The organism is Sphingomonas sp. M6A6_1c (genome assembly GCF_053345135.1).
Genome location: NZ_JBKEZO010000003.1, coordinates 166,791 through 223,170 on the forward strand (window position 1 = coordinate 166,791; position 56,380 = coordinate 223,170).

The window sequence follows — 56,380 nt, forward strand, 5'->3', positions numbered from 1 at the left end:
ACAGCATGCGCAGCGATTCGCGCACGACGCTGCGCGAGACGCCGCGCTGGCTGGCGATGTCGATCTCGCCGGGGATGACGCTGCCGGGCGGGTGCTGGCCGGTGACGATGGCGATGCCGAGATCGCGTGCGATTACCGTATGTGCGGGCTCGCGCCGTTCACCCTTGGCCATCCGCTCTCCCCTTGTTGTCAGACAAGCGTAGGCGGCGTGCCTGCCCTTGGGAAGCCTTGGCGCGTCGCGGCATCCGGGCTAGCGGGGCGGCATGGCCGTTACCGACATCGCGACGCGCACCTGGGATCACAATTGGCGGCTCGACCCGATCGTGCGCAGCCTGCTCGATACCGATTTCTACAAATTGCTGATGTTGCAGATGATCCGCCATTTGCACGGCGACGTCGACGCCACCTTTCGCCTGATCAACCGGACCGCGTCGGTGCGACTCGCCGACGTGATCGACGAGGGGGAGTTGCGTGCGCAGCTCGATCACGCGCGCAGCGTGCGCTTCGCCAAGAAGGAGCTGATCTGGCTGGCGGGCAACAGCTTCTACGGCAAGCAGCGGATGTTCGCGCCCGACTTCATCCAGTGGCTGAGCGAATTCCAGTTGCCGCCCTACGAACTGCACCGCGTGGACGGCCAGTTCGAGCTGACGTTCGACGGGCCGTGGACGCATACGACGATGTGGGAGATTCCGGCGCTGGCGATCGTCAACGAGCTGCGCGCGCGCGCGGCGTTGCGCGACAAGGGGCGGTTCGCGCTCGACGTGCTCTATGCGCGGGCGAAGGCGAAATTGTGGGACAAGGTGGAGCGGCTGCGCGCGCTGCCCGATCTGGTGATCTCCGATTTCGGGACGCGGCGGCGGCATGGCTTCCTGTGGCAGCGCTGGTGCGTCGAGGCGCTGAAGGAGGGGCTTGGCAGCCGCTTCATCGGCTCGTCCAACGTGCTGCTGGCGATGGACAACGATCTGGAGGCGATCGGCACCAATGCGCACGAGCTGCCGATGGTGCTCGCCGCGCTTGCCGACGACGATGCCGGGGTGGCGAGCGCGCCGTATCGCGTGCTGGAGGAATGGCAGGCGCATTACGACGGCAACCTGCGCGTCGTGCTGCCCGATGCGTTCGGGACGGCGGCGTTCCTGCGCGATGCGCCCGATTGGGTGGCGGGCTGGACAGGCTTTCGCCCGGACAGCGCGCCGCCGGTCGAGGCGGGCGAGCAGATCATCGCCTGGTGGCAGGCGCACGGCCAGGACCCTGCCGAGAAACTGCTGATCTTCTCCGACGGGATGGACGTCGATTCGATCGAGCGGGTGTACCGGCATTTCCATGGCCGGGTGCGGATGAGCTTCGGCTGGGGGACGAACCTGACCAACGACTTCCGCGGCTGCGACCCCGATGGCGCGGCGGGGCTGGAACCGATCTCGCTGGTGGCGAAGGTGACGCGCGCGAACGGGCGGCCGGCGGTGAAGCTGTCCGACAATCCCGCCAAGGCGACCGGCGAGCCGGTGGAGATCGCGCGCTATCTGCGGATTTTCGGGACGGACGGGCGGCGGGAGAGCGTGGTCAGCGTGTGAGGGGGGCTTCCCGTTCGTCATCCCGGCGGACGCCGGGATGACGAACGGAGGGGACGGATCGACGGCGGATGCGTTGAGCCTCCCATGATCGACATCCTCGCGCTTTCGCCGTTGCCCGATACGCTGGCCCCCTCGCTGGCCGGGCGGTTCACCGTTCATGTCGGGCTCGACGCCGCGCCGCTCGACCGCATACGCGCATTGGTCGGCGGTGGGGCGATGCGGCTCGATGCCGCTATGCTCGCGCGACTGCCGAAGCTCGAAATCGTTGCGGTGCATGGCGTCGGGCATGACGGGATCGACAAGGATGCGCTCGACGCACGCGGTATTGCACTCGCGATCACCGCGGGGACGCTGACCGAGGATGTCGCCGATCTCGCGATCGGGCTGTGGCTGGCGGTCGAGCGGCGGATCGCGGGTAACGATGCCGCGGTGCGCGGCGGCGGCTGGGACGTGCCGCTCGCGCGGCGCGCATCGGGGCGGCGGATCGGGGTGTTCGGGCTGGGCGCGATCGGGCGGGCGATCGCGGCGCGGGCGGCGCCGTTCGCATCCGAGCTGCTGTATACCGCACGTAGCGAGAAGGACGTGGCGTGGCGGTTCGTGCCCGACCTGCGCGCGCTGGCGGCGGCGAGCGACGTGCTGTTCCTCGCCGCCGCCGCCGGGCCGGAGACCGACGGTGCGGTCGACGCCGGGGTGCTGGCGGCGCTGGGGCCGCAGGGCGTGCTGGTCAATGTCGCGCGCGGATCGCTGGTGGAAGAGGCGCCGTTGATCGCGGCGCTCGACGCGGGCGGGATCGCCGGGGCGGGGCTCGACGTGTTCGCCGACGAACCCACGGTACCCGCCGCGCTGATCCGCGACGCGGTCGTGCTCTCGCCGCACCAGGGATCGGCGACGGTGGAGGCGCGCGCGGCGATGGCAGCGATGGTCGTCGCCAATCTCGACGCGCATTTCGCCGGGCGGGAACCGCCGGGGCTAGTGCGCTGATTTGGCGCGCGATGCGGGCCGCGCTACAGGCTCGCCGATGCAAGCTGTAATCCTCAGCGCGGGCATTGGCTCGCGGTTGCTGCCGCTGACGCGCGAAATCCCCAAATGCCTCGTCGAGGTCGGGGGGCGCAGCATCCTCGACCATCAGCTGGCGGCGCTGCACGCGGCGGGGGTCGCGCAGGCGGTGATCGTCGGCGGCTATCGCTATCGCCAGATCGGCGCGCATCTGTCGCGGGCCGCGCCGCCGCTGCCGGTGCGGCTGCTGTTCAACCCCTTCTGGTCGGTGGCGAGCAGTATCGGCAGCGTGTGGATGGCGCGCGACCTGCTCGGCGACCCGTTCGTGCTGATGAACGGCGACACGGTGTTCGCGGCCGAGCTGGTCGCCGCGGCGATCGATGCGCCGGGCGACGGCGTCGGCCTGCTGGTCGAGCCGCTGCGCGCGGCGGTGACCGACGACATGCTCGTCACCGTCGCCAACCGGCAGGTCTGCGCGGTCGCCAAGGATCTGCCGCTCGACGTCGCGACTCATCGCTCGCTCGGCGTGATCGTGTCGCAGGGCGGCAACTCCTATGCGGAGGCGCTGGAGCGGGTGATCGCGCGCCCCGAAGGGCTCCACGCCTTCCATCATGCGGTGATCGCCGAATTGGCAGGCTATGCGCCGGTGCGCGCGATCGTCGCGGGCGAGGGGGCGTGGCAGGAGATCGACCAGCCCGAGGATATCGCCGCCTGGACCGGCCGGCACGGATGAGGACCGACGTCGCCTTCCTGTTCCTCGGCGAGACGTTGCTGATCCCGCATCTGTACCCGGTGCTGGAGGCGCTGGTGGAGCAGGCGCCCGGACGGCGCGTCGACATATGGGTGGCGACCTCGATGCACGAGGGGTTGGTGCACAGCTGGCTGGGCGCGCGGCCGGGGGTGCGGGTGCGGCGGGCGCCGGGCTATCGCGATCTCGGCGCGTGGGCGGCGGGGCGCAATCCGCCGCTGCCTGCCAAGCTGCCGCTGCTTGCGCGGCTCGCGCCGTTGCTGTGGGGGACGCGGGTGGTGGTGTCCGCCGAGCAGACCAGCCTGTGGATTCCCGCATTGCTGCCGACGCGCAGCCGCTACGTGAACATCCTGCACGGCGCGGGGTCGATGATGAATCGCGACGACCGGCGCCGGAAGGCGGCGACGCTGACGATCGTCGCGGCGGACCGCGAGCGGGCGGCGCTGGCGGCGCATGGGGTCGATCCCGCCGCGGTCGCGGTGACGGGGTATATCAAGGCGGGGTTCCGGCAGCGCAGCCGGGCCGCGCTACAATTCGCGGAGCCGCGGCCGGTGCTGTTGTATGCGCCGCACTGGCAGCGGCATCGCTCGTCGTGGTGGGACTGGGGCGAGGCGGCGGTGCGGCGGATCGTCGCGTCGGGGCGCTACAATCTGATCTTCGCGCCGCATCAGCGGCTGACCGAGAAGGCGCCCGGGCTGCGCGGATTCGCGGCCGGGCTGGCGGGGCGGGGGGACGTGCACGTCGATCTCGACAGTTTCGCGATGGTCGACGGCAGCTATACCGCGGCGGCGGACGTCTATCTGGGCGACACCTCCAGCCAGGTGGTCGAATTCCTGATGCGGCCGCGGCCGTGCGTGTTCCTCGATCCGCGCGGCGTCGATTGGGCGGGGGATGCGAGCTACGATATGTGGCGGGCGGGGGAGGTGGTGACCGACCTCGACGTGCTGCTGCCGGCGCTGGAGCGGGCCGTCGCGATCCATCCGCGGTTCGTCGACGAGCAGCGGTGGTTCGCGGCGGAGTCGCTGGGGGATGTCAGCGGGGTCGCGCCTGCGCGCGCGGCGGCGGCGGTGCTGGCGGTGTTGCAGGGGTAGTTCGCGCGAAGCCGCGAAGGCGCGAAGAGAAAGAAGGTTTGTTCGCGCGGAGGCGCGGAGGCGCGGAGGTGTTGCGTTCGGGGGGCGTCCTGCTCTTCCTTATATTCGTGATACTTGCGATGTCGCCTCCAAATGGCTCGTAGCCCCGGACTGGTTCGATGCCTCTGCTAGGTTCACCAGTGCTCCTGCGTGCGCAGGAGCACTGGGCGGTTGCGGCTTCGCGCGAACCGAAACGCCACACCGGCAGCCCCCACATGCGGCTGCGACCACCAACGGCTATCCGGATCGTGCGGGTGGCGCTATCCGGCGGGGATGGTTGCCAATCCTTCGACCCTGCCGACCGTCGTCCCGGTCGGCGACAATCCCACGCCGATCTGGGGCATGACCAACGCCGAGCGGCTGCGGCGGATGGCCGTCGCGCGCAAGCTGCGCTTCGGCGAGGCGGTCGGCGACGACGTGCTGCTCGCCAATCTCGCCTTTGCGTTCGATCCGTCGTGGCTGCCGCATCTGCTGGGCCGGCCGGGGACGGTGCTGACCCGCGCGGGCGTGCCGGTGCTGGCGCATGTCGCCGCCGGGGACGCCGAGCGGGTGAAGGCCGCGATGCTGGCCGACCGGCCGGTGGCGCTCGACGGGCTCGCGGTGATCGAGGCGGAGGATGAGAACGGCATCTTCAACGAGGCGCTGCGCAAGCGCGAGCGGCCGTTCGCCGATCGGCTGACCCCGGCGAGCGTCCCCGCGATCGAGCGGGCGAGCTATACCGGCGCGTACAAGGGCGTCACCGATCTCCTCACCAAATATCTGTGGCCCGAATGGGCGCTGTGGCTGACGCGGCTGTGCGCGCGGGCGGGGATCTCGCCCAATCAGGTGACCGCGATCGGATCGGTGCTGTGCATCGTCGCGACGATCGCCTTCTGGTACGGCTGGTTCTGGAGCGGGCTGGCGATCGGATTGGTCTTCATGGTGCTCGACACCGTCGACGGGAAGCTGGCGCGGTGTACGATCACGTCGTCGGCCCTGGGCAATGCCTGGGATCATGGCGTCGACCTCGTCCATCCGCCGTTCTGGTGGTGGGCGTGGGCGACGGGGTGCGCGGCCTATGGCCGGCCGCTCGACCATGACACGTTCGTCGCGGTGATCGCGGCGATGCTGTTCGGCTATGTCGCGCAGCGGCTGATCGAGGGCGCGTTCATCGCCAGGTTCGGGATGCACATCCACGTCTGGGAGCGGTTCGACAGCCGCTTCCGGCTCGTCACCGCGCGGCGCAACCCGAATATGGTGATCCTGTTCGCCGGGCTGCTGGTCGGGCGGCCCGACTGGGGAATCGTCGCGGTGGCGGTGTGGACGATGCTGTCGCTGGTCGTCCACCTCGTCCGGCTGGGGCAGGCGATGGCGGCGAAGGCGCGCGGGCGGAGGATCGTCAGCTGGCTGGCGTGACCCCGGAATTGCCCGACGCCGGCGTCGAGGCGGGGATCGAGGCGGGGATGTTCCCCGGCGGGCCGATGCGCGCGATCGCGCGCAATCTCGGCTGGATGCTGGCGAGCCGCGGCGTGCTGGCGGTGCTCAGCCTCGTCTATCTGGCGATCGTCACGCGCACGCTCGGCGTATCGGGATTCGGCCGGTTCGCGCTGATCACCGGCGCAAGCCAGGCGCTCGCCACCGTTGTCGGCTTCCAGACGTGGCAGATCATCGTCCGCTACGGCACCGAACATCTCGCTCCCGGCGGCGAGACGCGGCTGGCGCGCCTGTTCAAGGCGTGCGGGCTGCTCGACATGGCGAGCGCGGTGATCGGGGTGATTCTCGCCGCGATCATCATCCGCACCTGGGGCGAGCCGCTCGGCGTGCGGCCGGTGCATATGCGCGCGACGATGCTGTTCACGATCGCGCAATTGCTGTCGATCCGCTCGACTCCGCTCGGCATCCTGCGGCTGCGCGACAGGTTCTCGTTCGCTGCGGCGGCGGACAGCGTGACGCCGGTGATGCGGCTGCTCGGCGCGGTCGTCGCGGCGGTGTTCGTGCCGAGCGTCAGCGGCTTCCTCGTCGCCTGGGGGCTGGCCGAGGTGTTGACCGCGGCGGCCTATTGGGCGGCGCTGGCGCGGACCGGCGACCTCAAACTGCTGTTCGCGCGCGGCATCGGCGTGCGCGACGTGGTGGTCGATCATCCGGGGATCATCCGCTTCTCGCTCGCCACCAACGCCAGTTCGTCGCTCGGCCTGTCGAGCAAGCAGATCCCGCTGCTGCTGGTCGGCGGCACCGTCGGCACCGCCTCGGCCGGCGCGTTCCGGCTGGCGCTGCAACTGGCGCAGGCGCTGACCAAGGTGTCGCAATTGCTCGCCCGCGCCGCTTTCCCCGAGATCGTGCGCGCGGTCGCCGCGGGGGGACTCGCGCGGGTGCGGCGGATGATCCTGCGCTCGTTCCTGATGGCGACCATCGTCGGCGCGGTCGCGTTCCTGCTCGTCGTGCTGCTCGGCCATCCGGTGCTGACGCTGATGGGCGGCAAGGCGTTCGGCCGCGCCTATCCGATCCTGCTGTGGCTCGCCGCCGCGGGATGTATCGACCTCGTCACCGTCGGGTTCGAACCGTTGCTGCTCGCCGCCAACCGGATCGGCGCGACGTTCATCGCGCGCGCCGTCGGCATCGTCACGCTGTTCGGCGTCAGCTTCTGGTTGAGCCCGTCGCTGGAGGTGATCGGCGTGTCGATCGCGGTGCTGGTCAACGCCTTCGTCGTCGCGATCCTGCTCGGCCTGGCGACGCAATCGCTGCTGCGGGTGAAACCAAGCGACCCGGCGCGAGTTTGACCGCGACAGGCTGAACGAGCGAAATTGCGAAAATATCGGCGCAAATTCTTGTTGGGGCCGTAATCCTGCCCATTTCCTCTGTGACAGTTTGATGAAGAACTCGTGACGGAAGGGCGCAGGTTGGCGACTCGGATTGATGGACGATTGCCGGCCGGGCAGACAATGGCGGAACGCGTTGGCGACGCGCTGTGCCGCCGCAACGCGCTGCCGGACGCACCGCGCACCGGCCGCCTGCCGGTGCCGCGCGTGCCGGCGCCGGCGCCCGCCGTACTGCGCGTCGGGGTGATCGCCAACGGGCGCAGCCATCGCAACCTCAAGCAGGGCATGCGGCTCGACCACTGGCCCGACGTCTCCTATGCCGCGCCCGATACGTTCGAGGCACTGGAAGAGACGCTGCGCGATTATGCGGCGCGCGACATCGGGCTGCTGGTGGTCAATGGCGGCGACGGCACGCTGCGCGACGTGATGACCGCGGCGGCGCGCGTGTTCGACACGCTGCCGGCGATGGCGATCATCCCGTCGGGCAAGACCAATGCGCTGGCGCTCGACCTTGGCATTCCCGACGATTGGACGGTGCGCGACGCGATCGCGGCGGCGCGCGCCGGCCGATTCGTCCAGCGGGCGCCGGTCGAGATCCTGCGCGGCGACGACCGGCGGCCGGCGGCGCGCGGCTTTCTGCTCGGCATGGGCGGCTTCGTCCGCGCCACCGAACTGGCGCAGAGCACGCATCGCGTCGGCGCGTTCAACGGCGTCGCGGTGGCGTTGTCGCTCGGCTGGAGCATGGCGCAGACGCTGTTCGGCGGCGCCGACAACGAATGGCGCCGCGGCACGACGATCCGCGTCGGCGAGGACGGCCGCACGCCGGTGACGCGGCAGCTGTATCTGTTGCTCGCCTCGACGCTGGAGCGGATGCCGGTCGGGCTGAAGCCGTTCGGGCGGCCGCGGCCGGGGCTCAAGCTGCTGACGGTCGATGCGCCGCCGCGCCACCTGTTCCGGATGCTGTCGCCGATCCTGACCGGCACCGCGGGCAGCCCGGCGGTGGCCAAGGGCTTCGCGCGCACCGATCCGCACCAGCTCCGCGTCACCGCGGACGAGGGCTTCATCCTCGACGGCGAATTGTTCGCCGGCGGCGACCTGACCATCCGGGCGGGAGCGCCGATCCGGTTCGCCGCCCCGTGACGCAGACGTTGCTGTCGTTCGTCGCCGACGAATTGGAGGCGGAGGTGAGCGCGCCGATCGCCGCGGCGGCACGCGAGGTGACGCGGCGGCTGGGCGGCGTCGCGGTGCTGTTCTACGGATCGGTGCTGCGTACCGGCGACCTGGACGGCGTGCTCGACTTCTACGTCCTGACCCAGCCGGCGCGCGGCTGGGGATTGCGCGCCTGGGCGACGCGGACGCTGTGGCCGGACGTCAGCTTCCACGAGATCACGCTCGGCGCGCGGGTGATCCGCGCCAAGGTGGCGGCGATGCCGCTCGACACCTTCTGCCGCGCGGTCGAGGGGCGGACGATCGACACGACGATCTGGACGCGCTTCGCGCAGCCCGCCGCGCTGGTCTGGGCGGCCGATCCGCTGGTGCAGGCGCGGGTGGTGCGCGCGGTGGCCTATGCCGCGGCGACGGCGGCGCGGTTCGCCGCGGTGCTCGGGCCGCAACATGGCCGGCCGGCGGATTTCTGGCTGGCGCTGTTCCGGCAGACCTATTCGGCCGAATTGCGCGTCGAGGCGCCGGGGCGCGAACGGCAGATCCTCGCCTTCGTCCCCGACCGGTTCGACGCGCTGCTGCCGCTGGCGTGGCAGGGGGCGGGGATCGGTCACGAGCGGCGGGGCGGCGATTATGCGCCCGTCGTCGCCGAGCGCGACGTACGCGCGACGCTCGCCGCCTGGTGGCTGCGCCAGCGGCTCGGCAAATGGCTCAACGCGGCGCGGCTGATGAAGGCCGCCTTCACCTTCGAGGGGGCGGGCCGCTACGGCTTGTGGAAGCTGCAACGCCATACCGGCGTCGACCTGCCGCTGACGCGCTGGCGGGAGCGGCATCCGATCCTCGCCGCGCCGGGGGTGATGTGGCGGGTGTGGCAGACGCGCGCGTCATGAGCGTCAACGCGCTGGTGCTGGCGGGATCGCGCGGTGGCGTCGATCCGCTGGCGGACTATGCCGGGGTCGCGGACAAGGCGCTGATCCGGATCGATGGCGCGACGATGCTGGAACGGGTGGTCGTGGCGCTGCGCGCGGCGGGGGCGGCACGGATCGCGGTGTCGGCCAATGCCCCGGCGGTGCGTGCCGAGGCGCTGCGGCTGGGCGCCGAGCCGGTCGATGCGGCGGCGGGGCCGAGCCTCAGCACGTTGCAGGGATTGCGCGCGCTGGGCGCGCCGTTGCTCGTCACCACCGCCGATCATGCGCTGCTGCGGCCCGAATGGATCGCCGACTTCCTTGCCGATGCGCCGACGGAGGCGGATGTCGCGGCGCTGCTGGCGCGGCGCGACCTGGTCGAGCGCGACGCGCCGCCGACGCGCCGTACCTATCTGCGCTTCGCCGATGGCGGCTGGTCGGGGTGCAATCTGTTCCTGCTGCGCACGCCCGCGGCGGAGGCGGCGATCGGGCTGTGGATGTCGGTCGAGCGGGACCGCAAACGGCCATGGCGGATCGTCCGGCGGCTGGGGCCGGGGACGCTGCTGCGTTATGCCACCGGGCGGCTGACGCTGGATAGCGCGCTGGCGCGGCTGGGTGCGCTGGTCGGGGTGCGGGCGGCGGCGGTGGCGGCGCGGCACGGACTGGCGGCGGTCGACGTCGACAAGCCCGCCGATCTCGATCTGGTGCGCGGGCTGATCGAGCGGGGCTGACGCTCAGTCGTTCCAGTCGACGATCCGCCAGCCGCGCTGCCCGGCGACGCGGCGCAGCGCCGTGTGCGGATTGACCGCGATCGCCTCGTCCGCCCAGTCGAAACTCGGCACGTCGGAGACATGGTCCGAGTAGACGCGGACGTACGCGGCGGCGCGGTCGATGCCCTCGTCCGCGAGCCATGCGGCGATCATCGCGCGCTTTCCGGGACCGTAGCAATTGCCGCCCGCGATCCGCGGCAGCAGGTGGCCGCGCGCGTCGATCGCGGTGGCGGTGGCGATCAGTGCGTCGGCGGCAACGTCGCGTGCGATCGCCTCGGCATAGAAGCGATAGGCGGCGGTAGCGACGACGATGCGATAGCCGGCGGCGCGGTCGGCGGCGATCTGCGCGCGCGCCTTGCGGCGGATCTGCGCCGGACCGAAGCGGACGAGCCAGTCCGCCGCGAGCCGCTCCGCCCGCTCCGGCGACAGCGTGCCGAGCGCCGCGCGGTGCATCACCTGCTTCAGCCGGTCGCGGTGGATCAGCCCTGCGCCCTTGAGCGCCGCCGCGCCGAGCACGACCGGCAACAGCGCCAGCCGCCACGGCGCGTGCCGCAGCACCGCGTGAAGCAGGAACGGCGTCCAGGTCGGCGCGCGGGTGATCGTCCGGTCGAGGTCGTAGATCGCGATTCGCCGAAGCGTTTCAGGCGGGTAGGCTGTCGGCTGCATGACGTCGCGATGACAAGCGAAGGTGGCATTGGCATGGCGGCGCGCAAGTGGTTGCGGCGCGCCGATCCGCGCGCTACGCGCAGCGTCCCATGCGGTCCTATCAGCCTTCGTCGGACCGTCGCCGGGCAATCTCCCTCGCCCTGACGATCGCCGCGCATCTGCTGATCGCGTTCCTGCTGTGGCAGCTCGCGCCGGTGTTCGACCAGACCAAGGAGCCGGGACGGTCGCTGACCGTCAACATGCTGCCGGTCGGCGACAATGAATCGACCGCGACCAAGTCGACCAAGGCGCCCGCGCGCGCCGCCGCCAAGGCGAGCCGCCGCACCGCGCCCGAGCCGCCCGCCGCACCCAAGACGCCGGCGCCCGACACCTCCGTGCCGCCGCCGGTCGATACGCCGTTCCCCGGCTATCTGGTGCTCAACAAGAACGATTTCGCCGCCTCCGACGTCGGCAAGATGCCGTCGCGCAAATCGGGGGGCAGCGCGGGCAAGCAGCTCGCCGCGGCGGATGGCGCGGGCGACGGCGATGCGGGCGATTCGAGCGCGGCGGCGGGCATCGGGCCGGGCGGGCAGCGATTGTACAACGCCGAATGGTATGTCGAGCCGGCGCAGTCGCAGCTGTCGCCCTATCTGCCGCCCAACGTCCCCAAGGGCGCCTGGGCGGAGATCGCGTGCCGCACCGCCGCCCGATATACGGTCGAGGATTGCGTCCAGCTCGGCGATTCGCAGCCGGGATCGGGGCTCGCGCGCAGCATCCGCGAGGCGGCGTGGCAGTTCAAGGTCCGCCCGCCGCGGATCAACGGCAAACCGCAGATCGGCGCCTGGGTGCGCATCCGGATCAGCTTTACCAAGTAATTCCTCCCTCCCGCAGCGGTGGAGGGGGCGTTGCCGCAAACGCCGAGCTGACCGTATTTTCCCCCTCCGTCAGTGCTTCGCACTGCCACCTCCACCCCGGCGGGGGAGGAATTGGGTTACCCCCGTTCCCGTGCCCGCCGGTACGTGCCGAGCAGCCGCAGCCATTTGGAGTGGAAGCCGAGTTCCTCCAGCGCGTGGTCGACCGCGGGGTCGCCGGGCCGGCCCTCGATATCCGCGTAGAATTCGGTCGCGGCGAACGTGCCCGAGCGCTGGTAGCTTTCCAGCTTGGTCATGTTGACGCCGTTGGTCGCGAAGCCGCCCATCGCCTTGTAGAGCGCGGCGGGGACGTTCTTCACCTCGAAGATCAGCGTCGTCATCCACGGGCCGTCGCCGACCGGCGGCTTGCCGCCACGCGCGAGCACGACGAAGCGCGTCGTATTGTGGTCCGCGTCGGCGATGTCGACACCGAGCAGGTTGAGCCCGTACAGCGCCGCCGCGCCCGGCGGTGCGAGCGCGGCGATCCGCGGGTCGCCGCGTTCGGCGACATAGGCGGCGGCGCCGGCGGTGTCGGGATAGGAGACCTGGTGGATGCCGTGCGCCTTCAGCCAGTGGCGGCACTGGCCGAGCGCCTGCGGGTGGCTCATCGCTTCGCGCACCTCGTCGCGGCTGCCGGTGGCCATCAGCGCGTGGCGGATCGGCAGGAAGTGTTCGCCGGTGATCACCAAGCCCGACTCCGGCAGCAGGAAATGGATGTCGGCGACGCGGCCGTGCAGCGAATTCTCGATCGGGATCATCGCGCAATCGGCGCGGCCGTCGCGCACCGCGTCGATCGCATCCTCGAAGGTGAAGCAGGGCAACGGCAGGCCGTCGGGAAAGGCTTCGGATACCGCGACATGGCTGTTGGCGCCGGGCGCGCCCTGAAAGGCGACCGCGCGATCCGGGCTGGCGGCGGCGGCGGCGGTCATCGCGGCGACGAGCGGGCGGGCGGGGGCGGCATAGGTCTCCATCGCGCCGAGGCGGTAGAGCGCCTGCCGCCGGCCAGCAAGCGCATGCTTGCGGAGCCAGACGCCGTTTCCTATGGGTTCACGGCGCAAAGCAAAAAATAGGGGCAGCGTTAGGCAGATGGATAACCGCACCAACACGATCGCCGGGTGGACGCTGGCAGCCTGCGGGATTGCGCTCGGTCTGTCGATCGTCGGCGGCATGGCCTTCCATAGCGAGCGCCCCGAGAAGCTCGGCTATGCCATCGAAGGCGTCGAGGCCGAAGGTGCCGCCGGCGGCGCCGCCGCCGAAGTGCCGATCGCCACCCTGCTGCCCACCGCCGACGTCGCCAAGGGCGCGGAAGTGTTCAAGAAGTGCGCTGCCTGCCACACCGTGACGCAGGGTGGCCCGAACGGCATCGGCCCGAACCTGTACGGCACGCTGGGCGAGGGCATCGGCCAGGGCAAGGGCGGCTTCGCCTTCTCCGACGCGTTGAAGGGCGTCGGCGGCAATTGGGACTTCGACAAGATGAACGCGTGGCTGACCAGCCCGCGCAAGTTCGCGCCGGGCACCAAGATGACCTTCGCCGGGCTCGGCAATCCGCAGGATCGCGCGAACGTGATCGCCTATCTCAATTCGCAGGGGTCGAACCTGCCGCTGCCCGCGGCGCCGGCGGCGGGCGCAGCACCGGCCAAGCCCGATGCCAAGGCGCCGGCGGGCAAGGATTCGGTGACCAACACCGATGCGGTCAACAACCTCGGCAACACCGGCACGCCCGCCTCGGGCGCGCCGTCGGTCGATCCGAACGCCGCGATCGAAGGCGCCAAGGCGGGGAAGTAAGCGGGTCTGCCGCTGATTAGCTGGCGTTCCGATCCATCCTCACCCCGCGCCGGCGTCGCCGTCTTGCCCCCTCTCCCTCGATGGGAGAGGGGAGGCGAAGCGGTGAGGGTAAGGGAGTATCCCCAACCCGATCGTCATCCCCGCCTCCGCGAGACGTCTGCAAACGTCGGGGCGGCACGCATCAAGGCCGTACCCCGCATCAAGGCCGTACCCCGGCGAAGGCCGGGGCCCAGTTGGGTGAAGGTTTGTAATAGCTTACGACGGCCTTCCCAACTGGGCCCCGGCCTTCGCCGGGGTGCATCGGGAGCTTTGCGAAGGTTTCCCCTTCGCGGGGATGACACTTATGGGTGGGGGGTGGGCAGGCGCCTTACCCCTCCTTCTTCGCCTGTTCCTCGTAGAATTCGCGCACGACGTCCCACGCCTCTTCTGCGGTCTCGACATAGGTGAAGATGCCGAGGTCGCGCTGGCTGACCACGCCTTCGTCGACCAGCGCCTGGAAGTTGATGACCTTCTCCCAGAATTCGCGGCCGAACAGCAACACGGGAATCGGCTTGATCTTGCCGGTCTGGATCAGCGTCAGCAGCTCGAACAATTCGTCGAACGTGCCGAAGCCCCCGGGGAACGCCGCCAGTGCGCGGGCGCGCAGCAGGAAGTGCATCTTGCGCAGCGCGAAATAGTGGAACTGGAAGCTCAGCGACGGCGTGACATAGGGGTTGGGCGCCTGTTCGTGCGGCAGGACGATGTTGAGCCCGATCGATTCGGCGCCGACATCCGCCGCGCCGCGGTTGGCCGCCTCCATGATCGACGGGCCGCCGCCCGAGCAGACGACGAACTGGCGCATGCCGCGCTGATCGCGCGGTACCCGGCTGGCGATCTGCGCCAGCTCGCGGGCGACGTCGTAATAGCGGCTCTTAGCGACGAGTCGCTCGGCGATCGCGCGGCTGGCGTCGTCGCTCGCCATCTCCAGCATCGCATGCGCCTTGGCCGGCTCCGGAATGCGTGCCGAGCCGTACATCACGAAGGTCGAGGCGATCTGCGCCTCCTCGAGCAGCAATTCGGGCTTCAGCAGCTCGAGCTGGAAGCGGACGGGGCGCAAATCCTCGCGCAGCAGGAAGTCCATGTCCTGGAAGGCGAGCTTATAGGCGGGATGCTCGGTCTGCGGCGTCGAGATCGCCTGCTGCGCGCTCGCGGCGTCCTGGCTGGCGCGGGGGAAGACCCGTTCGGGAAGGCGTGTATCGGTCATCCGCGGGCGTTAGAGCAAAGCCCGAAAGGGCTCAACGCCCGATCTGCCTGGCGCAGTGTCGCCGCCCTCGGCACCCCGGCCTTGCGCCGTGGTCGCGCTCGGTTCTGCTCGCCGCCAGCGAGATGCCGGATCCGCTCGCGATCGTCACCGGCACAGGCCGGCGCGATCGTCTTCGAGGTGCAGATGGTTGCGATGCGCGGCGTTATAGGCCGGCGACAGCACCGTGCCGAAGCGCTTGCAGGCCGAGGCATGGATCGTCGAGAGGAAGCGCTGGACCTGCGGATCGGGCGAGGTCCAGTCGCCCAGGATCGTCACCCGCCGCCCGTCCTTGAGCGTCACGCCGCCGACGTCGATCGCATTGGCGATCGCATGGCCCGAACGGCGGTCGCCGCCGCGGCGCGTGCCGACGACGTTGCGGCAGGCATAGCTGCCCATGCTCTGCACGCTGGCGAGTTCGCTGCCGAGGATCTGGTACGCCGCCGGTGCCAGCGCATTACGCACCCAGCCCGAGAAGGCGCGCGCCTCGCCGCAGCGGATCGCGGTGATGCCGGTGACGGGCACGCCGATGTCGGTGAGCTGCACCGCGCCGGAAAGACCGCAACCGTTGCCGAAATCCTTGTCGGGCAGCACGCGGTAGCTGACGTCCATCTGGCGCAGGTCGGCAAGGCATTGCGCGGTCTGGCGGGCGGAGACGTTGACGATCGAATCACGCGGGACGGGCGCGGGCCGTTCGCGACGGCCGCAGGCGGCGAGCAGGGTCAGCATCATGACGATGCCGAGGATACGCGGATACTGGAACACGACCGCGATCATGCGCCAGACGGCCCGCCACAAACAAGTCCGGCCCGGCACGATCCCGGCTTGCGCGATGCACCGACCGTCTCTAGGGCGGTCGACGGGCCACGCCGCCCCAACGCGGCGCGTGCTCTCTGTGAGGAGAGATACATTGACGGATACCGCTACCGCACCCGCGTTGGGTGCGACCAAGCCTGCCACGAAGCCGGCTCGCCCCTTTTTCAGCTCCGGTCCCTGCGCCAAGCCTCCGGGCTGGGATGCGTCGCAGCTCGCCACCGAATCGCTCGGCCGCTCGCATCGTTCGAAGATCGGCAAGCAGCGGCTGCAATATGCGATTCAACTGATGCGCGAGACGCTCGGTCTGCCCGACACGCACCGTATCGGCATCGTCCCCGGCTCCGACACCGGCGCGTTCGAGATGGCGATGTGGACGATGCTCGGGCAACGGCCGGTCACGACGCTCGCCTGGGAGAGCTTCGGCGAGGGCTGGGTGACCGACGCGGTCAAGCAGCTCAAGATCGATCCCACCGTCGTCCGCGCCGATTACGGTCAGCTTCCCGACCTCGACGCGGTCGACTGGTCGAACGACGTGCTGTTCACCTGGAACGGCACCACCAGCGGCGTGCGCGTACCCAATGCCGACTGGATCCCGGCGGATCGCGAGGGCCTGAGCTTCGCCGACGCGACCTCGGGCGTGTTCGCCTATGACATCGACTGGGCGAAGATCGACGTCGCGACGTTCAGCTGGCAGAAGGTGCTGGGCGGCGAGGGCGGCCATGGCGTGCTGATCCTCGGGCCGCGCGCGGTCGAGCGGCTGGAAAGCTATACGCCGGCCTGGCCGCTGCCGAAGGTGTTCCGCCTCGTCTCCAAGGGCAAGCTGACCGAAGGTATCTTCAAGGGCGAGACGATCAACACGCCGTCGATGCTCGCGGTCGAGGACGTCATCGTCAGCCTCGAATGGGCGAAGTCGCTCGGCGAGCGGGGCCTGATCGGGCGGTCGGACGCCAATGCCGCCGCGCTGGACACAATCGTGGCGGAGCGCGATTGGCTCGGCCATCTCGCCGCCGATCCGGCGACGCGATCGAAGACCAGCGTCTGCCTCACCGTGGAGGGTGCCGACGAGGCGCTGATCAAGGCGATGGCGTCGCTGCTCGAGAAGGAAGGCGCGGCGTTCGACGTCGCCGGCTATCGCGACGCGCCGCCGGGGCTGCGCATCTGGTGTGGCGCGACCGTCGACACCGCCGATATCACGGCACTCGGACCGTGGCTCGACTGGGCCTACGCCACCGCCAAGACGGCGGCCTGACTTCAAACCGTCATCCCCGCGCAGGCGGGGATCCATACACGCAGGTCGTCGAAGGAGCCGCAACGTCAGCGGCTATGGATCCCCGCCTACGCGGGGATGACGATCGTTGTTCGAAGGAATTACCCATGCCCAAAGTCCTCATCAGCGACAAAATGGACCCCAAGGCCGCGCAGATCTTCCGCGAGCGCGGCGTCGAGGTCGACGAGATCACCGGCAAGACCCCGGAGGAACTGATCGCGATCATCGGCCAGTATGACGGCCTCGCGATCCGCAGCTCGACCAAGGTGACCAAGGCGATCCTCGAACATGCGACCAATCTGAAGGTCGTCGGTCGCGCCGGCATCGGCGTCGACAATGTCGATATCCCCGCGGCATCCGCCAAGGGCGTGGTGGTGATGAACACGCCGTTCGGCAATTCGATCACCACCGCCGAACATGCCATCGCGCTGATGTTCGCGCTCGCCCGCCAGCTCCCCGAGGCGGATGCCTCGACCCAGGCGGGCAAGTGGGAGAAGAACCGCTTCATGGGCGTCGAGCTGACCGCCAAGACGCTCGGCCTGATCGGCGCGGGCAATATCGGCTCGATCGTCGCCGACCGCGCGCGCGGGCTCAAGATGAAGGTGGTGGCGTTCGATCCGTTCCTCACCCCCGAGCGCGCGGTGGAGATGGGCGTCGAGAAGGTGACGCTCGACGAACTGCTGGCGCGCGCCGACTTCATCACGCTGCACACGCCGCTGACCGACCAGACGCGCAACATCCTCTCCGCCGAGGCGCTGGCCAAGACCAAGAAGGGCGTGCGGATCATCAATTGCGCGCGCGGCGGCCTGATCGACGAGGCGGCGCTGAAGGCAGGGCTCGACAGCGGCCATATCGGCGGCGCCGCGCTCGACGTGTTCGTCGAGGAACCGGCCAAGGCCTCGCCGCTGTTCGGCACGCCCAATTTCGTCAGCACGCCGCATCTCGGCGCGTCCACGACCGAGGCGCAGGTCAACGTCGCAATCCAGGTCGCCGAGCAGATGGCCGACTTCCTCGTCTCGGGCGGCGTCACCAACGCGCTCAACATGCCGAGCCTGTCGGCGGAGGAAGCACCCAAGCTCAAGCCCTATATGGCGCTCGCCGAAAAGCTCGGCAGCCTCGTCGGCCAGCTCACCACCGGCGCGATCACGCGCATCTCGGTCCATACCGAGGGCGCGGCGGCGGAACTGAACGCCAAGCCGATCACCAGCGCGGTGCTGGCGGGCTTCCTGCGCAACCAGACCGACACGGTCAACATGGTCAACGCGCCGCTGCTGGCGCGCGACCGCGGTGTCGAGGTGCGCGAGGTGCGTACCGAGCGCGAGGGCGATTACCACACGCTGCTGCGCGTCTCGGTGAAGACCGCCGACGGCGAGCGCTCGGTCGCCGGCACCTTGTTCGGCGATCAGGCGCCGCGCCTCGTCGAGCTGTTCGGCATCAAGGTCGAGGCCGATCTGGTCGGGCCGATGCTGTATGTCGTCAACGAGGACGCGCCGGGCTTCATCGGCCGGCTCGGCACCGCGCTGGGCGAGGCGGGGGTCAACATCGGCACCTTCCACCTCGGCCGCCGCTCGGCGGGTGGCGAGGCGGTGCTGCTGCTCTCGGTCGACGAGCCGGTCGACGGGGAACTCCTTGCCAAGGTCAAGGCGCTGCCCGGCGTCAAGACCGCGATGGGCCTGACGTTCTGATCGCGCCATGCTGATGGGGCAGGGGCAATGCCGTCGCGATACGGCGTTGCCCCCGTTCCCGCCCATGGATAGGGGAAGCGCACGATGACACCCCTGCTTCCCGAAGGCTTTCGCGACCGATTGCCGCCGCACGCCGATGCCGCCGCCGCCGTCGAGACGCGCGTGATCGAGGCGGCGCGCCTCTACGGCTATGAGCGCGCCGATCCGCCGTTGGTCGAATATGCCGATGCGCTGGGCTCGCGGCTCAAGGACGGCGCGCTGACCGATGCGGTGCGCTACGTCGATCCGGTGTCGCAGCGGACGCTGGCGATCCGTCCCGACGTCACCGCGCAGATCGCGCGGATCGCGGCGACGCGCATGGGGCATCACCCGCGCCCGTTGCGATTGTCCTACGCTGGGCCGGTGCTCAAGCTGCGCAGCCCCGAACTCGCCCCGGCGCGCGAATGGCGGCAGATCGGCTGCGAGCTGATCGGGCTCGATTCGATCCCCGCCGCGCAGGAGGTGGTCGCGGTCGCGGTGTCGGCGCTGACGGCGGCGGGGGCGACCGGCCTGTCGATCGATTTCACCTTGCCCGATTTGGTCGATACGCTGGCGGCGGGGCCGCTGCCGGTCGCCGCCGATCGGATCGCATTGCTGCAGGACCGGCTCGACGCCAAGGATGCCGGCGCCGTCGCGGCGATCGCCCCCGGCTATCTGCCGCTGATCGAGGCGGCGGGGCCGTTCGACAGCGCGATCGCGCGGTTGCGCGCCTTCGATACCGGGCAGGTGCTCGCCAGCCGGCTCGACGGGCTTGCCGCGATCGCGGCGGGGCTGGGGGAGGGCGTCGCGCTGACGCTCGATCCGACCGAGCGGCACGGTTTCGAATATCAGTCGTGGCTCGGCTTCTCGCTGTTCATCGCCGGTGCGGCGCGCGAGGTCGGCCGCGGCGGCACCTATGCGGTGATGCACGAGGATGGCGCCGAAGAGGCAGCGACCGGCTTCTCGCTCTATGCCGATGCGATCCTCGCCACCGCCGGCACGGTCGATCGCCGCCGGCTGTTCCTGCCCTTCGGCACGCCGGCCGAGGCGGGCACCACGATGCGCGCCGCCGGCTGGGTAGCGGTCGCGGCACTGACGCCCGGCGACACGCCCGAAGCGCAATTGTGCACGCACGTCTACGCAGAAGGTGAGGCGCGGGCGCTCTGATCGTTGCGCAGCCGTAAAGACCGATGACAAAGTCGCAGGCCGACGATTAGGCTGTCCGCGGCGGCGATCCTGCCGTCGATCCGATGGAGAGCATCATGTCGTTTGGCGACTTGTGCCTTTTCCTGGCGGCGTTGTTCGGCTTCGGCACCCTTCTGTTGAAGGTTGTCGAGGTGGCGCGTCACAGGTAGGCCACGGGCGGGGGGCGTGCGGCAACGCGTCCCCCAAACGAAAGAACCCCCGTCACGGCAATGACGGGGGTTCATCCAATGGCAAAGCCATGTCGTTTGGCACCTCCCTTATAGCGAATCCGCGCGGCGATGACAATCGCCCGCCCAACGGTTGACCCCGCGGGCGCACCCCGGTAGGCGCGCCTTCGCATCTCAGGACCGTTCGTGTGCCGAGTCCTGTCGAAGGGCGCACGGATCAACGCCGGCAGGCGGAGACCTGTATCCATGGCCAATGTAGCAGTCATCGGCGCGCAATGGGGCGACGAAGGCAAGGGCAAGATCGTCGATTGGCTCGCCGAGCGCGCCGACATGGTGGTCCGCTTTCAGGGCGGCCATAACGCCGGCCACACGCTCGTCGTCGGCGACAACGTGTATAAATTGTCGCTGCTGCCCTCGGGCATCGTCCGCGGCACGCCGAGCGTGATCGGCAACGGCGTCGTGCTCGATCCCTGGGCGCTCAAGGCCGAGATCGAGCGGCTGGCGGCGCAGGGCGTCTCGGCGACGCCGGAGACGTTGCGCATCGCCGACAATTGCGCGCTGATCCTGCCGCTCCACCGCGACCTCGACGGGCTGCGTGAGGATGCGTCCGGTGCGGGCAAGATCGGCACCACGCGTCGCGGCATCGGCCCGGCCTATGAGGACAAGGTCGGCCGTCGCGCGATCCGCGTCTGCGACCTCGCGCATCTCGATGATCTCGGGCCGCAGCTCGACCGGTTGCTCGCGCATCACGATGCGTTGCGCGCCGGCTTCGGCTCGCCGGCGATCGACCGCGACGGCCTGATCGCCGAGCTGCGCGACATCGCCGGTTTCGTACTGCCCTTCGCCAAGCCGGTGTGGCGCGACCTCAACGCGGCACGCGCGGCGGGCAAGCGCATCCTTTTCGAGGGCGCGCAGGGCGTGCTGCTCGACGTCGATCACGGCACCTATCCGTTCGTCACCTCGTCCAACACGATCGCCGGCACCGCGGCGGGCGGGTCGGGGCTCGGGCCGGCAGCGGTGGGCTTCGTGCTCGGCATCGCCAAGGCCTATACCACCCGCGTCGGCTCGGGGCCGTTCCCGACCGAGCTGGAAGACGAGACCGGCGAGCGGCTCGGCGTGCGCGGGCATGAATTCGGCACGGTGACCGGGCGCAAGCGGCGCTGCGGCTGGATCGATACAGTCCTGCTGCGCCAGTCGGCGGCGGTCGGCGGGATCACCGGGATCGCGCTGACCAAGATCGACGTGCTCGACGGCTTCGAGCAGGTGAAGATCTGCACCGGCTATCGCCTGCGCGGACAGGAGCTCGACTATTTCCCGGCGCATGCCGCGGACCAGGCGGCGGTCGAGCCGATCTACGAAGTCATGGAAGGCTGGCAGGAATCGACCGCGGGCGCGCGGAGCTGGGCCGATCTTCCGGCGCAGGCGATCAAGTACATCCGCCGCGTCGAGGAACTGATCCGCTGCCCTGTGGCGCTGGTCTCGACCAGCCCGGAGCGGGAGGACACGATCCTCGTCCGCGATCCCTTCGCCGACTGACGACGGACACGAAACAGCCGGGCGGTGTGACCCGCCCGGCTTTTGCTTCATCGGTTAGGATGCTTATTGCGGCGTCGGGGTACCGCCGGTGGTCGACCCGGTCGTGCCGCCCATCGTGCCGGTGGTCGAGGTGCCACCCATGGTGCCGGTCGTGCCGCCGCCCATCGTGCCCGTGGTCGAACCGGTGCCGGTGCCCGTGGTGCCGCCCATCGTGTCGGTCGAACCGCCCATGGTGCCCGTGGTCGAGCCGCTATCGGTGGTCGACGTCGAACCGGTGCCGGTCGAACGGCTGCTACGGCTGCTGCGCGACTTCTTGCCCGAACGGCTCTGCGTCATCGTGCCCGAAGTTGCCGAAGAGTCGGTCGGCGAGGTGGTCGTCTGACCGCCCATCGAGCCGCCCATCGTTCCGGTCGGGCTGCCGGACGTCGTGCCACCCATCGTTCCGCCTGCGGTGCCACCCGTGGTCGTCTGAGCATAAGCTGCGGCGGGGATCAGCATGGCCGCTGCCATGATTGGAATGATCTTACGCATCGTTCTCTCCTGCAAAATCTTGCAGGCCCCCAACGGGTTGGGTTAGAGAGTGTTCCATTTTGTTAACGATTAGCGTCCCGTCTGGCCCCGGTGCAGCAACGCTTGGTCGGCGAGCACCAGCGCCATCATCGCCTCGACCACCGGAACGCCGCGGATGCCGACGCAGGGGTCGTGGCGGCCTTTCGTGGCGATATCGGCGGCCTGGCCGGTCCGGTCGATCGTCTCGACCGGGGTCAGGATCGAACTGGTCGGCTTGAACGCGACGCGCAGCCGGATCGGCTGCCCGGTGGCGATGCCACCGGTGATGCCGCCGGCATGGTTGGCGAGGAAAGCTGGGCCATCGCTGCCCGGTCGCATCGCATCGGCATTGGCCTCGCCGGTCAGCGCCGCGGCCGCGAAGCCGTCGCCGATCTCGACGCCCTTGACCGCATTGATCCCCATACAGGCATGCGCCAGCTCGGCATCGAGCTTGGCGTAGAGCGGCGCGCCCCAGCCGGCGGGCACGCCCGTCGCTTCGCACGCGATCACCGCGCCGAGCGACGATCCCGCCTTGCGTGCGCCGTCGACCAGCGCCTCCCAGCGCACCGCGGCGGCGGGATCGGGACAGAAGAAGGGGTTGGCGTCGATCGCCGCATCGTCGAACGCGGCATAGTCGATCGCGTCGCCGCCGATCGCCTCGACCCAGCCGCGGATGCGCACCTGCGGAATCACCGCGCGCGCCACCGCGCCCGCGGCGACGCGCGACGCCGTCTCGCGCGCCGACGAACGGCCGCCGCCGCGATAGTCGCGGAAACCGTATTTGGCGTCATAGGCGTAATCGGCATGACCGGGGCGATAGGCGAGCGCGACCTCCGAATAATCCTTCGAGCGCTGGTCGACGTTCTCGATCATCAGGCTGATCGGCGTCCCCGTGGTGCGGCCCTCGAACACGCCCGACAGGATGCGCACCTGATCCGGTTCGCGACGCTGCGTGGTGAAGCGCGAGGTGCCGGGGCGGCGCTTGTCCAGCCACGGCTGGATATCCGCCTCGCCGAGCGCGATGCCCGGCGGGCAGCCATCGACGACCGCACCGATCGCGGGCCCATGGCTCTCGCCCCAGGTGGTGAAGCGGAACAGATGGCCGAAGGAATTGATGCTCATTTTCCGGCCATCTCCTTAGCGGACGATGGGGTCAAGCTACCTGATCTTGGCGTAACTCAAGCCAGCGCGATATCCGGCGCGTCCTCGGCCTTCATGCCGATCACGTTATAGCCGGCGTCGACGTGGTGGATCTCGCCGGTGACGCCGCTCGCCAGGTCGCTGAGCATGTAGAGGCCGGCGCCGCCGACGTCCTCGATCGTCACGGTGCGGCGCAGCGGCGCGTTCAGCTCGTTCCACTTCAGGATATAGTTGAAGTCGCCGATACCGCGCGCCGCCAGCGTCTGGATCGGGCCGGCCGAGATCGCGTTGATCCGGATATTTTCCGGACCGAGGTCGACCGCGAGATATTTGACGCTGGTCTCCAGCGCCGCCTTGGCGACCCCCATCACGTTGTAATGCGGAATGACCTTTTCGGCGCCATAATAAGTCAGCGTCAGGATCGAGCCGCCCTCGGGCATCAGCCGCCGCGCGCGCTGCGCCACCGCGACCAGCGAATAGGCCGAGATGTTCATCGTCATCAGGAAATTGTCGAGCGTCGTGTCGTAATAGCGGCCGCGCAGCTGCGACTTGTCGGAAAAGCCGATCGCATGGACGACGAAGTCGATCGTCGGCCATTCCGCTGCCAGCGCCGCGAAGGTCGCGTCGAGCGCCGCCATGTCGGACACGTCGCAGTCGAACAGTCGCGCCACGCCCAATTGTTCGGCGAGCGGGCGCACCCGCTTTTCCATCGCCGCGCCCTGGTATGAGAAGGCGAGCTCGGCGCCGTGTTCGGACAATTGCTTGGCGATTCCCCAGGCGAGCGACTTGTCGTTCGCCAGGCCCATGATCAATCCACGCTTGCCCGCCATCAAACCCGTCACGCCGTCTTCGCCTCCATAGTCGTCGGCGTCCCCTGTAGCGCCGGTTCGGGGGGTTCCGCCAGTGCCGCGTTGAGATGCGCGCCGAACACCAAGCCCAATCCGATCAGATAGAAGAACAGCAGCATCACCACCACCCCGGCAAGACTACCATAGGTCAGGTCATAGCCGCCGAGCTGGCCGAGCACCCAGGGCAACAACGTCGTCATGCCCACCCACCAGACGGTGGTGAACGCCGCGCCCGGCCATTTGCGACAGGTGGAATAACGGTATTTCGACGGCGTCACCGAATAGAAGAGCAGATAGAGCGCGCCGAACATGACGAGCCCCGGGATCACCCGCGACAGACCGACCCAGCCGGCGACGCCTTCAGCGAAGGGCAGCAAGCGGTAGATGAACTGTTCGGCGGCGGTGAGGATACCCTGCACCAGGAAGCTCATCAGCGCGATGATCACCGACAGGATGATGACCCCCGACGACGACAAGCGCGAGCGCCAGAAAGGCGCGGTCGCCTTCAGCCCATAAGCGCGGTGGAAGATGTCGCGGATCGTCTCGACGAAGCTGCCGACCGTCCACAGGCCGACCAGCCCGCCCAGCCACAGCAGAGACCCCGTCCGCGCCATCAGCACGTCGGCGATCGGCTTGCGCAGGATGTCGGCGACGTTGGGCGGCAGTACGTGGAGGAACGAGGCGACCGCGCGCTGCGTCTCCGCGCTCTGGCCGAGCAACGACAGCACCGCCGCGGCGGTGATGAAGAACGGGAACACCGTCATCAACGCCAGATAGGCGAGGTTGCCGGCGTGGATGAAGCCGTCGTTGAAGACGCCGAGCACGGCGCGCTTGGTGATCTCCCAAGCGGCCGGGCCGGGTTTCAGCTTCGCGAGCTGGTGGCGGGCGCCGTGGCGCTGATGCGCGCGGGCTTCGGGCGTAAGGGCGGTTTCGTCGGTCACGTCGCCGTCAGACGCCCATCGCACCCCGCGGGTTCCGCGGATCGGTCCAGCCCGCCACGAACTGTTGCAACGCTGCATCATCCGCGGGCACGTCGATCATCAGCGTGACGAGCTGGTCGCCGCGCGTGCCGTCCTTCTTGTGGAAGCCCTTGCCCTTGAGGCGAAGGGTCTTGCCCGAGCTGGTGCCCTTGGGGATGGTCAGCATCACCGGCTTGTCGACCGTCGGCGCGCGCACCGAACCGCCCGCCACCGCTTCCTTGAGCGTGATCGGCAGGTCGAGCCGCACGTCGTCGCCGTCGCGGGCGAAGAAGCGGTGCGGCTGCACCTCGATCGAGACGATCGCATCGCCGGCGCCGCCGGGACCCTGTTCGCCCTTGCCGCCCAGCTTCATCTGCGTGCCGTTCTCGACGCCGGCGGGCAGCTTGAGGTCGATCGTCTTGCCGTCGCCCAGCGTCACGCGCTGCGGCGCGAGCGTCGCGGCATCGACGAACGGCACCTGCAGCCGATAGGTGATGTTGGCGCCCTTGGGCTGCGGCCGGCGGCCGAAGCCGCTGGCGAAGCCCCCGCCGCCGCCACGCGCCTGACCGCCGCCGAACAGGCCCTCGAAGATGTCGCTCATGTCGGCGTCGCCGCCGGTGCCGAATTCGTAGCCGGCGCTGCTGAACCCGCCGGGTCCGCCGCGCGCGGCGCCGGGCCGGGCGCCGCCATAGCCGAACGGCGCGGCGGGGTTGCCGTCGCCGTCGATCTCGCCGCGATCGAAGCGCGCGCGCTTGTCCTTGTCGCTCAGCAGGTCGTAGGCATTGGTGACCTGGCTGAACCGCTCCGACGCCTTGGGATTGTCCTTGTTGCGGTCGGGATGCAGTTCCTTGGCAAGCTTGCGGTACGCTTTCTTGATGTCCGCCTCGGACGCGCCGCGGGCGACGCCCAAGGTTTGATATGGATCGGCCATTGGTTCCCCATTGGTGTATTACGGACCTATGTGGGGGAGGGCGGCGCGCAACGCAATCGCTCGCTGCATCGTTGGTGGAATCGAGGAGATTCGAGATGACCGACAAGCAGCCGATGCAAGCGACCGACCCTGATTCCGCCGCCAAGCCCGCCCGTAACGACGGCGTCGAGCAACCGTCGGGCAAGTCCGCCGGCGAGAGCGAAGGCGGCGCCTATCCCAACCCGCACACCGGCAAGAGCAGCAAGGACGACGTCGGCGGCGGCTTCATGGGGCACGGCGGGCAGAGCGGCATGGAATATTCCGGCACCGGCGACGGCGACACCGACGACGAGGTCGGCAACGCGAATGCGGTGACGAAGTAACGGCTTGGGCGCGGGCGTCCGGCCCGTCGCCCCGTATTGCTCTGGACCTCTGCAAAACCGCCACAGGGCTCCTGCTTCCGCAGGAGCACTTTGCTGCTCGCTCGCTTTGCGGAAGCCGGTACGCCCCACACCCGCATTGTACCCCGGCCTACGCCGGGGTGCATTAGATGTTTTGTAGAGGTTTCGAACACGTCCGGGGGTGACGGGGCGTTCGGACCAACCGACCGAGCCTCATCACCGCAGCCCATGCGACTGCCCTTCGCCTTCGCGGGAGAGCAGGCGCAACATCTTCGCGTCTTCGCGTCTTCGCGCGAACCTCTTCCCGTCCGCCCAAAGAAAAGGACCGGCCGCACGCGGCGACCGGTCCTTCGTTGCTTCAGCGCGCCGGCGTGGGTGCCGGAGCGGGCGCTGCGGCCGGGGCGTTGGCCGCGGGCGGCGGCGGGGGCACATCGCGGCCGTTGGCGGGCGGCGGCGGCGGCGGTGCGTCGCGACCGGCGACGGGCGGGGGCGGCGGGGTGCCCGCGGGGCCTGCACCCGGCGGGGGCGGCGGCGGACCGTCCGGGCGACCGACGCCGGGACCGCCGGGGCCGCCAGGACCGCCGGGACCACCCGGACCACCGGGGCCGTGCGGGCCGGGGCGCGGGCCGACTTCGCTCACCTGACCCGACGGGCCGACGAGGAAGTGGGCGCGCAGCTGACCCTCGTCGTAGCGGCCCTGCACCAGCACCGCATTGCCGCGGGCGACATTGGCGGTGCCGTCACGCCCCGCGTCGATCATCGCCCGGCCGCTGCCGTCCTGAACGACGAAGCGGTCGCCGAACACCTCCGCCACGCGGCCCTTGACCGTGACGATGCCGCCGGTGTTGGCCAGCTTTGCGATCGGTGTCGCGATCGTCGGGGCCATTTCGATGCTCGGCCGGGTCAGGGCGACCGCACCTGCGCCGCCGGCGGCGCCGACCGCGATCAAGGCCGCTGCGCCGAGTGCCAGACGCTGGCGGGTTCCGATATGTAGTCTTGCCATCGATCGTCTCCATTTCGTGTGTCGATGACAGGCTTCTAGGGTGATTCGTCCGACCCCCGCTGAACCGGGCGGTTCAGTTTCGGTTTAGTGGGGGAGGATAGGGCCACATCATGCGTATCTTGCTAGTCGAAGACGATGACGAACTGGGCCCGGCGATCGCGCGCGCGCTGCGCGCCGAGCATTTTGCGGTCGACCTCGTCGCCGACGGCATCGACGCCGGCCACCTCGGCGAGACCGAGACGTATGACGCGGCGGTGCTCGACCTCGGGCTGACCGGCAAGGACGGCATCACCGTGCTGCGCGACTGGCGCGCGGCGGGGCGCGCGCTGCCGGTGCTGATCCTCACCGCGCGCGACGGCTGGTCGGACAAGGTCGCCGGCTTCAAGGCGGGCGCCGACGATTATCTGGTCAAGCCGTTCCGCGTCGAGGAACTGGTGATGCGGCTGCGCGCGCTCGTCCGCCGCGCCGCGGGCCATGCGCAACCGGTGCTCGCCTGCGGGCGGCTGTCGTTCGATACGCAGATCGGCCATTTCGAGCTCGACGGCCTGCCGCTCAAGCTCACCGCGTTCGAATGGCGCGTCCTGTCGACGCTGATGCTGCGCCGCGAGGCGGTGATCGAGCGGCTCGACCTGCTCGAACGCGTCTACGAAGGCGACGCCGACGTCGATTCGAACAGCCTGGAGGTGATCGTCGGCCGGCTGCGCCGCAAGATCGGCGCGGAGATGATCGAGACGATCCGCGGTCGCGGCTATCGCCTGACCTGCGGCGAGGGCTGAACCTATGCCCAGATCGATGCCCAGATCTATTCAGGGCCGGATGCTGCTGCTGTCGGCGGTGGCGATCCTCGCCGCGCTCGCCATCGCCGGCTGGGCGATCGCCGGCGTGCTCGAACGCGTCGTGACCGAGGGGATCGACCGGCGGCTCGATGCGGAGATCGCGTTGCTGGCCAGCACGGTCGACCGCGACGGCCGCGTCGATCGCGCGCGGCTGGATGCGCGCGCGGGCGCGCTGGAGGCGGGGCGCGGCTGGCACTGGCGGATCGAGGGGCCGGACGGCGCGATCGGCTCGACCGATACGCCGTTGCTCCGCGCCGGACCGCATCCGGGGGAAGGACCGCCGGGTCCGCCGCCGATGCTGCGCGACGCCGCGGAGGGTCCGCAGGTGCTGGAGGGCTGGGATCATGCCGGGCGCAGCGTCCACGCACGCCGGCTGCAACTGAAGACCGGCCGCGGCGACGTGGCATTGCTCGCCGCCGCGCCGCGGTCGGTGATCGCGCGGCCGTTGCGCGATGCGCTGGTGCCGTTGCTCGCGGCGCTGGCGATCCTTGCGGGGCTGCTCGCGCTCGCCACGATCGTCCAGCTGCGGCTCGGCCTGAAGCCGCTCGGCCGGATGCGCGCGCAGGTCGCCGCGATCCGCAACGGCGACCGGACGCAGGTCGACGAGGACCAGCCGGTCGAACTGCGCGGCCTCGCCACCGAACTCAACGCGCTCGCCGCCGATCGCGCCGCCGCGCTCGCCACCGCGCGCCAGTCCGCCGCCAATCTCGCGCACGCGCTCAAGACCCCGGTGGCGACGCTGGCGCTGAGCGTGCGCGACGATCCGGCGCGGGCGGCGCAGGTCGCGCGGATCGACGCGACGATCCGCCACCATCTGTCGCGTGCCCGCGCCGGCACCGTCGACGCCCGCGCCAGCACCCGCGTCGCGCCTGCGGTCGCCGATCTCGCGGTGGCGATCGGCCGGCTCCACGCCGGGCGCGGCATCGCCGTCACGCATGCGGTCGCGGGCGATCCGGTCGCGGCGATGGATGCGCAGGATTTCGACGAATTGCTCGGCAACCTCCTCGACAATGCCGCGCGTCACGCCGAGACGCAGGTGTCCGTCGCGGTACGGGCGCAGCCCGGCGACGCGCGCCGGCTCGACCTGATCGTCGCCGACGACGGTCCCGGCATCCCCGCCGCCGACCGCGCCCGCGTCACCCAGCCCGGCGTGCGGCTCGACGAGCGCGGCGAGGGCCATGGCTTCGGCCTCGCGATCGTGCGCGAACTGGCCGAGCTGCACGGCGGCCGGCTGACGCTCGCCGAGCGCGAGGGCGGCGGATTGGAGGCACGGGTCAGCGTGCCCGCACGGCACCAATCGCCGTCCGAAGCGTAACGCCTGCATCCCCTTCGCGAGGTCTCCATGTCTTCTGCCCTGTTCCAGCCGATCGCCATCGGCAGCACGACCCTGTCCAATCGCATCGTCATCGCGCCGATGTGCCAATATTCCGCCGAGCACGGCCGGATGACCGACTGGCATCTGATTCACCTCGGCCATCTCGCGCTGTCCGGCGCCGGACTGCTGACGATCGAGGCGACCGCGGTCGTGCCGGAGGGGCGGATCACCTATGGCGACGTCGGCTTGTGGGACGATGCCACCGAGGCGGCGATGGCGCGCGTGCTCGAATCGGTCCGCCGCCATTCCGACATGCCGATCGCGATCCAGCTCGCCCATGCCGGCCGCAAGGCGTCGACCGACCTGCCGTGGAAGGGCGGCAAGCAGATCGCGCCGACCCACGCCGAGGGCTGGCAGACCGTCGCCCCGTCGCCGCTATCCTTCGCCGAGGGCGAGAATCCGCCGACCGAGCTGACCACCGACGATCTCAAGCGCCTCGTCGAGGCCTTCGCCGAATCCGCCCGCCGCGCCGCGCGGCTCGGCATCGACGCGGTGCAGCTCCACGGCGCGCACGGCTATCTGCTCCACCAGTTCCTCTCGCCGCTCTCCAACCGCCGGACCGACGATTATGGCGGCAGCCTGGAGAACCGGATGCGCTTCCCGCTCGAAGTCCATGATGCGGTGCGCGCCGCTTTCCCGGCGGACAAGCCGGTGACGATGCGCGTCTCGGGCAGCGACTGGGTGGAGGGCGGCTGGGACGCCGAACAGACCGTCGCTTTCGCCCGCGCGCTGGAGGCACGCGGCTGCGCGGCGATCCACGTGTCGAGCGGCGGGCTCGATCCGCGGCAGCAGATCCCGGCGGGCCCGAGCTATCAGGTGCCGCTCGCGCGTGCGGTCAAACAGGGCTGCGGATTGCCGGTCGTCGCGGTCGGCCTCATCACCGAATACGAACAGGCCGAGGCGATCGTCGGCACCGGCGATGCCGATATGATCGCGCTCGCCCGCACCATCCTCTACGATCCGCGCTGGCCGTGGCATGCCGCCGCGCATCTCGGCGCGCACGTCAAGGCACCCGACCAGTATCTGCGCTCGCAACCGCGCCAGTATCGCGACCTGTTCGACATGGATTGAAGCGCCCGGCGGCATTTGTCAGACTAGACGGATGCCGCCCTTCGGTGGATGAAGCGCGCGACCAGATCAGGAGAGGAATGGCGATGACCGATCATAATGTTCGTACCGTGGTGCCGGTGCAGGCGGTGCTCGGCGAGGGGCCGGTATGGGTCGCGCGCGAACAGGCCTTGTGGTTCGTCGACATCAAGAGCCGCCACATCCACCGCTACGACCCGGCGACCGGCGATACGCAGCGCTGGGATGCGCCCGACCAGGTCGGCTGGATGCTGCCGAGCGCCGATGGCGGGATGATCGCCGGCCTGCGCACCGGCCTGCACCGCTTCGACCCCGCGGACGGCAGCTTCACCTTCCTCGCCCGGCCCGAGGGCGATCCCGCCGGCAACCGGCTCAACGACGCCGCGACCGACGGCGCGGGGCGGATCTGGTTCGGCACGATGGACGATGCCGAGACCGATATGAGCGGCCGCGTCTATCGCCATGCCACCGGCGTCGTCACCGACAGCGGCCTCGCGCCGGTGTGCATCACCAACGGCCCCGCGATCGCGGGCGACGGCGTGACGCTCTACCATACCGATACGATCGGCAAGACGATCTGGCGCGCGACGATCGACGCCGACGGCACGCTCGGCGAGGCGGTGCCGTTCGTGACGATCGAGGAGGGTGCGGGGCATCCCGACGGCTCGGTGGTCGATGCCGAGGGCTGTCTATGGGTGGCGCTGTGGGGCGGCTGGGGCGTGCGGCGCTACGATCCCTCGGGTCGGCTGATCGGCACGGTCAGGCTGCCCGCATCCAACATCACCAAGATCGCGTTCGGCGGCGCGGACCTACGCACGGCCTATGCGACGAGCGCGCGCAAGGGACTGGACGAGGGGGCGCTGGCGGACCAGCCCGAGGCGGGCAACGTCTTCGCCTTCGATCCCGGCGTGGCGGGCGTGCCGGTGACGCCGGTGGCGCTGTAGGGGGTGCGGGTTCCGGCGGGCAGTTCCTGAAGCTAGAAACGGTTTTCCACCACCTTCGTCACCCGGAACGAGCCGAGACTTCTACGAAAGTCGATGCGCTCCACACCAGCGTTACGTCAGGCGCTTCGCAGACGTCTCGAACACGTCCGGGGTAACGGGTGGAAGCGGATGCGAACCCCAGACCGGCAATCCGGTCCGATATCCCTCCCCCGCCGAAGCGAGGGAGGAATCGGCTTCGGTTTACCGTGGGCTCGCCTCGCGCTTGCCGTCGAGGCGGCGCGCGATGCCCCAGGCGTTGTCGTCGTGCAGCGGCTTGGGTAGCAGCGCCGGCGCGAGGTTCTGGAAGCAGACCGGGCGCAGGAAGCGCGCGATCGCCAGCGTGCCGACCGAGGTCGTCCGCCCGTCGCTCGTCGCGGGGAAGGGGCCGCCGTGGACCATTGCCGGCGCCACCTCGACACCCGTCGGCCAGCCGTTGGCGAGGATGCGGCCGACGCGGCGCGCGATCACCGGCACGAGCTTCGCCGCCTCCGCCTCGTCGGCCGGATCGATCTGCAGCGTCGCGGTGAGCTGGCCTTCCAGCTTGGCGATCACCGAGGCGATCTCGCCGAGGTCGCGGCAGCGGACCAGCATCGACGACGAGCCGAACACCTCGTGCGACAGCTTGACGTCGGCGAGGAACTGGTCGGCGGTCGTCTCGAAGAACGCGCCGACCGCCTGGTTGACGCCATCGCCGCTCTTGCCGCGCGCGACGGTGCGCACCGCCTGATGGCCGGCGAGCGCCTCGACGCCCTTTTCGAAGCTGGCGTGGATGCCGGGCGACAGCATCGTCGCCGGCGCGCTTTCGGTCAGCGCCGAACCCGCCGCCTCGACGAAGGCGTCGAGATCGGGGCCGTCGACCGCCAGCACGAGGCCCGGGTTGGTGCAGAACTGGCCGGCGCCCATCGTCAGCGAGCCGACGAATTCCTTGGCCAGCGCCGCCCCGCGTGCGGCGAGCGCGGCGGGGAAGAGGACGACCGGGTTGATGCTCGACATTTCGGCATAGACGGGGATCGGCTCGTCACGCTCGGCCGCGATGCGCACGAGGGCGAGGCCGCCGCCGCGCGAACCGGTGAAGCCGACCGCCTGGATGCGGGGATCGGCGACCAGCGCGCCGCCCAACTCGTTGGTCTCGCCGGGCAGATAGGAGAAGACGCCAGCGGGCAGGCCGGCGTCCGCGACCGCCTTCTGGATCGCGCGCGCGACCAGCTCGCCGGTGCCGGGGTGCGAGGGATGGCCCTTCACCACCACCGGGCAGCCGGCGGCGAGTGCCGAGGCGGTGTCGCCACCCGCCACCGAGAAAGCGAGCGGGAAGTTCGACGCACCGAACACCGCGACCGGGCCGATCGCGAGATTGACGCGGCGCAGGTCGGGGCGCGGCAGCGGCGCGCGGTCGGGCAGGGCGGGATCGATCGTCGCGTCGAGGAAATCGCCCTGGCGCACGACGCCGGCGAACAGCTTGAGCTGGCCGACCGTACGGCCGCGCTCGCCCTCCAGGCGCGCGCGGGGCAGGCCGCTCTCGGCGATCGCACGCTCGATCAGCTCGTCGCCGATGTCGAGGATGTTCTGCGCGATGCCTTCCAGAAACGCGGCGCGCGCTTCGAGGTCGGTCGCGGCGTAAGTCGGGAACGCGTCTTCGGCGAGCGTGCAGGCCTCGGTCACCGCATCGGCGTTCGCCGACGAGAAGTCCGGGGTCAGCGTCTCGCCGCTCGCCGGGTTCACCGCGGTGAACCGGTTCGCGGCCTGGCGTGCTTCGCCACCGATCAGCAGGGCGCCGTCGATCATGGAAATACCTCTCTCGGAAATTGTCAGAGTTATTCTAGGGACCCGATCGCCCCGCGACAATGGTGCACGTCGCGCCGATCGCGCACATGCGACGCAAGAGACGCAGGCACCGCGATCAGCGGTCGGCGACGAACGTCACTTCATCCTCGGTATTGTGCGGGTCGAGGTCCCACGACGCGGCGACCTGTTCGACCGCGCGGCGCGCGATCGCGTCCAGCTCTTCGGGGCAAAAGGCCTGCACGTCCCAATTGTGGCCGGCCTTGCCGTCCCAGGGATCGGCGAGCGTCGGCAGCATGAACTCGATCTTCGCTCCCTCGCTATCGAGCGACAGCCGCAACGCTGCCTGATTGAGCTCGTCGCGCAGCGCCGACGCCCCCAGCACCGGCCGGCTCATCGCGACACCGGCTGCGGCACTGGCGCGAGCGGCAGAGAATAAGGACCGGCCATGATCGTCTCCTTCGATTCAGCAGCAAGCGCAGCGCGACCCAGATCGTTCCCGATCCGCGGCGACGTTGCAACGTCCGTGTCACATACCGCCGGGATGGCGGCGGCTTGGGCTGCCGGATGGAAGTTCGGCATTTGCCCAACCCACCCCGTCACCCACCGAGCTTGTACCCCGGCGGAGGCCGGGGCCCAGTTGGGTGAAGGTCTGTGCTCACTCTTCACCGCCTGCCCAACTGGGCCCCAGCCTTCGCCGGGGTACAAGCCTAGTGAGTGATGAGGTCGCGAACCAATCCGGAGTTTCGCAGGCGCTTGCCGGTACATCCACCTAAATCAGTGCGGTTCTTCATTCTCCTCGCCAACGGAAACCGCCATGGGGGCGCGATGCGTCTCCTGCTTCCCGCCGCCGTCCTGCTCGCTTCGGCGATCATCGTTCCCGCTCTCGCACAGGCCGGCCCGGACCCGGCGCCCGATATCGTCGTCACCGGCCGCGGCCTGCCCGATTCGCCGGGCGAGCGCGCGTTCGACATCGTCACGATCGATCGCGACCGGCTTCAGGCCAATGCCAGCGCGCGGCTGGAGAGCGTGCTCGCCGACGTCGCCGGGTTGCAGCAGTTCCGCCGTTCCGACAGCCGCACCGCCAATCCGACCAGCCAGGGCATCACGTTGCGCGGCATCGGCGGCAATGCCTCCAGCCGCGCGCTGCTGATCCTCGACGGCGTGCCGCAGGCCGATCCGTTCGGCGGCTGGGTCGCCTTTCCGGCCTATGCCACCGGGCGGCTCGGCCAGGTGCGGGTGACGCGCGGCGGCGGCAGCGGCTATTTCGGCCCCGGCGCGCTCGCCGGCACGGTCCAGCTCGACAGTGCGACGCCCGACCAGCTGGCGCCGCTCGACGCCAGCCTGTTCTACGGCAGCCGCGATTCGGTCGAGGCGCAGGGGTCGGCGGCGCTCGTCAGCGACGGCGGCTTCGCGACGCTGTCGGGCGCCTATGCGCGCGGCGACGGTTTCGTGCCGACGGTCGCGTCGCGCCGCGGCCCGGTCGATCGCGCCGCGCCCTACGAACAGGCGTCCGGCGCGCTGCGCACCGTCGTGACGATCGCGCCGTCGACCGAAGTGCAGGCCAATGTCAGCGCCTTCACCGATCGACGCGACCGCGGCACGGCGTTCACCGCCAATCGTTCGGACGGCGCCGACGCCAGCCTGCGCCTCGTCGGCCGCGGCGCCTGGGGCTGGTCGGCGCTCGCCTATCTGCAGACCCGCGCCTTCGCCTCCAGCTTCGCCAGCATCAACGCCGCGCGGACGACGATCAGCCAGTCGCTCGACCAATATAACACGCCCGCTACCGGCCTCGGCGCGCGGCTGGAGGTGCAGCCGCCGGTCGGCGCGGCGATCGACCTGCGGCTCGGCGCCGACATCCGCGACGTCTCCGGCAAGACGCAGGAGCTGTTCACCTTCGTCAACGCCAGTCCCACCCGCCGCCGCGAGGCGGGCGGATCGACCCGCACTCAGGGCCTGTTCGCCGATGGCAGCGTCGCGCTCGGCGACCTGACGCTGACCGGCGCCGGGCGTGTTGACTGGTGGCGGATCGACGGCGGCTATCTCAGCGAGCGGCCGCTCGCCGGCGGCGCGGCGCTGACCGACAATCGCTTCGCCGATCGCGACGGCAGCGAATTCACCGGCCGGCTCGGCGCCGCCTGGCGCGCCGCCGCCGCGGTGACGCTGCGCGCCGCGGGCTATCGCGGCTGGCGGCTGCCGACGCTCAACGAGCTGTATCGTCCGTTCCGGGTCGGCAACGACATCACCACCGCCAATGCCGGGCTTTCGCCCGAACGGCTGACCGGGATCGAAGGCGGCGTCACGCTGACCCCGTTCGCCGGCGCCAGCCTGGCGGCGACGCTGTTCCACAACCGGCTCGACGACGCGATCGCCAACGTCACGCTCTCCTCGACGCCGACCAGCGCCATGCGCACCCGCCGCAACCTCGATGCGATCCGCTCGACCGGGGTCGAGGTCGATGCGCGTTATGCGACCGGGCCGTTCACCGCGCTCGCCTCGTGGAGCCATGTCGACGCGCGGGTGCGTGCGTCGGGTGCGGCGGTGGCGCTCGACGGCCTGCGTCCGGCGCAGACGCCGCGCGACGCGCTATCCGGAACGCTCGGCTGGCGGCAGCGGCGCGCGGCGGTGTCGGCGACGCTGCGCCATGTCGCGCGCCAGTTCGACGACGACCAGAACAGCCGCAGCCTTGCCCCCGCGACGACGCTCGACGGCTATGCCGCGCTGCCGTTGACGCGCGTGCTGACGATCGAGGCGCGCGCCGAGAACGTCTTCGACGCCCGCGTCGAGGCGGGGATCAGCGGCGCCGATATCGTCGAACGCGCGACGCCGCGGACGCTGTGGATCGGGGTACGCGCGCGGCTCGACTGAGCCGCCGTACCTCGACGCCGGCCATCGGGGCGATTACACGCCCCCGCGTGACCCTTCCCCTCCGCCTCCGCCTCGACCGCCATGCCCTCGCCGACAATTGGCGCGCGCTCGACCGGATGAGCGGCGCGGCGGCGTGCGGCGCGGCGATCAAGGCGGACGGCTACGGCCTTGGCGCGACCGCGGTTGCGGAACACCTCGCCGCCGCCGGCTGCCGCGACTTCTTCGTCGCGACCTGGGCCGAGGCGGCGCGGCTGGCGCCGCTCGGTCTGCCACTGTCGGTGCTGCACGGCGTCCGCGCCGAGGACATGCCGCTGGCGCTGCAGGGCATCGCGCGCCCGGTGCTCAACAGCGAGGCGCAGGTCGCGCGCTGGCGGACGGCGGGCGGCGGCGCCTGCGACGTGATGGTCGATACCGGCATCAACCGGCTCGGTGTGTCGCCCGCGGCGGTGCGCGACGGCCTGCTCGACGGACTGGTGATCGAGACGCTGATCAGCCATCTCGCCTGCGCCGACGAGGACAGCGCGATGAACGATCGCCAGCGTGCCGCCTTCGCGGCGCTGGCGGGGGTGACGCGCGCACGCCGGATGAGCCTCGCCAATTCCGCCGGTATCGCGCTTGGGCCGGACTATGCCTTCGACCTCACCCGCCCGGGAATCGCCTTGTACGGCGGCATCGTCCGGCCGGAGTTCACCGGCACGATCCGGCAGGTGGCGACGCCCGAGGCGCAGGTGCTGCAACGCCGCACCGTCCCCGCTGGCGAGACGGTCGGCTATAACGCCACCTGGACGGCGCCGCGCACGACCGAGGTCGCGATCCTCAACCTCGGCTATGCCGACGGCTATGTCCGCGGCTTTTCCGACGCCGGCAGCGCGGCCGGCGGCACGTTGCCGGTGATCGGCCGCGTCTCGATGGACCTGATGGCGCTCGACGTCACCGCCGCGCCCGATCTGGCGGAGGGCGACTGGGTCACGCTCGATTTCGCTTTGCCCGCCGCGGCGGCATCGAGCGGGATGTCGCAATATGAGCTGCTGACGCTGCTCGGGCAGCGCTATGCGCGGGGGTGGGTGTGAGGCCTCGGCAACAAAAAGGCCGCCTCTTGCGAGGCGGCCCGGTAGGTTGAAGCTCAAGCCGATCAGAAGTTCGCTTTGAACCCCGAGTAGAAGAAGCGACCGATATTGTCGTACGGATCGCCGCTGATCACACCAAGCAGATCGTACGGCGGCTTCTTGTCGGTGAGGTTGTCGACGCCGACGTAGAAGCGGAACCGCTCGGTTGCGTTGATGCCGAACTGCACCGAATGGTAGAAGGCTTCGGGATAGAAGACGACCGGATACGCATCCGGATTGCGTGCCGGACGACCGTCGAAGGCATGCTGCGTTTCCCACTCGCTGATGACCGACTTGCCTTCGTACCGGACGCGATACTGGATATCGAACGTCTTGAAGTCGAGATTGCCGACGAACTGGCCGCGCCATGCCGAATAACCGAGTTCGCCCTTGTAGCGGTCGCGGTAGGTCGGATCGCCGATATCGGTATAGCCGTTGTTCTGCGCGACATAGGCTGCGAGCAGGCGCAACGACAATGTGCCGGTGTCGCTGATCCGCGTGCGATACGAAGCATCGATGTCGATGCCCGACGTTTCGAGCTTCGCATAGTTGAAGCCCTGCGAGAAGAACGAGGGACCGGTGGTCGGGAACGACACGGTCGCCCCACCATGGAGCACGTTCTGTTGACCCGCGAAGGTGCCGTTGGGGTTACGGAAGACGACCGCGCAGAATTGGTTGTCGATACCGCTCGGATTGTCATAGCATTGGTTGATGATCGTCTGCGGCAGCAGGCTGTTGATCGCATCCTTGATCGTGACGTTGTAATAATCGACGGTCAGTGAGAAGCCGCGCAGCGCCTGCGGTTGCAGGATTGTCCCGACCGTGAAGCTACGGCTCTTCTCTGCGTTCAGATCGGGGTTGCCACGATTGAATCCATAAATGCTGGATGAGGCATTATTGGTGAATGGTTCCGTGGTCCCGTTGAACGTCTGTGTTGTCGGCACGCCGGCGGCGGCGCAATTCCTCACCCGGTTCGGGTTGTTGTTGATGTTGTTCTGGCTGCACGGGTCGGCCGGCTGCGCAAACGTCTGGTTGTTGGCGGTATACAGCTCGCTTAGGTTCGGTGCACGCACCGAGCGAGCGTAGCTGCCGCGAAAGGTGATATCGCGAACGGGTGCCCAGACCGCATTGAGATTATAGGTCCAGGGCTTTCCGGCATTACCAAGATTGTAATCCGACACACGTGCCGCGCCGCTGAACGTCAGTTCGTGGAAGAAAGGACGGTTGGCAAGCAGCGGGATGCTAAGCTCACCGAACGCCTCCTTGATGTCATATGCTGGCGGAGCGAAGGTAGGAATCGAGTTGAGGAAGGTCGCTCCGCTTGCCGTCAGATCATCATACTTGGAGAATGCCGTCTCACGGCGATATTCGCCACCCAGCGAGAAGGTAACGTCGCCTCCCGGCAGCCGGAACAGCTTGCCGTTGACATAACCGACCAGGTCGAGCTGTTCGGCCTTCTGCTTGCGCGTCGAGGTGATCGAGAAATAGTTCAGCGCTTCCTGGCTGACCTGGCCCTGCCCGAAGAGGTTGACGGGAACGCAACTCGAGTCGTCGTTGGTCGCGCTGGCATCGGCGTTGATGCCGCAGACGATCTGGCCAGCCGCATTGCGGACCGCATTGATCGAGTTGTTGTATTTGGCGGTGACGTAATTGCCGTTCGTTTTGTAGAACGTGTCGAGACGGCCGTAGTTCGCCGAAACTTCATAATGCCAGTCTTCGCCAAAATCACCTTCGACGCCGCCGACGATGCGGAAGGTTTCGCGACGATGGACCTCGCCGCGGCCGCCGAAATCGACGTTGAAGCGCTGCGCGGTAAAGCTGGTTGCCCCAGGCGCGAGCGCGGAAACCAGAGTTGCGCGGGCTTGGCTGGTTAGATAGGGGTTGTTAATGCTGAACGTGTTGTTGGCGAAGGTCGGCTGACCTTCTTGCAACGCATTGATGCGGACATATTTCGCTTCGACGAACGGCTTGAAAGCATCCGAAACGTCAAAGTGGGCGAGGATGTTGCCCGAGAAACGCTCCAGCTTCGGCTGCAGCATGCCATTGAGGCGCAGGGTCGAACCTTGGCCGCCTACGCAATTACCCGAACCGAACGGACGCAGGTCGGTGGTGCAGTTGTTCGCGGTCAGCGAGCCATCCGGATTGAACACGAAGGTGCGGCCATATTGGCTAAGCGTATTCGAGCTTCCGATGTTGGCCAGCCCAGAGCAGGCTACGCCGCGACGCGCGGCGAACGCTGCGGCGGACTCGCCCGTTGCGGCGACGGTGGGACAGCTTGCTGTGAACAGCCCCCCTTCCGAAATCGTGTTGTTGCGTACGTTGCGCAGAAAGCTGGTATCAGGGATGCCATCACCCAAAGCCGACTCCGGGCTCGTACGGATCGGTCCTGCGTTCGGATTAAGATTTGGCCCGACATTCTGCGTCGCGTTGAATTGGCTTCTGCCGGAATAGGCACCGGTGATATCATCACGATCGGTGTAATAGACCACGTCGGAGAAGGAATATTCCGCGGCGGCAGCGATGTTGCCGCGACCATCGGCAAAATTCTTGCCGGCGGTCAACGCGCCGAAATACGATCCACGGGTGCCGTGCGACGAGATGCCGCCTTGGCCGGTCGCCCGCAGACCCTCGAAGTTGCGCTTGAGCACGAAATTCACCACGCCAGCCATCGCGTCCGAGCCGTAGACGGCCGAGCTGCCGCCGGTTTGGACGTCGACCCGCTCCAGCAGGTCGGTCGGGATCGTGTTGGTGTCGACGACGAAGCTGCCGGGTTGCGCGGTCACATGACGCCTACCGTTGACGAGCACCAGCGTCCGGCTGGTACCCAGGCCACGCAGGTCAAGAAGGTTTAGACCAGCGGTGCCGATGAAGCGGGTCGAATTTGCCTGGCTGTAGCTCGTGCGCAATGCTGGAAGCTGGTTGAGCGCATCGCCGATCGACAGGTTGCCGGTCGAGGTCAGCAACTCCGACGTCACCGACGTAACAGGTGCAGGCGAGTCGAGGTTGGGACGAGCAAGACGCGAGCCGGTAACGACGATCTCGGCGTCGCTTTGCGCCGGCGCCTGTTCGGTGGTCGGGTTGGTGGCAGCATTGGCCTGATCACCCGCACCTACTGCGGTTTGAACCGGCGTGTCGGCGGTAGCCGCCTGGGCGGCGGCTACCGCCGGATAGAAGGCCAGCGTGCTGACCAATGCTGACGCCGTCAGCAACCTGCGCATAGTCATTATAGTCCCCTGTTTCGGGCCCGCTTTATTTGCGTGCTTCCCAAGGGCATATGAACAAAAGTTCATTACTGCCGCAACGATCCAACTACGAGCGGCAACAAAAAACTACATTTTTAAGACAATCTGTGTCCAGTTCGCAACATCAGGAAACATGCCTGTCATATTGCGCTGACGGTTCATCACCGCTCCACGCACATCGCGATCCCCATCCCGCCGCCGATGCACAAAGTCGCCAGGCCCTTCTTCGCGTCGCGCTTCCGCATCTCGTAGAGCAGCGTGGTCAGCACGCGCGCGCCGCTGGCGCCGATCGGGTGGCCGATGGCGATCGCGCCGCCGTTGACGTTGACCTTGTCCGCATCCCAGCCGAGCTCCTTGCCGACCGACAGCGCCTGCGCCGCAAATGCCTCGTTCGCCTCGATCAGGTCGAGGTCGGCGATCGTCCAGCCGGCCTTTTCCAGCGCCTTGCGCGACGCCGGCACCGGGCCGATGCCCATCACCGAAGGGTCGACGCCGGCGCTCGCCCAGCTCCTGATCGTCGCCAGCACCGGCGTGCCGCGTCGCTCGGCCTCCGCGCGGCTCATCAGCACCAGCGCGGCGGCGCCGTCGTTGAGGCCGCTGGCGTTGGCGGCGGTGACGGTGCCGTCCTTCTTGAACGCCGGGCGGACGCCGCCGACGCTCTCGATCGTCGCGCCGGCGCGGATATATTCGTCGTCGGCGACGATCGTATCGCCCTTGCGGCCCTTGATCGTCACCGGTGCGATCTCGTCGCTGAACCGGCCGCCGCCGCGCGCGGCCTCGGCCTTGTTCTGGCTGGCGACCGAGAAGGCGTCCTGGTCGGCGCGCGTCACCTGATACTGCTCGGCGAGGTTCTCCGCCGTGATGCCCATGTGATAGCCGTTGAACACGTCGGTCAGGCCATCGACCACCATCGTATCGACGAGGCTGACCGTGCCCATCTTGGTGCCGCCGCGCATCGTCTGCGCATGCGCGCTCATCGACATGCTCTCCTGCCCGCCGGCGACGACGATCGCGGCGTCTCCGGTCTGGATCGCCTGACAGGCGAGCGCGACCGCGCGCAGCCCGGAACCACAGACCTGGTTGACGCCCCACGCCGGCACCTCCTTGGGAATGCCCGCCGCCATCGACGCCTGCCGCGCGGGGTTCTGGCCCTGCGCCGCGGTCAGCACCTGGCCGAGGATCACCTCCGACACGTCGGCACCGTCGACGCCGGCCTGCGCGAGCGCCGCCTCGATCGCGATCCGGCCCAGCTCGTGCGCGGGGGTGGCGGCGAAGGCGCCGAGAAAGCTGCCGACGGGCGTGCGCTTGGCGGCGGTGATGACGATCTCGGTCATGATGATCCTGCTCCTATTGTGATCCGTGTCTACCCGGCGGCAGCGCCGCGATCCAGTGCGCGAGCGGCTCCCACAGCATCGCGCGGCCGCGCCCGCCGACGATCATCCCGACATGGCCGAGGCCGAGGTCGCGCCGGTCGACGAGCCCCGCCGCGGTCGCCGCGGGTACGATCCGGTCGGTGAGCGAGACGAATTCGACCGCCGGGCAGGCGAGCCGCTGCGGCGAGGCGGCGCCGCCGCGGACGATCCAGGCGCCCGTGCCCGGCGCATCCGCGGCGACGAACCGCTCGAACAGATCGCGCGCCGCGGCGAGCGGCAGCGGCGCGCCGGCATTGGCCCAATCCTCCAGCCGGACGAAGGCGCGCGCGGCCTCGCCGTCGGGGGCGAGCCGCCCGAACGCTTCGTATTTGGCGACGGTACGCGCCGGATCGAGCCGCCAGAAGCCCGCCTGCAACACCTCCATCGGCAGCACGCCCAGCGCCTCGGCGGTCGGCTTCGCCGCCTGCCACAGGTCGAGCATGCCGGGCGCGGCTTCGCCATAGCCGGCGAAATGCCACGGCGCGGCGATCGTCGCGAGGCCGGCGACCGGCGTCGCCCCCGCCGCCGCCATCGCCATCGTTCCCCCCAGGCAATAGCCGACCAGCACCGGCGGCTCGTCGAGCTGCTCGATCAGCGGCAGCAGCAAGGATTCGATATGGCCGGTCATGTCCATGTCGCGGTCGGCGGCGCCCGGCTCGCCCCAGTCGACCAGCGCGACCCGGCAGCCTTGGCCGGCCATCCAGCGCACCAGCGACGCCTCGCCGAGGTCGAGGATTGCGGGCGGGTTGATCAGCGACGGTACGAACACGACCATCCGCCCACGCCCGCCGTAATAGCGCAGGCACGCGCGCCCGGCGGTGGCGAGCGCCGGCATCGGCACGGGCGGGGCAGGGCGGGGCGCCTGTTGATAGGCGGCGAGCCCGGCGAGCGCCGCCGCGGTCCGTGCCGGATCTGCTGCGGTTTCGCTGCGCAGCATGTCGAGGAACAGCGGCAGGGGGCGCGGGCCGTGTTGCGGTGCGAAAAATTGCGGCGTACCATCGGCCTCAGTCACGGCAAAGGACCGTCGCGCGACAGGGGAGCGGTATGAAGAAGCAGGCCAGGGCCGACGGACTCGTCATCATCAAGAAATACGCCAACCGGCGCCTCTATAATACCGAGACCTCGTCCTACATCACGTTGGAGCATCTGGCGACGATGACCCGCGAAGGGCGCGACTTCAAGGTCGTCGACGCCAAGACCGACGACGACATCACGCACAACGTGCTGACCCAGATCATCATGGAAGAGGAAAGCCGCGGCCAGACGATGCTGCCAGTCAGCTTCCTGCGCCAGCTCATCTCGATGTACGGCGATTCGATGCAGGCGATGGTGCCGGGCTATCTGGAGGCGTCGATGGACAGCTTCCGCCGCAACCAGGAACAGTTCAAGTCGGCGGTCGAGGGCGCCTTCGCGCATTCTCCCTTCGCGGAAATTGCCAAGCGCAATCTGCAGATGCTCGAAGTTGCCGCGCAGGCGTTCCAGACGCCGGCGGTCGCACCCGTCACCCCGGCACCGTCGCCCGCCCCGGCGAGCAAGGACGACCAGATCGCCGCGCTGAAAGCGGAACTGACACGCTTGCAGGACAAGGTCGAGAAGCTCGGCTGAGCGCGGAGGATGCCGGCGATGTTCTGGGCGGCGGGCGCCGCGGTGCTGCTCGCGCTTGCAGCGGGGTTCGCCGACCGCCGCCGCCGGCTACGCGCCGACCCCGACCGCGTCGGCTTCGTCGACTGGCGTACCGTCCAGATGGCGGCCTTGCTCGCGACGATCCTGCTGGTGAGCATCGGCCTGCATACGCGGTAGGTGAGGTGTCCTCCGCGACCGGGGACGGAGAATCGCGAGAGGCAAGGTGTCACGATGCCTGTGATCGGCGGCGCTTTGCAGCGGAGTGAGCAGGAGTGTTCACGCGAAGGCGCGAAGAGAAGAAAAAGATCGGTTCGCGCAGAGGCGCGGAGGCGCAGAGATGTTACGCCCGGCGCGCAGCGCCATACATCCAACGATCAGGAAGACTGAAGGCCGCTGGCGCGGCCGGACCGCCTCTGCGCCCCTGCGCGCAAATCCCTTCTTCTTCTCTTCACGCCTTCGCGCCTTCGCGTGAACCAATCTTCTCCTGCTGCCGTCCGCCTCAATAGAATTGCCGCAAGGTCAGCGTCCGCACCGTCCCGTCGCACAGGCCCAGCCGCACCGCCGTCCCCGGCGCGCCGATCGCCCATTTCGCCAGCGCGCTGGTCGGATAGTCCACGGTGACCGGCTGGTCGTTGATCCGGCAGATCGTCTCGCCGGGCTGCCAGCCCGCCGCCGCCGCCGGTCCGCCGAGCATGACGTGCAGCACCTTCAGCCGGTCGCGCTCCAGCCCGACCAGCAACCCGCTGGTCGAGCGCAGCGGCGGGGTGTTGGCGTCGGGGCCGGGCTGCAGCACCATCCGCCCCGCACCGGGATCGAGCAGCACGCGGTAATTCTGCAACAGCCCAGAGCCGATCCGCCCCGCCACGCCGATCGTCTCGGAGAAGCCGGCGGCCGGCTCCACCCGCGCCTCGACGTTGCGCGCCACCTGCTGGCCGAGCGACACCGCCGGCAGGATGGCGAGCGTGCTCACCGTCTCGCCGGCGAGGCCGAAGGAGATCGTCGTCGTGGTCGGCAGCTTCGCGATCCCCGCGTTCCTGGCGGAGGCGGCGGACAGCGTCAGCGCCGATCCGTCGCCGGTGTCGACGATCATCGGCGCGATGCGCTTGCCTGCGATCGTCGCGCTGCTTTCGTAGACGCGGCGGCCGGGCGAGATGGTCAGCGGCGCGATCGCCCCGACGAACGGCAGCCGCCCCGACGGCAACAGGCGAAAGCGGTGGTTCGCGTAATCGATGTCGAGCGCTTGACCGCCGGTGACGTCGCGGCCGATCAGCATGTCGACCGCCTGCGCGCTGCCGGTGGCGAGCGCGGGCAGGTCGGCGACGGTGACGCCGCCGCCGGTACGGGTGAGCCCGCCGATCGCCAGTCGCCGCGTCGCCAGCCAGCCGACCGCGACCGCGCCGTTGCCGCCCCCGCCGATCGCGGTCGCCTGACCGTTGGCGGTGACCCGCGCCGGATCGGCGGCGGCCGATTTCGCGGCGAGCACCGAATAGCTCACCCCGGTGTCGAGGATCGCGGTCACCGGCCGTTCGTCGAGCGTCAGCGTGAAGCGGATCTGGTTGCCCGGCGTCAGATCGAACGCCACCCAGCGCGCCTCACTGTCGGCGGCGAGCGTGACGACGCCCTCGCGCCCCGCAGGCTGGGGCGCGGCGGCGAGCAGGGCGAGGGGCAGGAGCAGGTGCATCGGCCGATCCTAACGGCGGAACGCCGGCGCTGCCACAAGGGGTTCGTTCGGTCGATAACGCCCGACCCTACAGGCACGCCTCCAGATACGCCTGGTCGAAGCCGAACTGTTTCGCCTTGTCGAGCGTATACGGCCGCAGCCCCATCGAGCGGTACTCGCCGATGATCTTGCCGTCGGCGCTTTCGTCTAGATATTCGAACTTGAACAATTCCTGCGTCACGATCACCGGCCCTTCCATGCCGATCACCTCGGTCACGTTGGTGACGCGGCGCGAGCCGTCGCGCAGACGCTTCACCTGGATGATCAGCTCGACCGAATCGGCAATCTGGCGGCTGATCGCCTCCTTGGGCACCTTGATGTCCGACATCATGACCATGTTCTCCATACGCGCCAGCGCCTCGCGCGGGGAGTTGGCGTGGAGCGTACACATCGAGCCGTCGTGGCCGGTGTTCATCGCGGCGAGCATGTCGAAACACTCGCTGCCGCGGATCTCGCCCAGGATGATGCGGTCCGGGCGCATACGCAGCGCGTTCTTGACGAGGTCGCGGATGCTGACCTCGCCTTGCCCCTCGAGATTGGCCGGCCGCGTCTCGAGCGGCAGCCAGTGCGGCTGTTGCAGGCGGAGTTCGGCGGCGTCCTCGATCGTCAGCACGCGTTCGCCGGGGTCGATCATCTTCGACAAGGCGTTGAGCATCGTCGTCTTGCCCGAACCGGTGCCGCCCGAGATGACGACGTTGAACCGGCTCGCGCCCGCGATCTTGAGCGCGGTCGCCATCTTGGGGCTCATGCTGCCGAAGCCCGCCATCATGTCGAGCGTGATCGGCTTGGCGGAGAATTTACGAATCGAGATCGCGGTGCCGCGCAGCGACAGCGGCGGCACGATGACGTTGACGCGACTGCCGTCCTTGAGGCGCGCGTCGGCGAGCGGCGTGGTCTGGTCGACGCGACGGCCGACCGAATTGACGATCCGCTGCGCGATCTGGAACAGATGCTCCTCGTCGCGGAACTGGATCTGCGCCAGCTCCAGCTTGCCCTTGCGCTCGACATAGGTCTGGTCGGGACCGTTGACCATGATGTCGGTGATCGCGGGATCGGCGAGCAATTCCTCGAGCGGCCCCAGGCCGAGCAGCTCGTCGACCAGCACCTTTTCCAGCGCGAATTGTTCGCGACGGTTGAGCGTCAGCTTGAGCTCGGCGAGCACCTCGCCGATGATCGGGCGGAATTCCTCGGCAAGCTCGTCCTTGCCGAGCGTCGCGGCCGCCTCCGGGTCGACGCGTTCGAGCAGGCGCGGCAGCACCTGTTCCTTGATCTTGTGGATCGACGCCTCGAACCCTTCGCCGCGGCTGCTGCCGGCGTCGCCGCTCGCGTTCTGGCGGTCGGTGAGCCGCTGCATCGCGTCGAGCGTCCCGGCGGGCAGGCTGCCGGCGAGCGGATCGTCGCCGGAGATGCCGCCGGGCAGCGGCATCGTCTCGATCGGCGGGAACTGGCTGCCGGGTGCGGGCTCGTCGGCGCGCGGGGCCGCGCCGCCTTGCATCGGGCGCGCCACGCCGAATGCCGGCCGCGCCGGCTGCCCGTTACCCATTCCGTTCCGACGCCCGAACGCGCTCATACACCAATCCTCGAACTTCGCTGGTAGGGGGTAGGCAACAGAGTTTGAGAATTTCCTAACCAAACCAGAACGGTATGAAAGGGACCCGATCGCCGTGCTTGACAGCGGCGCATCGAGGCCGTTCGGAAGGCGCGACATGCGCCGGTTCCTGCTCCTCCTCCTCGCCCTGTTCGGCGCCTCGCTCTGGACGGTGCCCGCCGCCGCGGACGACATCGGCGCGACCGCGCGCGGTGTCGTCCGCGTCGTCACCATCGCGGTCGTCGATGGCCAGGTGGTCGGCTTCGGCCATGGCAGCGGCGTCGCGATCGCACCCAACCGCATCGTCACCAACGCGCACGTCATGGAGCTGGCGGAACGCTATCCCGACAATGTCGTGATCGGCGTGGTGCCGTCGGAAGGCGACAAGAGCTACCAGGGCCGCGTCGTCGCCTATGACGCCAAGCGCGACCTCGCATTGATCGAATTCGCCGGCGCGCGGCTGCCGACCGCGGCGCTCTATACGGGGCCGGTGAGCGAGGGCGATCCGGTGGTCGCGCTCGGCTATCCCGGCAACGTCGATCTCGCCACCGCGCAATCCGCCGCCGACTACATCCGCCCGACCTCGCCCGTGCGCTCGGAGGGCGTCTTCTCCGGTCGGCGCAGCCTGACCGGGATCGAGGTGCTGCTCCACACCGCCAGCATCGCCCGCGGCAATTCGGGCGGGCCGTTGCTCGATCGCTGCGGCCGGGTGATCGGCATCAATTCGGCGATCACCCGCGGCGAGGAGGGCGACGGCTCGTTCGGCTTCGCGATCGCGGATACCGAACTCTCCGCCTTCCTGCGCGAGGCGAAACAACCTTACGCCAGCGTCGGCACCGCTTGCACCTCGATCGAGGAACGGCTGCGCGACGACAGCGAGGCGGACGTGCGCGCCCGCGCCGATGCGCTGACCAGCCAGCGCGACGCCGCCACCCGCACCGCGATGGGCCGCGAGGAGGCGCTCGCCCGCGCCCGCGAGGCCGCGCAGACCCGGCGCGAGAACGTCATCGGCTTCGCCGGGCTGCTGCTCGTCGTCGGTGCGATGGGCGTCGGCGCGGCGGGGCTGTTCGCGGTGCAGGGGCAGCGGCGGCGCGTGCGCTGGGCGGCGAGCCTCGGCGGTTTCGTCATGATCGCCGCGATCGTCGTCTTCGTGCTGCGGCCCAGGAGCGAGCCCGCCCTTCCGTCGCCGCCCGCTGCGGTCAGCCAGATCGTGCCCAACGCCCCGCTCGGCAAGCTCACCTGCGTCTTCCAACCCGATCGCAGCCGCGTCACCGTCTCGCCGACCAGCGACGTCGCGCTGCAATGGGGGCGCAGCGGCTGCGGCGGCGGCGTCCAATATCTGCCGACCGGCGACCGCTGGGAACGCGTCGTGGTGCCCGATGGCGAGCAGACGGTGTCGATCGTCGCCTTCGATCCGCTCACCCGGCGCTACACCGACACCCGCTACATGCTGGGAGCGCAGGCGATGGCGCAGGCGCGCAAGCTGCAGCAGGGGCAGGGCGCCGCGCCGCGCTGCACCGTCGATCCCGCCGCGATCGAGCGCCTCGCCCAGCAGCAGGCGGCGATCCGCACCACGCTGCCGCCGCTGCCCAACGAGAAGCTCGTCTATAGTTGTCGGACGGGCTGACAAACGTATCCGGGCCGGTCTAGGCTGTGACCGGGCATGTTGGGGGGCATGATATGAGTCGGTGGAAATTCGCTGCGGCGCTGTTGGCGATGTGCTGCGCGCAACCCGCGGCGGCGGAATGGTTCGAGGCGACCTCGAAGCATTTCATCGTATACGCCAATGGCACTGCCGAGTCGGTGCGCAAACGCGCCGAGCGGCTCGAACAGTTCGACAGCCTGGTCCGTTACTATCAATCGATCCCCTCGCAGGAGGGCGACGGCTCGAACAAGGTGACCGTCTATGTCGTCGCCAACGACGCGGCGGTCCGGCGGCTGTTCGGCGCCGGCGGCAAGAACATCGCCGGCTTCTATCAGGGCCGCGCGAGCGGATCGGTCGCCTTCACCCCGGCGCAGGGCGGCGAGCCCGGCGACATCAACGCGCTCCAGCCGCAGATCGTGCTGTTCCACGAATATACCCATCATCTCATGCTGGGCAATATTTCGGTCGCGCTCCCGGCCTGGTATGCCGAGGGCTATCCCGAATTCCTCTCCACCGCGCGGTTCGAGAAGGACTTCGTCTGGCTCGGCGCGCCCGCGCAGCACCGCGCCTACGACCTGTTGCTCGGCACCGAGCTGACCGCCGAGCAGCTCTTCTCGCTCGATATGTCGAAGAAGATGCGCGATGCGAAGGTCGCCGCGCTCTATGCGCGCGGCTGGCTGCTCACCCATTATCTGATGATCGATCCCAAGCGGTCCGCGCAGCTCAATTCCTATCTGCTCGCGATCAACGACGGCAAGCCGGGGGTCGAGGCGGCGCGCGCGGCGTTCGGCGATCTCGATGCGCTTAATCGCGCGCTGTCGTCCTATCTCCACAAGTCGACGATGTCGGCCTACAAGATCCCGCTCACGCGGCTGACCACCCCGGTCGTCGCCATCCGGCCGCTGTCGGCGGGCGAGCGCGAGATGATCACGCTGCGCATGCGCTCCGACCGCGGCGTCAACCGCGAAACCGCGCAGCCGATCCTAGCCGAAGCGTTGCCGATCGCCGACCGCTATCCCAAGGATGCGATGGTGCAGGGCTGGTTCGCCGAAATGGCGCTCGACGCCGGCCGCAACGACCTCGCCGATGCCGCCGCCGACCGCGCGCTGGCGATCGATCCCAAATCGTCGCAGGCCCTGGTCTACAAGGCGCAGGTGCATCTGCGCCGGGCACGCGACGCGAAGGTGACCGATCCGCTCGTCTGGCGCGAGGCGCGCGGCTGGCTGCTCCGGGCCAACAAGCTCGACACCAACGACGCTTATGCGCTGATGCTCTTCTATTCGAGCTTCGGCATGGCGGGCACGCCGGCCACCGACAACGCCAAGGCCGCGCTGCGCCGCGCGCACGAACTGGTGCCGCAGGACGAAGGTCTCGCCTACGCTTATGCGACGCAGATGCTGATCGACGACAAGCGCGACGAGGCACGCGCGGCGCTGCGTCCGCTCGCCTATTCGGCGCACAGCAATCCCGACAATGCCGCCGCCAAGCTCATCGCCGCGCTCGCGACGGGCAAGACCGGCCCGCAGGCGCTCGCCTCGCTCGGCGGCGACGCGGCCAGGGTGACGATCGAGGATTAGGCCGGCCGACATTCATCGGCGCCCGCGACGTCAGGTCCGTCACCCCGGACTTGATCCGGGGTCCCGCTACGTCCTTCACGCTGGCCATCGGGAAGAAGCGGGACCCCGGGTCAAGCCCGGGGTGACGAAAGGGAGAAGGTGTCGCGCAGAGGCGCAGAGGACGCGGAGGTCTACCGCTCGAGGTGGCGTGGCCCTGTCATCGCAATAGCTGGTAGGAAAGCGCCGTGGATGCGGCGAGCGCGACACCTCTGTGTCCTCTGCGCCTCTGCGCCTCTGCGCGAACATAAAACGTCTTCTACGCAGGCGCTTTCCGGAAAGACCGTCGGTTCACCCAAAGCATCCCGCTCACCCGCCCTCCCGCGCCAGCAGCGTGCGCTTGCGCTCGACGCCATAGGCATAGCCGCCGAGCCCGCCGTCGCTGCGGGTGACGCGGTGGCAGGGGACGACGACCGCGATCGGGTTGCTGCCGCAGGCGGTGCCCACCGCGCGTACCGCACCCGGCTGGCCGGCGGCGGCGGCGAGCTGGGCGTAGCTGCGCGTTTCGCCCGCCGGGATCGTCTTGAGCGCCTGCCACACCGCCTCCTGAAATGCGGTGCCACGCACGTCGAGTGGCAGCGCGGTGTCGCGGCCGGGCGCCTCGACCAGCGCCACCACCGCCGCGGCGAGCGCCGCCAGCGCATCGTCGCCCGGCGCGATCTCCGCCCGCGGGAAGCGCGCCGCGAGCGCCGTCGCATCCTCGTCGAACGCCACCCGGCATAGGCCCCTGTCGGTCGCCGCGACCAGCAGCGGCCCCAGCGTCGTCGCCGCCTGCGTCCAGCGGATCGTCACCCCCGCGCCGCCGCGCGCCCAGGCGCTCGGCGCCATCCCCAGCCGCTTGGCGCCGTCGGCATAGAAGCGGCTCGCCGCGCCGTAACCGGCGTCGTAGATCGCGTCGGTGACGCGCCCCTCGCGCTGCAGGGCGTCCGCCGCCCGCCCGGCGCGCAGCGCGCGGGCATAGCCCGCCGGGCTGACCCCGGTCGCGCGGGTGAACAGGCGCTGGAAATGATGCGGCGCATAGCCGACCGCGGCGGCCAGCGCGGCGAGCCCGATCGGCGCCTCCGCCGCGGCGATCAGCGCGATCGCTTCGGCCACCGCCCGGCTGTCGCGCGCGACGTCGTCGGGTTTGCAGCGCAGGCAGGCGCGATAGCCCGCCGCGCGTGCCGCCGCGCCGTCGGGAAGGAAGGACACGTTCTCCCGCCGCGGATGCCGCGCCGGGCAGCTCGGCTTGCAATAGATGCCCGTGCTCCGCACCGCCGCGACGAAGGCGCCGTCCTGCGCCCGGTCGCGGCGTGCGAAGGCGGCCCAGGCCGCATCCTGATCGATGATCGTCATGCCACCGCGATAGCCGATATCGCGCGCCGCCCCATCCTGCCGCTTGCGCTCAAAACCCGCTGCCCGTCAGCGGTGGCCGCCGCCGCATCGACGCGACGTCCTGCGCCCCTGCCGCGAGCGCGGCGACGCGCGCCAGTCCCTTGCTGATCTCGCCGCCGGCAGCCGGCGCGAACAGCCGCGCGCGCGCATACCGGTCGGCCGCCTCGCGATATCGCCCCGCCGCTTCCGCGCAGAGCGCCAGATTGAACGTCGTCGCGCCATGGTCGGGCGCCATCCGGTCGACGTCGGCGAAGGCGGCGCAGGCGGCGGCGGGATCGTGCTTGGTCAGCCGCACCGCCTGTTTGAAGCGCGCCGCAGCGTCGGGCGGCAGGCCGTCGCGCGTCTCGATCACGCGAATCGTGTAATCCTCGGCATGCGGGGCGAGATCGTGCTGCACCTCGGCGGCGACCGATTCGATCATGCCGCTCACCACACCCTCGGCGCTGGTCGCGACGCCGCCGTCCTCGCACCAGTCCGCGCGGTCGTCGCGCGTCTTGGTGGTCGAATAGGGCAGCGCGCCGGTCCGTCGCCGCACCTCCAGATCGGCGCGCAACGCGATCGTGCGGCGGACGCAGGCGACGCTGTAGCGTTCCTTGCGGACGCATTTGCCGTCCTTCTTCTCGGCGCACCGCTCGCGCCCCTCGCGATAGTCGCTGCTCGCGACCTGCACGCCGGTGCGCCCGGTGAGCATCCCGTCGGGGCGCAGCGCCGGCGGGATCAGCCGCACGTGCGGCAACCCGTCCGTACCCAGCTTCGCCAGCCGCCGCTCGACCGCATCGGCAAGCTCCGCGCCGTCCGGCCCGGCGAACGGCCCGACGCCGATCGTCGGCAACAGGCTCGCCTCGCGCGCTTGCGCCGCGAAAACGCCCTCAACGCGCAACGTCTCGGCGGCCGCGGGCAGGGCGAACATCGCTCCGATCGCCACCGCCGCCCACCACCGCTTCATCGTGTCTCCATCTGCCGGGAGCGGACATAGCTGCACGATCCTGAACGAAAGCTACCAAATCCTCCCCCGCCAGGGGGAGGGGGACCGCTCGGCGCTAGCCGAGTGGTGGAGGGGGAGGTAAGGGCGGGAGCCCAATCATAAAGCTCCCACCCTTACCTCCCCCTCCGTCAGCGCTTCGCGCTGCCACCTCCCCCTGGCGGGGGAGGAATTGGCTTGCACACATCTCTGCCCTCGCGTCCCTCCCCCTTGCGGGGGAGGAATTTGGCCGCCTCAAACCCCCGCCCGCACACCACTTTGCATCCCCCGTACTTGCACTAACCGCCCCCTCATGCTAGCCGCCCGCCACCCATAGCAGGTGTGCATCGCGCGCCCTCTTCCCCATGGGCCAACATTCGGCACGAGGACTTCAGCTCCGTGGAGACATCCATCGGTACTTCTGGCGGCGGTATTCAGGCGAGCTTGGGTGGGCGCTACGCGATCGCCCTCTTCGATCTCGCGCGCGATGCCAAGACGATCGACACCGTCGAATCCAGCCTCGCCAATGTGCGCGACGCGCTGAACGAAAGCGACGATTTCCGCGCGCTCACCGTCAGCCCGCTGGTCGCCCGCGGCGCCGCGGTGAAGGCGGTGCTCGCCACCGCCGATGCGCTCGGCGTCGACGCCACCACCAAGAATTTCCTCGGCGTCCTCGCCGAGAACCGCCGCCTCGGCCAGCTGCCCGCGATCATCCGCGCCTTCCGCCAGCTCGCCGCACGCCACCGTGGCGAGATCGCCGCGGAGGTGACCAGCGCGCATCCGCTGAACGACGAGCAGGTCGTCGAGCTCAAGCAGCAGCTCCGCCAGCGCGTCGGCCGCGACGTCTCCGTCGACCTGTCGGTCGACCCCGAACTGCTCGGCGGCCTGGTCGTCCGCATCGGTTCACAGATGATCGATTCGTCGATCCGCACCCGTCTCAATACTCTCGCGCACGCGATGAAGGGCTAACTCACGATGGATATCCGCGCCGCAGAAATCTCCAAGGTCATCAAGGACCAGATCAGCAACTTCGGCACCGAAGCGCAGGTCACCGAAACCGGTCAGGTGCTGTCGGTCGGCGACGGCATCGCGCGCATCTACGGTCTCGACAACGTCCAGGCGGGCGAGATGGTCGAATTCGCCAACGGCGTGCAGGGCATGGCGCTCAACCTCGAGGCCGATAACGTCGGCGTCGTGATCTTCGGCTCGGACTCGGAGATCCGCGAGGGCGATATCGTCAAGCGCACCGGCACGATCGTCGACGTTCCCGTCGGCAAGGGCCTGCTCGGCCGCGTCGTCGATGGCCTTGGCAACCCGATCGACGGCAAGGGCCCGATCGTCGCCGAGAAGCGCAGCCGCGTCGAGGTCAAGGCACCGGGCATCATCCCGCGCCAGTCGGTCAGCGAGCCGATGCAGTCGGGCCTCAAGGCGATCGACGCGCTCGTCCCCGTCGGCCGCGGCCAGCGCGAGCTGATCATCGGCGATCGCCAGACCGGCAAGTCGGCGGTCGCGATCGACACCTTCATCAACCAGAAGACGATCAACCAGTCGTCGGACGAATCGAAGAAGCTGTATTGCGTCTATGTCGCGGTCGGCCAGAAGCGCTCGACCGTCGCGCAGCTCGTCAAGACGCTCGAAGAGAATGGCGCGATGGACTATTCCATCGTCGTCGCCGCGACCGCGTCGGAGCCCGCACCGCTCCAGTTCCTCGCGCCCTATACCGGCACCGCGATGGGCGAGTATTTCCGTGACAACGGCATGCACGCGCTGATCGTGTTCGACGATCTGTCGAAGCAGGCGGTCGCCTATCGCCAGATGTCGCTGCTGCTGCGCCGTCCGCCGGGCCGCGAAGCCTATCCGGGCGACGTCTTCTATCTGCACAGCCGCCTGCTCGAGCGCGCCGCCAAGATGTCGGACGCCAACGGCGGCGGTTCGCTCACCGCGCTGCCGATCATCGAGACGCAGGCGGGCGACGTGTCGGCCTATATCCCGACCAACGTGATTTCGATCACCGACGGCCAGATATTCCTCGAAACCGACCTGTTCTTCGCCGGCATCCGCCCCGCGATCAACGTCGGCCTGTCGGTCAGCCGCGTCGGCTCGGCCGCGCAGACGAAGGCGATGAAGAAGGTGTCGGGCTCGATCAAGCTCGAGCTCGCGCAGTATCGCGAGATGGCGGCGTTCGCGCAGTTCGGTTCGGACCTCGACGCCTCGACGCAGCGCCTGCTCAACCGCGGCGCGCGCCTCACCGAGCTGCTCAAGCAGGCGCAGTTCTCGCCGATGCCCTTCGAGGAGCAGACCGCGTCGATCTTCGCCGGCACGCAGGGCTATCTCGACAAGGTCGCGGTGACCGACGTCGTCCGCTACGAGCAGGCGATGCTGCAGGACCTGCGCGCCAACCACGCCGGCGTCCTCACCAAGATCCGCGAGACGCGCGATCTTGGCGACGAGGCCAAGTCGGGGCTGAAGGCCGCGCTCGACCAGTTCGCGAAGACCTTCGCGTAAAGCCAACCACGTCACCCCGGCCTCGAGCCGGGGTCCCGCTGCTCTCCCGACGATGCAGGAAGAAGCGGGATGCCGGATCAAGTCCGGCATGACGGCAAGAGGACAATAGATGGCAAGCCTGAAGGCCCTCAAGATCCGGATCAACTCGGTCAAATCGACCCAGAAGATCACCAAGGCGATGAAGATGGTCGCCGCCGCCAAGCTGCGCCGCGCGCAGGAGGCGGCGCAGGCCGGCCGTCCCTATGCGGAGCGGCTGGAGGCGGTCGTCTCCAGCCTGTCGCGCCAGCTCGCCGGCGGGGCGACCGTGTCGCCGCTGCTGTCGGGCACCGGCAAGGACCAGGTGCATCTGCTCGTCGTCGCGACGTCGGAGCGCGGTCTGGCCGGTGCGTTCAACACCAACATCGTCCGCGCCGCCCGCCGCAAGGCGGAGGAGCTGGAGGCGCAGGGCAAGACCGTCCGCTTCTATCTCGCCGGTAAGAAGGGGCGGGTGCTCAAGCGCTTCTATCCCAAGGCGATCCTCGCCGATCACGAGCTGGGCGGCCACAAGACGCTCGGCTTCCAGCAGGCCCGCGAAGTCGCCGACGACCTGCTCGCGCGCTATGCCGCGGGCGAGTTCGACGTCGCGCATCTGTTCTACGCCAAGTTCGTCTCGGCGCTGGTCCAGCTTCCCGTCGGCCGCCAGATCATCCCGGTCGCGGTCGACGAGGCCAAGACGGATGCGGCGGCAACGCCGGTCACGTCGGCGGGCGCCGTGGTGGAATACGAACCCGACGAGGAACAGATCCTCGCCGACCTGCTGCCGCGCAACGTCGCGATCCAGGTGTTCCGCGCGATGCTCGAAAACGCCGCATCCGAACAGGGCAGCCGCATGAACGCGATGGACAATGCCACCCGCAATGCGGGCGACATGATCAATCGCCTGTCGATCCAGTATAACCGCACGCGTCAGGCCGCGATCACGACCGAGCTGGTCGAGATCATCTCCGGCGCCGAAGCGCTCTAACGAATCCGAAGCAGGAAGAACCGCCATGGCAACCGCCGCAGACGACATCCGCCCGACCCAGTCGACGGGCAGCAGCAACACCACCGGCACGATCGCCCAGGTCATCGGCGCCGTCGTCGACGTCCACTTCCCGGACAATCTGCCGGCGATCCTCTCGGCGCTCGAGACCGACAACAACGGCAACAAGCTGGTGCTCGAAGTCGCGCAGCATCTCGGCGAGAACACCGTCCGCACGATCGCGATGGACGCGACCGAGGGCCTGACCCGCGGCCAGACCGTCCGCGACACCGGCGCGCAGATCAGCGTTCCCGTCGGCCCGGCGACGCTCGGCCGCATCATGAACGTCATCGGCGAGCCGATCGACGAGCGCGGCCCGGTGCAGACCGATTTGCGCGCGCCGATCCATGCCGAGGCGCCGCTGTTCGTCGACCAGTCGACCGAGAACGCCATCCTCGTCACCGGC

50 protein-coding genes (2 of these 50 only partly in view) are annotated in these 56,380 nt (G+C 69.3%); 30 read left to right on the forward strand and 20 right to left on the reverse strand.

Translation table 11 applies throughout. The annotated features are described in order from the left end of the window. Positions 1-172 carry the 5' portion of a FadR/GntR family transcriptional regulator gene (locus tag ACLBWH_RS06870; RefSeq protein ID WP_322848667.1) on the reverse strand. The gene continues 536 nt to the left of window position 1, outside the view, so 172 of the gene's 708 nt are visible here — the first part of the coding sequence; the start codon lies at positions 170-172; the stop codon falls past the left edge of the window. Positions 173-263: 91 nt separating this feature from the next. Between ACLBWH_RS06870 and pncB the strand changes: the two genes are divergently transcribed. From pncB to ACLBWH_RS06915, 9 genes are all read left to right on the forward strand, one after another. Continuing rightward, on the forward strand, positions 264-1,568 hold the full coding sequence (gene pncB, locus ACLBWH_RS06875) for a nicotinate phosphoribosyltransferase (protein WP_447797734.1): 1,305 nt from the start codon (positions 264-266) through the stop codon (positions 1,566-1,568). Between the two features lie 84 nt (positions 1,569-1,652). After that, positions 1,653-2,549 (forward strand): NAD(P)-dependent oxidoreductase, encoded by an 897-nt coding sequence (locus ACLBWH_RS06880; RefSeq protein WP_447797736.1) that lies wholly within the window; start codon positions 1,653-1,655, stop codon positions 2,547-2,549. A 37-nt stretch (positions 2,550-2,586) separates the two neighbouring features. Then, a complete protein-coding gene (locus ACLBWH_RS06885; protein WP_447797738.1) occupies positions 2,587-3,297 on the forward strand; it encodes a phosphocholine cytidylyltransferase family protein in 711 nt (236 codons plus the stop codon). Beyond that, complete coding sequence (locus ACLBWH_RS06890) at positions 3,294-4,403, forward strand: hypothetical protein (RefSeq protein WP_447797740.1); 1,110 nt, start codon at positions 3,294-3,296, stop codon at positions 4,401-4,403. Before ACLBWH_RS06885 ends, ACLBWH_RS06890 begins: the two co-directional genes overlap by 4 nt. 312 nt (positions 4,404-4,715) lie before the next feature. Continuing rightward, positions 4,716-5,837: a CDP-alcohol phosphatidyltransferase family protein gene (locus ACLBWH_RS06895; protein WP_447797742.1), complete on the forward strand. Its 1,122-nt coding sequence runs from the start codon at positions 4,716-4,718 to the stop codon at positions 5,835-5,837. Beyond that, positions 5,834-7,198: a lipopolysaccharide biosynthesis protein gene (locus ACLBWH_RS06900; protein ID WP_322848673.1), complete on the forward strand. Its 1,365-nt coding sequence runs from the start codon at positions 5,834-5,836 to the stop codon at positions 7,196-7,198. Before ACLBWH_RS06895 ends, ACLBWH_RS06900 begins: the two co-directional genes overlap by 4 nt. Before the next feature lie 162 nt (positions 7,199-7,360). Beyond that, positions 7,361-8,377, forward strand: coding sequence for a diacylglycerol/lipid kinase family protein (locus ACLBWH_RS06905; protein WP_447797744.1), 1,017 nt, complete (start codon positions 7,361-7,363; stop codon positions 8,375-8,377). After that, positions 8,374-9,288, forward strand: a complete 915-nt coding sequence (locus ACLBWH_RS06910) for a hypothetical protein (protein WP_447797746.1) — start codon at positions 8,374-8,376, stop codon at positions 9,286-9,288. The genes ACLBWH_RS06905 and ACLBWH_RS06910 overlap by 4 nt, the downstream gene beginning before the upstream one ends. After that, complete coding sequence (locus ACLBWH_RS06915; protein ID WP_447797748.1) at positions 9,267-10,034, forward strand: nucleotidyltransferase family protein; 768 nt, start codon at positions 9,267-9,269, stop codon at positions 10,032-10,034. Before ACLBWH_RS06910 ends, ACLBWH_RS06915 begins: the two co-directional genes overlap by 22 nt. A 3-nt stretch (positions 10,035-10,037) precedes the next feature. Here the strand turns inward: ACLBWH_RS06915 and ACLBWH_RS06920 are convergent, their stop codons facing one another. Continuing rightward, a complete protein-coding gene (locus ACLBWH_RS06920; protein ID WP_447797750.1) occupies positions 10,038-10,739 on the reverse strand; it encodes an HAD family hydrolase in 702 nt (233 codons plus the stop codon). Positions 10,740-10,828: 89 nt separating this feature from the next. Here ACLBWH_RS06920 and ACLBWH_RS06925 point away from each other — a divergent pair, with 89 nt between their 5' ends. Next, positions 10,829-11,593, forward strand: a complete 765-nt coding sequence (locus ACLBWH_RS06925) for a hypothetical protein (RefSeq protein ID WP_447797752.1) — start codon at positions 10,829-10,831, stop codon at positions 11,591-11,593. A gap of 116 nt (positions 11,594-11,709) precedes the next feature. On the opposite strand, the gene ACLBWH_RS06930 is transcribed toward ACLBWH_RS06925, so the two are convergent. Further along, positions 11,710-12,600, reverse strand: a complete 891-nt coding sequence (locus tag ACLBWH_RS06930; RefSeq protein ID WP_322849081.1) for a prephenate dehydratase — start codon at positions 12,598-12,600, stop codon at positions 11,710-11,712. A gap of 115 nt (positions 12,601-12,715) precedes the next feature. On the opposite strand from ACLBWH_RS06930, the gene ACLBWH_RS06935 reads away from it, so the two are divergent. Further along, on the forward strand, positions 12,716-13,414 hold the full coding sequence (locus ACLBWH_RS06935; protein ID WP_447797754.1) for a c-type cytochrome: 699 nt from the start codon (positions 12,716-12,718) through the stop codon (positions 13,412-13,414). Positions 13,415-13,781: 367 nt separating this feature from the next. Here ACLBWH_RS06935 and ACLBWH_RS06940 read toward each other — a convergent pair whose 3' ends face one another. Both ACLBWH_RS06940 and ACLBWH_RS06945 read right to left on the reverse strand, forming a co-directional pair. Then, the gene (locus tag ACLBWH_RS06940; protein ID WP_322848680.1) at positions 13,782-14,657 is read right to left on the reverse strand and encodes an LOG family protein; all 876 of its coding nucleotides are present in this window, start codon (positions 14,655-14,657) and stop codon (positions 13,782-13,784) included. A 144-nt stretch (positions 14,658-14,801) separates the two neighbouring features. After that, the gene (locus tag ACLBWH_RS06945; RefSeq protein WP_447797756.1) at positions 14,802-15,470 is read right to left on the reverse strand and encodes an extensin family protein; all 669 of its coding nucleotides are present in this window, start codon (positions 15,468-15,470) and stop codon (positions 14,802-14,804) included. 133 nt (positions 15,471-15,603) lie between these two features. Here ACLBWH_RS06945 and ACLBWH_RS06950 point away from each other — a divergent pair, with 133 nt between their 5' ends. The 4 genes from ACLBWH_RS06950 to ACLBWH_RS06965 all read left to right on the forward strand — a co-directional run bounded on the left by ACLBWH_RS06950 (position 15,604) and on the right by ACLBWH_RS06965 (position 21,388). Then, positions 15,604-16,758: a phosphoserine transaminase gene (locus ACLBWH_RS06950; RefSeq protein ID WP_447797758.1), complete on the forward strand. Its 1,155-nt coding sequence runs from the start codon at positions 15,604-15,606 to the stop codon at positions 16,756-16,758. A gap of 125 nt (positions 16,759-16,883) precedes the next feature. Beyond that, the gene (gene serA / locus ACLBWH_RS06955) at positions 16,884-18,461 is read left to right on the forward strand and encodes a phosphoglycerate dehydrogenase (RefSeq protein ID WP_447797760.1); all 1,578 of its coding nucleotides are present in this window, start codon (positions 16,884-16,886) and stop codon (positions 18,459-18,461) included. 84 nt (positions 18,462-18,545) lie between these two features. Further along, positions 18,546-19,646 (forward strand): ATP phosphoribosyltransferase regulatory subunit, encoded by a 1,101-nt coding sequence (locus tag ACLBWH_RS06960; RefSeq protein ID WP_447797762.1) that lies wholly within the window; start codon positions 18,546-18,548, stop codon positions 19,644-19,646. 452 nt (positions 19,647-20,098) lie between these two features. Next, positions 20,099-21,388 carry an adenylosuccinate synthase gene (locus tag ACLBWH_RS06965; RefSeq protein ID WP_322848685.1) on the forward strand — a complete coding sequence of 430 codons (1,290 nt, stop codon included), beginning with the start codon at positions 20,099-20,101 and terminating at the stop codon, positions 21,386-21,388. 63 nt (positions 21,389-21,451) lie between these two features. On the opposite strand, the gene ACLBWH_RS06970 is transcribed toward ACLBWH_RS06965, so the two are convergent. The 5 genes from ACLBWH_RS06970 to ACLBWH_RS06990 all read right to left on the reverse strand — a co-directional run bounded on the left by ACLBWH_RS06970 (position 21,452) and on the right by ACLBWH_RS06990 (position 25,815). Continuing rightward, a complete protein-coding gene (locus ACLBWH_RS06970) occupies positions 21,452-21,919 on the reverse strand; it encodes a hypothetical protein (RefSeq protein WP_322848686.1) in 468 nt (155 codons plus the stop codon). A gap of 69 nt (positions 21,920-21,988) precedes the next feature. Further along, a complete protein-coding gene (aroC, locus tag ACLBWH_RS06975; RefSeq protein WP_447797765.1) occupies positions 21,989-23,059 on the reverse strand; it encodes a chorismate synthase in 1,071 nt (356 codons plus the stop codon). 56 nt (positions 23,060-23,115) lie between these two features. Further along, positions 23,116-23,919, reverse strand: a complete 804-nt coding sequence (gene fabI, locus ACLBWH_RS06980) for an enoyl-ACP reductase FabI (RefSeq protein WP_322848688.1) — start codon at positions 23,917-23,919, stop codon at positions 23,116-23,118. Continuing rightward, positions 23,916-24,866, reverse strand: coding sequence for a YihY/virulence factor BrkB family protein (locus ACLBWH_RS06985; RefSeq protein WP_322848689.1), 951 nt, complete (start codon positions 24,864-24,866; stop codon positions 23,916-23,918). Before ACLBWH_RS06985 ends, fabI begins: the two co-directional genes overlap by 4 nt. Before the next feature lie 7 nt (positions 24,867-24,873). Beyond that, positions 24,874-25,815 (reverse strand): DnaJ C-terminal domain-containing protein, encoded by a 942-nt coding sequence (locus ACLBWH_RS06990; protein WP_322848690.1) that lies wholly within the window; start codon positions 25,813-25,815, stop codon positions 24,874-24,876. 95 nt (positions 25,816-25,910) lie between these two features. On the opposite strand from ACLBWH_RS06990, the gene ACLBWH_RS06995 reads away from it, so the two are divergent. After that, complete coding sequence (locus tag ACLBWH_RS06995; RefSeq protein ID WP_447797769.1) at positions 25,911-26,177, forward strand: hypothetical protein; 267 nt, start codon at positions 25,911-25,913, stop codon at positions 26,175-26,177. Positions 26,178-26,553: 376 nt separating this feature from the next. Here the strand turns inward: ACLBWH_RS06995 and ACLBWH_RS07000 are convergent, their stop codons facing one another. Beyond that, complete coding sequence (locus ACLBWH_RS07000; protein ID WP_447797771.1) at positions 26,554-27,198, reverse strand: hypothetical protein; 645 nt, start codon at positions 27,196-27,198, stop codon at positions 26,554-26,556. A gap of 110 nt (positions 27,199-27,308) precedes the next feature. Between ACLBWH_RS07000 and ACLBWH_RS07005 the strand changes: the two genes are divergently transcribed. From ACLBWH_RS07005 to ACLBWH_RS07020, 4 genes are all read left to right on the forward strand, one after another. Continuing rightward, entirely contained in the window at positions 27,309-27,974 is a 666-nt protein-coding gene (locus ACLBWH_RS07005; protein ID WP_447797773.1) for a response regulator, read from the forward strand. 16 nt (positions 27,975-27,990) lie between these two features. Beyond that, positions 27,991-29,349, forward strand: coding sequence for a sensor histidine kinase (locus ACLBWH_RS07010; protein WP_447797775.1), 1,359 nt, complete (start codon positions 27,991-27,993; stop codon positions 29,347-29,349). Between the two features lie 27 nt (positions 29,350-29,376). After that, a complete protein-coding gene (locus ACLBWH_RS07015) occupies positions 29,377-30,480 on the forward strand; it encodes an NADH:flavin oxidoreductase/NADH oxidase (protein ID WP_447797777.1) in 1,104 nt (367 codons plus the stop codon). Positions 30,481-30,563: 83 nt separating this feature from the next. Continuing rightward, positions 30,564-31,439: an SMP-30/gluconolactonase/LRE family protein gene (locus tag ACLBWH_RS07020; RefSeq protein ID WP_447797779.1), complete on the forward strand. Its 876-nt coding sequence runs from the start codon at positions 30,564-30,566 to the stop codon at positions 31,437-31,439. Between the two features lie 240 nt (positions 31,440-31,679). Here ACLBWH_RS07020 and ACLBWH_RS07025 read toward each other — a convergent pair whose 3' ends face one another. Together ACLBWH_RS07025 and ACLBWH_RS07030 are read right to left on the reverse strand one after the other, a co-directional pair. Continuing rightward, a complete protein-coding gene (locus tag ACLBWH_RS07025) occupies positions 31,680-33,260 on the reverse strand; it encodes an aldehyde dehydrogenase (NADP(+)) (protein WP_447797781.1) in 1,581 nt (526 codons plus the stop codon). A 115-nt stretch (positions 33,261-33,375) separates the two neighbouring features. Further along, the gene (locus tag ACLBWH_RS07030) at positions 33,376-33,654 is read right to left on the reverse strand and encodes a hypothetical protein (RefSeq protein WP_447797783.1); all 279 of its coding nucleotides are present in this window, start codon (positions 33,652-33,654) and stop codon (positions 33,376-33,378) included. 431 nt (positions 33,655-34,085) lie between these two features. Here ACLBWH_RS07030 and ACLBWH_RS07035 point away from each other — a divergent pair, with 431 nt between their 5' ends. Together ACLBWH_RS07035 and ACLBWH_RS07040 are read left to right on the forward strand one after the other, a co-directional pair. Beyond that, positions 34,086-36,125, forward strand: a complete 2,040-nt coding sequence (locus ACLBWH_RS07035; protein WP_447797785.1) for a TonB-dependent receptor — start codon at positions 34,086-34,088, stop codon at positions 36,123-36,125. A 47-nt stretch (positions 36,126-36,172) separates the two neighbouring features. Beyond that, complete coding sequence (locus tag ACLBWH_RS07040) at positions 36,173-37,195, forward strand: alanine racemase (protein WP_447797787.1); 1,023 nt, start codon at positions 36,173-36,175, stop codon at positions 37,193-37,195. A 62-nt stretch (positions 37,196-37,257) separates the two neighbouring features. On the opposite strand, the gene ACLBWH_RS07045 is transcribed toward ACLBWH_RS07040, so the two are convergent. The 3 genes from ACLBWH_RS07045 to ACLBWH_RS07055 all read right to left on the reverse strand — a co-directional run bounded on the left by ACLBWH_RS07045 (position 37,258) and on the right by ACLBWH_RS07055 (position 42,822). Further along, positions 37,258-40,449: a TonB-dependent receptor domain-containing protein gene (locus tag ACLBWH_RS07045; RefSeq protein WP_447797789.1), complete on the reverse strand. Its 3,192-nt coding sequence runs from the start codon at positions 40,447-40,449 to the stop codon at positions 37,258-37,260. Positions 40,450-40,634: 185 nt separating this feature from the next. After that, positions 40,635-41,807 carry an acetyl-CoA C-acetyltransferase gene (locus ACLBWH_RS07050; protein ID WP_447797791.1) on the reverse strand — a complete coding sequence of 391 codons (1,173 nt, stop codon included), beginning with the start codon at positions 41,805-41,807 and terminating at the stop codon, positions 40,635-40,637. Between the two features lie 13 nt (positions 41,808-41,820). Further along, positions 41,821-42,822: an alpha/beta hydrolase gene (locus ACLBWH_RS07055; RefSeq protein WP_447798201.1), complete on the reverse strand. Its 1,002-nt coding sequence runs from the start codon at positions 42,820-42,822 to the stop codon at positions 41,821-41,823. A gap of 107 nt (positions 42,823-42,929) precedes the next feature. Between ACLBWH_RS07055 and phaR the strand changes: the two genes are divergently transcribed. Both phaR and ACLBWH_RS07065 read left to right on the forward strand, forming a co-directional pair. Then, complete coding sequence (gene phaR / locus ACLBWH_RS07060; protein WP_447797793.1) at positions 42,930-43,490, forward strand: polyhydroxyalkanoate synthesis repressor PhaR; 561 nt, start codon at positions 42,930-42,932, stop codon at positions 43,488-43,490. Positions 43,491-43,508: 18 nt separating this feature from the next. Next, positions 43,509-43,685, forward strand: a complete 177-nt coding sequence (locus ACLBWH_RS07065; RefSeq protein WP_447797795.1) for a hypothetical protein — start codon at positions 43,509-43,511, stop codon at positions 43,683-43,685. A gap of 322 nt (positions 43,686-44,007) precedes the next feature. Here the strand turns inward: ACLBWH_RS07065 and ACLBWH_RS07070 are convergent, their stop codons facing one another. Next, complete coding sequence (locus ACLBWH_RS07070; RefSeq protein ID WP_447797797.1) at positions 44,008-45,189, reverse strand: aspartyl protease family protein; 1,182 nt, start codon at positions 45,187-45,189, stop codon at positions 44,008-44,010. 67 nt (positions 45,190-45,256) lie between these two features. Further along, positions 45,257-46,798 carry a CpaF family protein gene (locus tag ACLBWH_RS07075; RefSeq protein ID WP_322848708.1) on the reverse strand — a complete coding sequence of 514 codons (1,542 nt, stop codon included), beginning with the start codon at positions 46,796-46,798 and terminating at the stop codon, positions 45,257-45,259. 136 nt (positions 46,799-46,934) lie between these two features. On the opposite strand from ACLBWH_RS07075, the gene ACLBWH_RS07080 reads away from it, so the two are divergent. After that, positions 46,935-48,443, forward strand: coding sequence for a S1C family serine protease (locus ACLBWH_RS07080; protein ID WP_447797799.1), 1,509 nt, complete (start codon positions 46,935-46,937; stop codon positions 48,441-48,443). A 53-nt stretch (positions 48,444-48,496) separates the two neighbouring features. Further along, positions 48,497-50,038, forward strand: coding sequence for a hypothetical protein (locus ACLBWH_RS07085; protein WP_447797801.1), 1,542 nt, complete (start codon positions 48,497-48,499; stop codon positions 50,036-50,038). A gap of 345 nt (positions 50,039-50,383) precedes the next feature. Here ACLBWH_RS07085 and ada read toward each other — a convergent pair whose 3' ends face one another. Both ada and ACLBWH_RS07095 read right to left on the reverse strand, forming a co-directional pair. Beyond that, on the reverse strand, positions 50,384-51,409 hold the full coding sequence (gene ada, locus ACLBWH_RS07090) for a bifunctional DNA-binding transcriptional regulator/O6-methylguanine-DNA methyltransferase Ada (RefSeq protein ID WP_447797803.1): 1,026 nt from the start codon (positions 51,407-51,409) through the stop codon (positions 50,384-50,386). A gap of 49 nt (positions 51,410-51,458) precedes the next feature. Next, positions 51,459-52,394 carry a hypothetical protein gene (locus tag ACLBWH_RS07095; protein WP_447797805.1) on the reverse strand — a complete coding sequence of 312 codons (936 nt, stop codon included), beginning with the start codon at positions 52,392-52,394 and terminating at the stop codon, positions 51,459-51,461. Between the two features lie 414 nt (positions 52,395-52,808). On the opposite strand from ACLBWH_RS07095, the gene ACLBWH_RS07100 reads away from it, so the two are divergent. The 4 genes from ACLBWH_RS07100 to atpD form a co-directional block, all read left to right on the forward strand. After that, a complete protein-coding gene (locus ACLBWH_RS07100) occupies positions 52,809-53,378 on the forward strand; it encodes a F0F1 ATP synthase subunit delta (RefSeq protein WP_447797807.1) in 570 nt (189 codons plus the stop codon). A gap of 6 nt (positions 53,379-53,384) precedes the next feature. Beyond that, positions 53,385-54,914: a F0F1 ATP synthase subunit alpha gene (gene atpA / locus ACLBWH_RS07105; protein ID WP_322848714.1), complete on the forward strand. Its 1,530-nt coding sequence runs from the start codon at positions 53,385-53,387 to the stop codon at positions 54,912-54,914. 109 nt (positions 54,915-55,023) lie between these two features. Continuing rightward, positions 55,024-55,917 (forward strand): F0F1 ATP synthase subunit gamma, encoded by an 894-nt coding sequence (locus tag ACLBWH_RS07110; RefSeq protein ID WP_447797809.1) that lies wholly within the window; start codon positions 55,024-55,026, stop codon positions 55,915-55,917. A gap of 25 nt (positions 55,918-55,942) precedes the next feature. Continuing rightward, on the forward strand, positions 55,943-56,380 hold the 5' portion of the coding sequence (gene atpD / locus ACLBWH_RS07115) for a F0F1 ATP synthase subunit beta (protein ID WP_038662646.1). It continues 1,044 nt past the right edge of the window; only the first 438 of its 1,482 coding nucleotides appear in the window; its start codon is at positions 55,943-55,945; its stop codon lies off the right edge, out of view.

Bases quoted from the DNA above. Each gene is read 5' to 3' on its own strand.
- pncB (WP_447797734.1), top strand. From the start codon at position 264: ATGGCCGTTACCGACATCGCGACGCGCACCTGGGATCACAATTGGCGG.
- ACLBWH_RS06880 (WP_447797736.1), top strand. From the start codon at position 1,653: ATGATCGACATCCTCGCGCTTTCGCCGTTGCCCGATACGCTGGCCCCC.
- ACLBWH_RS06885 (WP_447797738.1), top strand. From the start codon at position 2,587: ATGCAAGCTGTAATCCTCAGCGCGGGCATTGGCTCGCGGTTGCTGCCG.
- ACLBWH_RS06890 (WP_447797740.1), top strand. From the start codon at position 3,294: ATGAGGACCGACGTCGCCTTCCTGTTCCTCGGCGAGACGTTGCTGATC.
- ACLBWH_RS06895 (WP_447797742.1), top strand. From the start codon at position 4,716: ATGGTTGCCAATCCTTCGACCCTGCCGACCGTCGTCCCGGTCGGCGAC.
- ACLBWH_RS06905 (WP_447797744.1), top strand. From the start codon at position 7,361: ATGGCGGAACGCGTTGGCGACGCGCTGTGCCGCCGCAACGCGCTGCCG.
- ACLBWH_RS06920 (WP_447797750.1), bottom strand. From the start codon at position 10,739: ATGCAGCCGACAGCCTACCCGCCTGAAACGCTTCGGCGAATCGCGATC.
- ACLBWH_RS06925 (WP_447797752.1), top strand. From the start codon at position 10,829: ATGCGGTCCTATCAGCCTTCGTCGGACCGTCGCCGGGCAATCTCCCTC.
- ACLBWH_RS06930 (WP_322849081.1), bottom strand. From the start codon at position 12,600: ATGGAGACCTATGCCGCCCCCGCCCGCCCGCTCGTCGCCGCGATGACC.
- ACLBWH_RS06935 (WP_447797754.1), top strand. From the start codon at position 12,716: ATGGATAACCGCACCAACACGATCGCCGGGTGGACGCTGGCAGCCTGC.
- ACLBWH_RS06940 (WP_322848680.1), bottom strand. From the start codon at position 14,657: ATGACCGATACACGCCTTCCCGAACGGGTCTTCCCCCGCGCCAGCCAG.
- ACLBWH_RS06945 (WP_447797756.1), bottom strand. From the start codon at position 15,470: ATGATCGCGGTCGTGTTCCAGTATCCGCGTATCCTCGGCATCGTCATG.
- serA (WP_447797760.1), top strand. From the start codon at position 16,884: ATGCCCAAAGTCCTCATCAGCGACAAAATGGACCCCAAGGCCGCGCAG.
- ACLBWH_RS06960 (WP_447797762.1), top strand. From the start codon at position 18,546: ATGACACCCCTGCTTCCCGAAGGCTTTCGCGACCGATTGCCGCCGCAC.
- ACLBWH_RS06965 (WP_322848685.1), top strand. From the start codon at position 20,099: ATGGCCAATGTAGCAGTCATCGGCGCGCAATGGGGCGACGAAGGCAAG.
- ACLBWH_RS06970 (WP_322848686.1), bottom strand. From the start codon at position 21,919: ATGCGTAAGATCATTCCAATCATGGCAGCGGCCATGCTGATCCCCGCC.
- aroC (WP_447797765.1), bottom strand. From the start codon at position 23,059: ATGAGCATCAATTCCTTCGGCCATCTGTTCCGCTTCACCACCTGGGGC.
- ACLBWH_RS06990 (WP_322848690.1), bottom strand. From the start codon at position 25,815: ATGGCCGATCCATATCAAACCTTGGGCGTCGCCCGCGGCGCGTCCGAG.
- ACLBWH_RS06995 (WP_447797769.1), top strand. From the start codon at position 25,911: ATGACCGACAAGCAGCCGATGCAAGCGACCGACCCTGATTCCGCCGCC.
- ACLBWH_RS07000 (WP_447797771.1), bottom strand. From the start codon at position 27,198: ATGGCAAGACTACATATCGGAACCCGCCAGCGTCTGGCACTCGGCGCA.
- ACLBWH_RS07005 (WP_447797773.1), top strand. From the start codon at position 27,309: ATGCGTATCTTGCTAGTCGAAGACGATGACGAACTGGGCCCGGCGATC.
- ACLBWH_RS07010 (WP_447797775.1), top strand. From the start codon at position 27,991: ATGCCCAGATCTATTCAGGGCCGGATGCTGCTGCTGTCGGCGGTGGCG.
- ACLBWH_RS07015 (WP_447797777.1), top strand. From the start codon at position 29,377: ATGTCTTCTGCCCTGTTCCAGCCGATCGCCATCGGCAGCACGACCCTG.
- ACLBWH_RS07020 (WP_447797779.1), top strand. From the start codon at position 30,564: ATGACCGATCATAATGTTCGTACCGTGGTGCCGGTGCAGGCGGTGCTC.
- ACLBWH_RS07025 (WP_447797781.1), bottom strand. From the start codon at position 33,260: ATGATCGACGGCGCCCTGCTGATCGGTGGCGAAGCACGCCAGGCCGCG.
- ACLBWH_RS07030 (WP_447797783.1), bottom strand. From the start codon at position 33,654: ATGAGCCGGCCGGTGCTGGGGGCGTCGGCGCTGCGCGACGAGCTCAAT.
- ACLBWH_RS07035 (WP_447797785.1), top strand. From the start codon at position 34,086: ATGCGTCTCCTGCTTCCCGCCGCCGTCCTGCTCGCTTCGGCGATCATC.
- ACLBWH_RS07045 (WP_447797789.1), bottom strand. From the start codon at position 40,449: ATGCGCAGGTTGCTGACGGCGTCAGCATTGGTCAGCACGCTGGCCTTC.
- ACLBWH_RS07050 (WP_447797791.1), bottom strand. From the start codon at position 41,807: ATGACCGAGATCGTCATCACCGCCGCCAAGCGCACGCCCGTCGGCAGC.
- ACLBWH_RS07055 (WP_447798201.1), bottom strand. From the start codon at position 42,822: ATGCTGCGCAGCGAAACCGCAGCAGATCCGGCACGGACCGCGGCGGCG.
- phaR (WP_447797793.1), top strand. From the start codon at position 42,930: ATGAAGAAGCAGGCCAGGGCCGACGGACTCGTCATCATCAAGAAATAC.
- ACLBWH_RS07065 (WP_447797795.1), top strand. From the start codon at position 43,509: ATGTTCTGGGCGGCGGGCGCCGCGGTGCTGCTCGCGCTTGCAGCGGGG.
- ACLBWH_RS07070 (WP_447797797.1), bottom strand. From the start codon at position 45,189: ATGCACCTGCTCCTGCCCCTCGCCCTGCTCGCCGCCGCGCCCCAGCCT.
- ACLBWH_RS07075 (WP_322848708.1), bottom strand. From the start codon at position 46,798: ATGAGCGCGTTCGGGCGTCGGAACGGAATGGGTAACGGGCAGCCGGCG.
- ACLBWH_RS07080 (WP_447797799.1), top strand. From the start codon at position 46,935: ATGCGCCGGTTCCTGCTCCTCCTCCTCGCCCTGTTCGGCGCCTCGCTC.
- ACLBWH_RS07085 (WP_447797801.1), top strand. From the start codon at position 48,497: ATGAGTCGGTGGAAATTCGCTGCGGCGCTGTTGGCGATGTGCTGCGCG.
- ada (WP_447797803.1), bottom strand. From the start codon at position 51,409: ATGACGATCATCGATCAGGATGCGGCCTGGGCCGCCTTCGCACGCCGC.
- ACLBWH_RS07095 (WP_447797805.1), bottom strand. From the start codon at position 52,394: ATGAAGCGGTGGTGGGCGGCGGTGGCGATCGGAGCGATGTTCGCCCTG.
- atpA (WP_322848714.1), top strand. From the start codon at position 53,385: ATGGATATCCGCGCCGCAGAAATCTCCAAGGTCATCAAGGACCAGATC.
- ACLBWH_RS07110 (WP_447797809.1), top strand. From the start codon at position 55,024: ATGGCAAGCCTGAAGGCCCTCAAGATCCGGATCAACTCGGTCAAATCG.